The 40,449-nt window shown below is 45.8% G+C and carries 34 protein-coding genes and 10 tRNA genes; 32 read left to right on the top strand and 12 right to left on the bottom strand.

Annotated features, from left to right (window positions below; all coding sequences use genetic code 11):
• The 12 genes from ACRC27_RS09680 to ACRC27_RS09625 all read left to right on the top strand — a co-directional run.
• Nucleotides 1-1,098 (top strand): NAD-binding protein (locus ACRC27_RS09680; RefSeq protein ID WP_438639774.1); only part of this gene is annotated, 1,098 nt, incomplete at its 5' end.
• 176 nt (nt 1,099-1,274) lie between these two features.
• Nucleotides 1,275-2,942 carry an asparagine synthase B gene (gene asnB, locus ACRC27_RS09675; protein ID WP_438622108.1) on the top strand — a complete coding sequence of 556 codons (1,668 nt, stop codon included), beginning with the start codon at nt 1,275-1,277 and terminating at the stop codon, nt 2,940-2,942.
• Between the two features lie 290 nt (nt 2,943-3,232).
• Nucleotides 3,233-3,309 (top strand) — tRNA-Met (locus ACRC27_RS09670).
• A gap of 7 nt (nt 3,310-3,316) precedes the next feature.
• Nucleotides 3,317-3,401 (top strand) — tRNA-Leu (locus ACRC27_RS09665).
• A 41-nt stretch (nt 3,402-3,442) separates the two neighbouring features.
• Nucleotides 3,443-3,517: transfer RNA gene (locus ACRC27_RS09660), tRNA-Gln, on the top strand.
• Between the two features lie 83 nt (nt 3,518-3,600).
• Nucleotides 3,601-3,677, top strand: a tRNA-Met gene (locus ACRC27_RS09655).
• Between the two features lie 19 nt (nt 3,678-3,696).
• A tRNA-Gln gene (locus tag ACRC27_RS09650) sits at nt 3,697-3,771 on the top strand.
• 21 nt (nt 3,772-3,792) lie between these two features.
• Nucleotides 3,793-3,867: transfer RNA gene (locus ACRC27_RS09645), tRNA-Gln, on the top strand.
• Nucleotides 3,868-3,898: 31 nt separating this feature from the next.
• Nucleotides 3,899-3,975 (top strand) — tRNA-Met (locus ACRC27_RS09640).
• Between the two features lie 13 nt (nt 3,976-3,988).
• Nucleotides 3,989-4,073: transfer RNA gene (locus tag ACRC27_RS09635), tRNA-Leu, on the top strand.
• Between the two features lie 25 nt (nt 4,074-4,098).
• Nucleotides 4,099-4,173: transfer RNA gene (locus tag ACRC27_RS09630), tRNA-Gln, on the top strand.
• A 26-nt stretch (nt 4,174-4,199) separates the two neighbouring features.
• Nucleotides 4,200-4,274 (top strand) — tRNA-Gln (locus ACRC27_RS09625).
• 276 nt (nt 4,275-4,550) lie between these two features.
• Here the strand turns inward: ACRC27_RS09625 and ubiF are convergent.
• From ubiF to ACRC27_RS09600, 5 genes are all read right to left on the bottom strand, one after another.
• A complete protein-coding gene (gene ubiF / locus ACRC27_RS09620) occupies nt 4,551-5,771 on the bottom strand; it encodes a 3-demethoxyubiquinol 3-hydroxylase (protein WP_438639776.1) in 1,221 nt (406 codons plus the stop codon).
• 141 nt (nt 5,772-5,912) lie between these two features.
• Nucleotides 5,913-6,440 carry a flavodoxin FldA gene (fldA, locus tag ACRC27_RS09615; RefSeq protein ID WP_438622107.1) on the bottom strand — a complete coding sequence of 176 codons (528 nt, stop codon included), beginning with the start codon at nt 6,438-6,440 and terminating at the stop codon, nt 5,913-5,915.
• 17 nt (nt 6,441-6,457) lie between these two features.
• Nucleotides 6,458-6,772 (bottom strand): LexA regulated protein, encoded by a 315-nt coding sequence (gene ybfE, locus ACRC27_RS09610; protein WP_438622106.1) that lies wholly within the window; start codon nt 6,770-6,772, stop codon nt 6,458-6,460.
• Between the two features lie 30 nt (nt 6,773-6,802).
• Entirely contained in the window at nt 6,803-7,009 is a 207-nt protein-coding gene (locus tag ACRC27_RS09605; RefSeq protein ID WP_438622105.1) for a DUF2788 domain-containing protein, read from the bottom strand.
• A gap of 76 nt (nt 7,010-7,085) precedes the next feature.
• Nucleotides 7,086-7,850, bottom strand: a complete 765-nt coding sequence (locus tag ACRC27_RS09600; RefSeq protein ID WP_438622104.1) for an alpha/beta fold hydrolase — start codon at nt 7,848-7,850, stop codon at nt 7,086-7,088.
• Between the two features lie 89 nt (nt 7,851-7,939).
• Here ACRC27_RS09600 and seqA point away from each other — a divergent pair, with 89 nt between their 5' ends.
• The 7 genes from seqA (at nt 7,940) to phbB (ending at nt 15,539) form a co-directional block, all read left to right on the top strand.
• The gene (gene seqA, locus ACRC27_RS09595) at nt 7,940-8,461 is read left to right on the top strand and encodes a replication initiation negative regulator SeqA (protein ID WP_438622103.1); all 522 of its coding nucleotides are present in this window, start codon (nt 7,940-7,942) and stop codon (nt 8,459-8,461) included.
• Between the two features lie 25 nt (nt 8,462-8,486).
• Nucleotides 8,487-10,133, top strand: coding sequence for a phosphoglucomutase (alpha-D-glucose-1,6-bisphosphate-dependent) (pgm, locus tag ACRC27_RS09590; protein ID WP_438639773.1), 1,647 nt, complete (start codon nt 8,487-8,489; stop codon nt 10,131-10,133).
• A gap of 322 nt (nt 10,134-10,455) precedes the next feature.
• Complete coding sequence (locus tag ACRC27_RS09585; RefSeq protein ID WP_438622101.1) at nt 10,456-10,656, top strand: DUF2517 family protein; 201 nt, start codon at nt 10,456-10,458, stop codon at nt 10,654-10,656.
• A gap of 279 nt (nt 10,657-10,935) precedes the next feature.
• Entirely contained in the window at nt 10,936-11,886 is a 951-nt protein-coding gene (locus ACRC27_RS09580) for a YbgA family protein (RefSeq protein ID WP_438639772.1), read from the top strand.
• Nucleotides 11,887-12,051: 165 nt separating this feature from the next.
• A complete protein-coding gene (phrB, locus tag ACRC27_RS09575) occupies nt 12,052-13,485 on the top strand; it encodes a deoxyribodipyrimidine photo-lyase (RefSeq protein WP_438639771.1) in 1,434 nt (477 codons plus the stop codon).
• Between the two features lie 139 nt (nt 13,486-13,624).
• Nucleotides 13,625-14,386 carry a Nif3-like dinuclear metal center hexameric protein gene (locus ACRC27_RS09570; RefSeq protein WP_438622119.1) on the top strand — a complete coding sequence of 254 codons (762 nt, stop codon included), beginning with the start codon at nt 13,625-13,627 and terminating at the stop codon, nt 14,384-14,386.
• Between the two features lie 406 nt (nt 14,387-14,792).
• A complete protein-coding gene (gene phbB, locus ACRC27_RS09565) occupies nt 14,793-15,539 on the top strand; it encodes an acetoacetyl-CoA reductase (protein WP_438622098.1) in 747 nt (248 codons plus the stop codon).
• A gap of 304 nt (nt 15,540-15,843) precedes the next feature.
• Here the strand turns inward: phbB and ACRC27_RS09560 are convergent, their stop codons facing one another.
• Nucleotides 15,844-17,133 (bottom strand): citrate synthase, encoded by a 1,290-nt coding sequence (locus ACRC27_RS09560; RefSeq protein WP_438622097.1) that lies wholly within the window; start codon nt 17,131-17,133, stop codon nt 15,844-15,846.
• 620 nt (nt 17,134-17,753) lie between these two features.
• On the opposite strand from ACRC27_RS09560, the gene sdhC reads away from it, so the two are divergent.
• From sdhC to sucD, 8 genes are all read left to right on the top strand, one after another.
• Nucleotides 17,754-18,143, top strand: coding sequence for a succinate dehydrogenase cytochrome b556 subunit (sdhC, locus tag ACRC27_RS09555; RefSeq protein ID WP_438639775.1), 390 nt, complete (start codon nt 17,754-17,756; stop codon nt 18,141-18,143).
• The gene (sdhD, locus tag ACRC27_RS09550) at nt 18,137-18,484 is read left to right on the top strand and encodes a succinate dehydrogenase membrane anchor subunit (protein ID WP_438622096.1); all 348 of its coding nucleotides are present in this window, start codon (nt 18,137-18,139) and stop codon (nt 18,482-18,484) included. The genes sdhC and sdhD overlap by 7 nt, the downstream gene beginning before the upstream one ends.
• A complete protein-coding gene (gene sdhA, locus ACRC27_RS09545; RefSeq protein WP_438630311.1) occupies nt 18,485-20,251 on the top strand; it encodes a succinate dehydrogenase flavoprotein subunit in 1,767 nt (588 codons plus the stop codon).
• A gap of 23 nt (nt 20,252-20,274) precedes the next feature.
• Nucleotides 20,275-20,994: a succinate dehydrogenase iron-sulfur subunit gene (locus ACRC27_RS09540; protein ID WP_438630313.1), complete on the top strand. Its 720-nt coding sequence runs from the start codon at nt 20,275-20,277 to the stop codon at nt 20,992-20,994.
• 253 nt (nt 20,995-21,247) lie between these two features.
• The gene (gene sucA, locus ACRC27_RS09535) at nt 21,248-24,058 is read left to right on the top strand and encodes a 2-oxoglutarate dehydrogenase E1 component (protein ID WP_438622093.1); all 2,811 of its coding nucleotides are present in this window, start codon (nt 21,248-21,250) and stop codon (nt 24,056-24,058) included.
• Nucleotides 24,059-24,083: 25 nt separating this feature from the next.
• Nucleotides 24,084-25,331 carry a 2-oxoglutarate dehydrogenase complex dihydrolipoyllysine-residue succinyltransferase gene (gene odhB, locus ACRC27_RS09530; RefSeq protein WP_438639770.1) on the top strand — a complete coding sequence of 416 codons (1,248 nt, stop codon included), beginning with the start codon at nt 24,084-24,086 and terminating at the stop codon, nt 25,329-25,331.
• A gap of 89 nt (nt 25,332-25,420) precedes the next feature.
• A complete protein-coding gene (gene sucC / locus ACRC27_RS09525; protein ID WP_438633695.1) occupies nt 25,421-26,587 on the top strand; it encodes an ADP-forming succinate--CoA ligase subunit beta in 1,167 nt (388 codons plus the stop codon).
• On the top strand, nt 26,587-27,459 hold the full coding sequence (gene sucD, locus ACRC27_RS09520) for a succinate--CoA ligase subunit alpha (protein WP_438622090.1): 873 nt from the start codon (nt 26,587-26,589) through the stop codon (nt 27,457-27,459). Before sucC ends, sucD begins: the two co-directional genes overlap by 1 nt.
• Nucleotides 27,460-27,570: 111 nt before the next feature.
• Here sucD and znuB read toward each other — a convergent pair whose 3' ends face one another.
• A complete protein-coding gene (gene znuB, locus ACRC27_RS09515) occupies nt 27,571-28,356 on the bottom strand; it encodes a zinc ABC transporter permease subunit ZnuB (RefSeq protein WP_438622089.1) in 786 nt (261 codons plus the stop codon).
• A complete protein-coding gene (znuC, locus tag ACRC27_RS09510) occupies nt 28,349-29,161 on the bottom strand; it encodes a zinc ABC transporter ATP-binding protein ZnuC (protein ID WP_438639769.1) in 813 nt (270 codons plus the stop codon). The genes znuB and znuC overlap by 8 nt, the downstream gene beginning before the upstream one ends.
• A 113-nt stretch (nt 29,162-29,274) precedes the next feature.
• On the opposite strand from znuC, the gene znuA reads away from it, so the two are divergent.
• On the top strand, nt 29,275-30,366 hold the full coding sequence (gene znuA, locus ACRC27_RS09505) for a zinc ABC transporter substrate-binding protein ZnuA (RefSeq protein WP_438639768.1): 1,092 nt from the start codon (nt 29,275-29,277) through the stop codon (nt 30,364-30,366).
• A gap of 18 nt (nt 30,367-30,384) precedes the next feature.
• Nucleotides 30,385-31,710: a murein DD-endopeptidase MepM gene (gene mepM, locus ACRC27_RS09500; protein WP_438622086.1), complete on the top strand. Its 1,326-nt coding sequence runs from the start codon at nt 30,385-30,387 to the stop codon at nt 31,708-31,710.
• A 165-nt stretch (nt 31,711-31,875) separates the two neighbouring features.
• On the opposite strand, the gene fur is transcribed toward mepM, so the two are convergent.
• Nucleotides 31,876-32,322 (bottom strand): ferric iron uptake transcriptional regulator, encoded by a 447-nt coding sequence (gene fur, locus ACRC27_RS09495; RefSeq protein WP_438622085.1) that lies wholly within the window; start codon nt 32,320-32,322, stop codon nt 31,876-31,878.
• A 327-nt stretch (nt 32,323-32,649) separates the two neighbouring features.
• Between fur and ACRC27_RS09490 the strand changes: the two genes are divergently transcribed.
• Nucleotides 32,650-33,639, top strand: coding sequence for a Gfo/Idh/MocA family protein (locus ACRC27_RS09490; protein ID WP_438631672.1), 990 nt, complete (start codon nt 32,650-32,652; stop codon nt 33,637-33,639).
• Between the two features lie 100 nt (nt 33,640-33,739).
• Here ACRC27_RS09490 and mgtA read toward each other — a convergent pair whose 3' ends face one another.
• The 3 genes from mgtA to arsC form a co-directional block, all read right to left on the bottom strand.
• Nucleotides 33,740-36,511 carry a magnesium-translocating P-type ATPase gene (gene mgtA / locus ACRC27_RS09485; protein WP_438639767.1) on the bottom strand — a complete coding sequence of 924 codons (2,772 nt, stop codon included), beginning with the start codon at nt 36,509-36,511 and terminating at the stop codon, nt 33,740-33,742.
• A gap of 585 nt (nt 36,512-37,096) precedes the next feature.
• On the bottom strand, nt 37,097-37,633 hold the full coding sequence (locus ACRC27_RS09480) for a GNAT family N-acetyltransferase (protein ID WP_438622082.1): 537 nt from the start codon (nt 37,631-37,633) through the stop codon (nt 37,097-37,099).
• 146 nt (nt 37,634-37,779) lie between these two features.
• Complete coding sequence (arsC, locus tag ACRC27_RS09475; protein ID WP_438639766.1) at nt 37,780-38,214, bottom strand: arsenate reductase (glutaredoxin); 435 nt, start codon at nt 38,212-38,214, stop codon at nt 37,780-37,782.
• Nucleotides 38,215-38,543: 329 nt separating this feature from the next.
• Between arsC and ACRC27_RS09470 the strand changes: the two genes are divergently transcribed.
• Both ACRC27_RS09470 and ACRC27_RS09465 read left to right on the top strand, forming a co-directional pair.
• On the top strand, nt 38,544-40,220 hold the full coding sequence (locus ACRC27_RS09470; protein WP_438639765.1) for an LruC domain-containing protein: 1,677 nt from the start codon (nt 38,544-38,546) through the stop codon (nt 40,218-40,220).
• 11 nt (nt 40,221-40,231) lie between these two features.
• The coding region (locus tag ACRC27_RS09465) for a hypothetical protein (protein WP_438639764.1) at nt 40,232-40,449 on the top strand (218 nt) is incomplete at its 3' end.

The raw sequence follows: 40,449 nt of genomic DNA, 5'->3' as shown, positions 1-40,449 counted from the left end.
TGCCGCCCACTGATGTTTCGTATTCTTGATAAATTAGGCCATGATGAACTTCTGGTACTCGGGGGGATTTTCTTTGCCCTTATTCTGGGGGCTGGTTTATTTAGCCTGTGCGGGTTGAAACCCGATTTAGGTGCGCTGGTATTAGGCATGTTGCTGGCGGGGCATTCGCGCGCTTCAGAGCTGTCAAAATCACTGTTTAATTTAAAAGAGCTTTTCCTGATCTGCTTTTTTCTTAATATTGGGTTGGAAGAGAGCCCAACGTGGGAAGGGCTGGGAATGGCGCTACTGCTGGTGCTGTTTTTACCGCTCAAAGCTGGATTATATTACGCCATTGCCCGCCTATTTCGTTTTCGAATTCGCACCAGCCTGCAATTAGCCGTGAATCTGTGTAACTACAGCGAATTTAGCTTGATTGTAGGCGGAATTGCCGTGAAACAGGGCTTAATCAGCAGCCATTGGCTGGTGGTACTGGCCTTGAGTACCGCGCTCTCTTTCTTAATCGCTGCCCCAATCAACCGGCAAACTGATCGTATTTATACCTATTTGCGTGCAAAAGCAAAACCGGATGAGAATCGGCAGCTGCATCCTGATGATCGTTTGATTGATCCGGCACAAGCCAAAGTGCTTATTTTAGGGATGGGGAGAATCGGTACGGGCGCATACGATGAGCTGCGTGAGCGTTATGGCGATATCTTACTCGGGGTTGAATCGAACCCTGAAACGGTATCAAAGCACCGTGATGCCGGTAAAAACGTGATTCAAGGTGATGCCACAGACCCTGATTTTTGGGAGCGTATCCGCCCGCGTGGTAATGTTCGCCTGATTTTACTGGCTATGCCGCATTGGCAGGGAAATCATTTTGCTCTGGCCCATTTGCAACACCGCCATTTTAACGGGCGAATTGCCGCGATTGCTGAATATCAAGATGAAATTAACACATTGGCAGAGTCAGGAGTTGATGCGGCATTTAATATTTATAACGAAGCTGGCAGCGGTTTTGCTCGTCATGTCATTACGCACTTAAATACCGACCAACTGCTCAACCGTTTTGATGACGATATAACAAAAATCCCCGCCGTACGCTTGCATAATATGTAGGTATTCGCAGATATCTGCCCAGTATTCTCTTTACTGGGCTTTTTTTTCGCAAAATGCTTGCAAAAAATTCACGCATTGGCACATTGAATAAACAAATTATTAGCAGGACGCTGATTGCAGCAACCATGATGTTGCTCCTCGGCAGATCAACACTATTACGAGCAAGGAAAGAGCGTATGTGTTCCATTTTCGGTATTTTAGATCTCAAATCAGACCCGTCAGAGTTGCGTAAAAAAGCGCTGGAACTCTCAAAATTACTGCGTCATCGCGGCCCCGACTGGTCGGGTGTGTATGCCACCGATAAAGCCATTTTAGTGCATGAGCGTTTAGCCATTGTTGATGTGAATAATGGCGCGCAACCGCTATTTAACGCAGATAAAAGCCATATTCTGGCGGTAAACGGTGAAATTTATAACCATAAAACCTTGCGTGATGCTCTGCCTGATTATGCGTTTCAAACAGAGTCTGATTGCGAAGTGATTCTGGCGCTATATCAGGAAAAAGGCCCTGAGTTTCTTGACGATCTCTACGGCATGTTCGCATTTGTTCTGTACGATGAAAAGCAAGATGCCTACCTGATTGGCCGTGACCATATGGGGATTATCCCTCTGTATATGGGGCATGACGAGTTCGGTAACCTCTATGTTGCCTCAGAAATGAAAGCATTAGTGCCGGTTTGCCGAACCATTAAAGAGTTTCCGGCAGGATCATTTTTGTGGAGCAAAGACGGTCAAATCCGCCAGTATTACCAGCGTGATTGGATGGAATATGACAACGTCAAAGAGAACCATACTGATAAAGTGGAATTAAAAGAGGCCTTTGAAGAGGCAGTAAAAAGCCATTTGATGTCAGATGTTCCGTACGGCGTACTGCTGTCAGGTGGGTTAGATTCATCAGTGGTCTCTGCAATCACCAAAAAATTTGCCGCCCGCCGTATTGAAGATAATGAGCAGAGCGAAGCATGGTGGCCTCAGTTGCACTCGTTTGCTGTAGGGTTAAAAGGTTCACCTGACTTGATTGCGGCGCGTGAAGTGGCTAATCATCTAGGTACGGTCCACCATGAAATTCACTTTACGGTACAAGAGGGGCTAGATGCCATTCGTGATGTTATCTATCACATTGAAACTTACGATGTCACCACGATCAGAGCGTCTACCCCGATGTATCTGATGGCCCGAAAAATTAAAGCAATGGGCATTAAAATGGTACTGTCGGGTGAAGGTTCAGATGAGGTGTTTGGTGGATATCTCTATTTCCACAAAGCGCCGAATGCCCGAGAGTTGCACGATGAAACGGTGCGTAAACTGGCCGCATTGCACATGTTTGATTGTGCGCGTGCTAATAAAGCCATGGCTGCTTGGGGTGTGGAAGCGCGCGTGCCTTTCCTTGATAAGCGTTTTCTTGATGTTGCTATGCGTATCAACCCACAAGATAAAATGTGCGGTAACGGTAAAATTGAAAAGCATATTATTCGTGAATGTTTTGAGGGTTATTTGCCGAGCAGTATTGCATGGCGGCAAAAAGAGCAATTCTCTGACGGTGTAGGGTACAGCTGGATTGATTCGTTAAAAGCACAGGCCGAAGCGCAGATAACAGAGCAACAAATGGAAACTGCACATTTTCGTTTCCCGTATAACACCCCTTCAACGAAAGAAGCTTATGCTTATCGAGTGATTTTTGAAGAGCTGTTCCCACAGCCGAGTGCTGCTGAGTGTGTTCCGGGAGGCCCTTCAGTTGCGTGTTCATCAGCAAAAGCGATTGAATGGGATGCGGCATTTAAAAATATGGCCGATCCTTCAGGCCGTGCCGTAGCCGGTGTTCACGTCGATGCGTACAAAGGTTAGGCAATAGCGGGAATAAATCTAATATTGCATTGATATATAACCAACAGCACTAAACCATTGAGTGAATATAGGGTGCTGTTGGCTGCTTTTGATTTATCCCTGTTTTTGCTACCATGGCAGAATAACCGATTAATATTTAACCTTTTATTGTTTTTTTTTCATCAAACTGGTTGTAAGACAAGCAAACAGTCCAAAATTGGAAAGTTGGTTATAAAAAAGGGTTGACGGTTTTCGCTAGGATACGCATAATGCGCCCCGCAACGCCGATAAGGTGATGTGAAATTTGAGATGGCTATGTAGCTCAGCTGGTTAGAGCACAGCACTCATAATGCTGGGGTCACAGGTTCGAATCCCGTCATAGCCACCATAAATTCGCGGAAGTGGCGAAATTGGTATACGCACCAGATTTAGGTTCTGGCGCCGCAAGGTGTGTGGGTTCAAGTCCCACCTTCCGCACCATATCGCTTTAAAGGTTGTTGAGTAACACAGTTTTAGATAATTGGGGTGTCGCCAAGCGGTAAGGCAGTGGGTTTTGATCTCACCATACCCAGGTTCGAATCCTGGCACCCCAGCCATCTTTCCTGATGAAATATCTGTTAAAAGGTATTGAGTCAGTAAAAAGGTTAATCTAAGACAACAGAATTTGCGTAAATTGAATGGCTATGTAGCTCAGCTGGTTAGAGCACAGCACTCATAATGCTGGGGTCACAGGTTCGAATCCCGTCATAGCCACCATTAACGAAAATTCACCATTTGGGGTGTCGCCAAGCGGTAAGGCAGTGGGTTTTGATCTCACCATGCCCAGGTTCGAATCCTGGCACCCCAGCCAAATTAATATTGAATGCCCAGATGGGGTGTCGCCAAGCGGTAAGGCAGTGGGTTTTGATCTCACCATACCCAGGTTCGAATCCTGGCACCCCAGCCATTCAATAAAAGAGTTAAAGAAATATCGTGTAGGCTATGTAGCTCAGCTGGTTAGAGCACAGCACTCATAATGCTGGGGTCACAGGTTCGAATCCCGTCATAGCCACCATTATTTTGATTTTGCGGAAGTGGCGAAATTGGTATACGCACCAGATTTAGGTTCTGGCGCCGCAAGGTGTGTGGGTTCAAGTCCCACCTTCCGCACCATTATATTAAGTTAGTATTACACCATTGGGGTGTCGCCAAGCGGTAAGGCAGTGGGTTTTGATCTCACCATGCCCAGGTTCGAATCCTGGCACCCCAGCCATATTTTAGCAACAAAAAAATCCCAGATGGGGTGTCGCCAAGCGGTAAGGCAGTGGGTTTTGATCTCACCATACCCAGGTTCGAATCCTGGCACCCCAGCCATTTTTTTGGCCAGCTATCTTAACTGTAGCCAGATGATTTTTTTGTTTTGTGGAAAGTGCATTACTAATGTCTAAAGTCTAAAATGTTAGCGATAACATTGAATTAAAATGACTCTAAAAAAGCCCGCTTATTAGCGGGCTTTTTGCTGTCTGTTATTAACCGGCTGTGCTGGATAAGTAACAGACTGAATGTGGTGCATTCAGCCATGTATTTACCCATTATTTATTGATTCCGTTATCCACGTTGTCTTTTTTTCTTCTGTATGACTTGTCGGCATTATAGGCCGAGTGCGTATTTTAATGCCTGACGTTTTAGTGGGCCTGATTTATCCGCAACCAGCAAGCTTAAGTTTCTGAGCAGTTGTACCGGTTTTAGCTCATTACTAAATAGCGTGTAGAAAAGATCCATTCCTGACTGCATTAACAGGTTATCGGGCTTGCGCCGCCGCTCATAGCGTTGTAATACCTTTAAACTGGCAATATCTTCTTTGTGCGCTAATGCACTGTCAAGCACCTCAAGCAACACTTGAACGTCTTTAAAACCGAGGTTTACACCTTGTCCTGCAAGCGGGTTAATCGTGTGTGCAGCATCACCGATAATGGCTAATCCGGGAAGGACATAGTGTTGGGCATGTTGCCTGACTAACGGAAAGTGTCCGCAGGCGATCACTTCACACTCACCAAGCCGCGAGGGAAAGGCTTGCTTGATTTGCGCATGCAGTTGTTGTGGGCTGAGTTTGGCCAGTTGTTGTATTTTGCTTGGGCTGTCATACCACACCAGTGATCCATAATTTCCATGCAGCGGTAAAAATGCACGCGGGCCAGTAGGGTAGAATTTTTGCCAAGTAATGTCTTGCTGAGGCTGTGCGGTTTTAATGCTGATAAGTAGGCAGGATTGCCGATATTGCCAACCGGTGAGCCCGATATGTGCCTGTTGTCTTATGTGCGAATGAGCACCATCTGCGCCAACTAATAAGCGGGGTTGCAGTATTTGTTGGTTATCCAGTGTGATTTGCCAACCTGCTGGCGTGGAGTGCATGTGTCGAATATGTTGCGGGCATAGTAGGGTGATATTAGGTTCAGTTTCCAGAGCTTGCCACAGTGCGAGTTGAATCAGACGGTTTTCGACGATATGCCCGAGTTCGGCAATATTCAGCTCGTTTGCTGAGAAGCGGGTGCTTGCTCCTTCCCACTCCCAGGTTTCTAGGTGGCGATATGGGCAAGTGCGCATCGCTAGAATACTCGGCCATACATTAAGTTTTTCAAGCAGGCTAATCGAGGCCAGACTGATTGCCGAAACACGCAGGTCAGGCAGAGCATCGGCCTCCCACGGTTGTGGCTTGGTTTGTTCAATCAGCGTAACGTGCAGGCCTAAACGAGCAGCACCGAGTGCAAGTGCAGCGCCGACCATACCGGCACCCACCACCAGTAAATCAGGTTGGACTGTGTCTGATTGTTGTGTGGATGAGGCATCTGGAGTGTGAATGGCATTGTGCATCATGGTGAGTACCTGATGATTAAGTGAATATTCTGAACAATAGGGCGAGTTTATCGAATTTTTATCTTTTCTGCTGTGAATGGCAGGTACATGGGTATAAAAAAACCCGTAAAAACGGGCTTTTTTATCGCAGATGGTGGCTTAGTCATCAAGTTCGGCTAAGCACATCTCTTCATAAACTTGTTTGACCCAGCCATCAACACGTTGAGCCGTTAATTCTGGCTGACGGTCTTCATCAATGCACAGGCCGACAAAATGTTTGTCATCACTCAATGCTTTTGACGCTTCAAAGTGATAACCCTCGGTTGGCCACTGCCCGACGAGTATTGCGCCACGTGCTTCAACGATATCGCGTACCGTTCCCATGGCATCACAGAAGTACTCTGCATAGTCTTCTTGATCACCGCATCCGAAGATAGCAACCAGTTTATTGGTAAAGTCGACTTCTTCAAGAGTAGGGAAGAAATCATCCCAATCACACTGGGCTTCACCGTAATACCACGTAGGGATACCGAGCAGCAATAGATCAAAATTATTGATATCTTCTTTGCTGCTTTTGGCAATATCACGGACATCAACCAGATGTTTGCCAAGCTGTTTTTGGATCATCTTGGCGATGTTTTCGGTATTGCCGGTATCGCTGCCAAAGAAAATTCCTACACTTGCCATTCTCTCTACCTTAATGTCTATTTTGTGCTGTCAGTATGATTAAGTGCGAACTCAGCCGCGTCTAAACCCAATCTTTCCAACAAAATACGTTCGATTAATTCACCGCGGCTCAACGCATGATCGTGAGCCAGTTCATTTAATGCCGCTACCACTCGGCTGTCGATTTTTAGCTCGATTCTGCGCAGCCCTTTTGACTTATCCCGCTTAAGTTGGTTGCGTTTATTGATGCGCAACTGCTCATGGCGAGGCAGCGGGTTTGTTTTCGGCCGACCAGGGCGGCGTTCATCTGCAAATAAATCCAGTGTGGTACGGTCTGTATTCTCTTTTGCCATTTAAACTACACGTGCTGCTCTTGCGAAGACTCAACCAACACCAGCGCCCTCCCAGAGCAACTGGATCAGACCTTTGGCAACAAAACCCGCACAGCCAAGAAACAAAACTAACCAAACAATGCGGCGGCCAAATGGAGGTACATTGCCACGTTTCAACACATCTTGTATTGCCATTCCGATAAAAAAGAAGATGACAATAAAAAAGAGGTTAAGGCCGATAGCCTCAAGCGTTTCCATGTGTCGATAAATCATGTGGCAATTCCATTTTGCCGGCAAATATAGACGTGAACTATATCATAGCGTCTGCGCCCTGTTAACGGGAATCCGTCAGCAAAAAGCGACGAATTGCCCGCAGAACGGCATCGGGTTTTTCTGCATGCAGCCAATGGCCAGTACCTGCAATGACATGTGCTTTTGCTGCGGGAAATTGGCGCATAATCTGTTCACGGTGCTGATCTTGAATATAGGGTGATAACTCGCCCTTAATAAAGAGTACAGGCCCTTGCCATGGCAGCCCGTCTTGCCAGCCGACAATGTTGGCATACTGGTTTTCCAGTGCGGTCACATTAAAACGCCAGCGGCTTTCTGCATTAGCATCAAATGATTTTAGCAAAAATAAGATGACACCTTCCTCCTTTAAAAAAGGTTGCATCAGGTTGACCGCCTCACTGCGACGCGTCGGTTTAGCTTGGCTGACCGCATGTAGAGCGCGAAAAACGTTATCGTGACGCCGAACCTGATAATCAACCGGTGACATATCTAAGACAACCAGCTGATCTACGCGATCAGGAGCTGTCTGTGCGATCGTCATGGCCACTTTCCCCCCCATCGAGTGGCCAATGAAGGTGGCTGAACGAATATTCAGATGATCGAGCAGGGCAATAAGATCATCGGCCATGAGGCGGTAGTTTATCTGATCACTGAAAAAGCTCTGTCCATGGTTACGAAGATCAACTTGTACGATATGATGATCCTTAACCAGATCACGTGCGAGTAATCCTAAGTTATCTAACGTGCCAAACAGGCCATGAATTAGCACTAAAGTGGGACCTTGTCCCTGTTGTTTGTAGTTGATCATAAGCTAAACCGAGTTGGTGTATAGAGAATCATGGCCTGAGAAGGTATAATCACGCAGTTATTCATGCAAGAGAACGATATTGGATCGACATGAAAATCATTGAAGTAGACGAAGAGCTGTACCGCTATATTGCAGGCCATACTCAGCATATCGGTGAGAGTGCCTCTGAAATTTTACGCCGCATGCTGAATTTGTCACCCAATACTGAGCCACGTAGCCCAGGGATCGTGGTAAGCAGCGATGCGGGAAAAGAGAATGCTGTAGATCGTGTACGTGCCGTGCGTGAGCTTTTGTTATCAGATGAATATGCTGCACAAACCAAAGCTATTGGCCGCTTCATGCAGATCCTCTCTTTTTTATACTCGCTCGATGCGCTGGGTTTTACCGCAGCAAGTGAAGAGTTGCGTGGTCGTACTCGTGTCTATTTTGCAGAAGATGAAGCAACACTGCTGCTGCACGGTACACATACAAAACCTAAAGCAATTCCGAACACACCGTACTGGGTTATCACCAATACTAATTCTGGCCGCAAACGCGCGATGATCGAGCAGATCATGGGTGGCATGCAGTTTCCGTTGGAGCTGACAGAGAAAGTTTGCAGCACCATTTGAGTTGAGCGTTAGGGAGTAACGCCGTATGGCAATTCATCCTCGGGCTGGGCAACAAGCCCGGCAAGATGATCTGATCAATATCGGTCAGCTTGTTTCTGAATACTATGTTTTACAGCCTGATGCTGCTAATCCTGCACATGCCGTTCAGTTTGGTACATCGGGTCATCGCGGTAGCTCAGCGAACTGCAGCTTTAATCAGTCGCACATTCTTGCTATTGCACAAGCCATTGCTGAAGTCAGGATTAAACAGGGGATTTTAGGCCCGTGTATCGTGGGTAAAGACACTCACGCCCTGTCAGAACCAGCATTTATCTCTGTGATCGAAGTGCTGATCGCCAATGGTGTGCAAGTTATTGTTCAAGAGAATAATGGCTTTACCCCCACACCAGCAGTCTCTTACACCATACTGTGTCATAACAATGCCAATGGTGCGTTGGCTGATGGTATTGTTATCACACCTTCCCATAATCCGCCGCAAGACGGTGGTATTAAGTACAATCCGCCAAATGGTGGTCCTGCTGATACCAATATTACAAAAGTCATTGAGCAGCGCGCCAATGATCTTATTGCTGATAATCTGGCAGATGTGCGTCGCATACCCTTTAGCGAAGCGTTGAACAGTGAGCTTTTGCTGCAAAAAGATCTGGTACAAGCTTATGTCGAAGATCTGAGCAACGTCGTCGATATGGAAGCTATCCGCAATGCTGGCTTGAAGCTTGGCGTAGATCCACTCGGTGGAGCGGGGATCGAGTACTGGAAGCGTATTGCAGAGCACTACCAGCTTGATCTCACACTGGTTAATGATCAAATTGATCCCTCTTTCCGTTTTATGCCGCTCGATAAAGATGGCGCTATCCGTATGGATTGCTCCTCACCGTACTCTATGGCTGGCTTGCTAGCACTGAAGGATAAATTTGATCTGGCATTTGGTAATGATCCTGACTATGACCGTCATGGTATCGTCACCCCTGCAGGTTTAATGAACCCAAACCACTATCTGGCCGTTGCCATTGATTACCTGTTTAGCCATCGTCCGCAGTGGAATGCTGACGTTGGTGTGGGTAAAACACTGGTCTCAAGTGCCATGATTGATCGTGTGGTTGCTGCTTTAGGGCGTCGGCTAGTTGAAGTGCCGGTTGGTTTTAAATGGTTTGTTGATGGTCTGCATGAAGGCTGGCTTGGTTTTGGCGGCGAAGAGAGTGCCGGAGCATCATTCCTGCGTTTTGATGGCAGTGCGTGGTCAACAGATAAAGATGGCATCATTTTGTGTCTGCTGGCTGCCGAAATTACCGCAGTCACGGGTTTAAATCCGCAACAACATTACGCGCAGTTGGCCGAAAAGTTTGGTCAACCCTACTATTCGCGTATTCAGGCGGTTGCTGATAGCGCACAAAAAGCCATTTTAAGTCGGTTATCGCCGGAGATGGTCAGCGCTGACTCATTGGCTGGTGATCCGATTATTGCCCGTTTAACCAATGCTCCGGGTAACAATGCCCCGATTGGTGGGTTAAAAATTGTCACTCAGAATGGCTGGTTTGCTGCTCGTCCATCGGGTACTGAAAACATTTACAAAATTTACTGTGAAAGTTTTGTGGATGAAGAGCACCTAAAACTGATTGAAGCACAAGCTGTGCAGATTATTGATAATATTTTAGCCGAAGCACTGGCCTGAAGAGAAAAGGGCAGTACTTATGGGGGATGACGAGACATTCATGCTTTAGCGCATATCTGTCATCGTCATCTATCCAATATTACGCAATAAGCAGCCGTTAGTTAGCACAGATAAAAAGCACACTGTTTTTGAACGTGTGCTTTTTTTATTGCGTTACCAAATTGTTTTTATTATGTTTGTTTTTGTAAAATAATTACGAAAATAGCCCATAACTGCCGCCTTTCAGCACAAATTGATTAAAAAATGTGTAGTAAACTTACGTATTACTGATTACACTGAACCTCATAAAATTAAGAATAATTTCTTGTTTGGAGGGTGTTCTATGTACCAGAAGTTTCCACTTGCTCAGGTTCTTCTGCGCCGTACTGGCGTATTGGTTGCAGGCTCTCTGGCATTGCCTGTGATGGCTTTTCATCCTAACCGTGCTCGTTTTTATAGTTATTTACACCGTGTCTGGAGCAAAACCAGCAGCAAGCCGGTCTGGTTAGCCAGCTCAGAGCGCAGCATCCGCGATTTTTATTAATAACGTTTTTATTTATAGCGCAGTGCTTATTGAGTCATTGTGTTGTAAAAGCAGAAAAAGCCTTCATTGCTATGAAGGCTTTTTTTATGGCTAATTTTTATGGGAAAACGGCATCACCCTGCAATTTTGCATCAAACTAAATATACAGACTAAAAATATCCTTCATAGTGTATATACTCTGCTTTGATACCCAGCGGTTATTCATAAAATCGTTAAGCAGCCAGCTGCTTTGAATGTATAAATTGAGAAATAAAGTGTTGTCTGCATGGAGGTATGACGATGAGTACATTAATCCCGATTGGTATTAGTGCCTGTACACTGGGCGAAAAAGTACGGTTTGATGGCGGTCATAAACGGCTGGTTTTCGCGACTGATGATTTAAAGCCGTACGTGCGGTATTACCCCGTTTGCCCAGAGATGGCGATTGGTTTACCGAGCCCACGCCCCGCAATTCGGCTAATCCACGCCGAACAGGGCGTTCGGCTGGTAGGTAGCAGTCAGCACGATATTGATGTAACTGATGCGATGTTGACATTTGCACAGAATAAAGTGCCTGAGCTGAGTCATTTGTGCGGTTATATTGTTTGTGCCAAATCTCCCTCTTGCGGCATGGAGCGGGTGAAAGTGTATGATGCCGAAGGCAAAAATGCAGAAAAAAGTGGCATTGGTATGTTTACCCGTACGTTGATGGAAAAACTGCCGTGGTTGCCGGTAGAAGAAGACGGACGCTTAAACGATCCGGTGCTGCGCGAGAATTTCGTTACCCGTATTTTTGCCCTACATGATTACAATCAGCACTGTGCTGCGGGTATGACGCGCGGTAAGCTAGTCGCATTTCACAGCCGCTATAAATTGCTACTTTTGGCGCATAATCAGGCCGAATATCGTGCATTGGGTAAAATGATTGCCGATCTTGATGCCATGCCTTTTGATCAATTGTTGATTGAATACCGTAATAAACTGATGGCTGCACTCACCTACAGAGCCTCACGCCGTAATCACACCAATGTGCTGTATCATATTCAGGGCTACTTCACCGAGAAGCTCACTGAAAAACAACGTGCAGAGCTTTCCGGCTTGATTGAACGTTACCGCTTAGGCACACAGCCCTTGCTTGCACCCGTAACCTTGCTGCGCCATTACCTGCAAGAGCACCCTGATGAATATTTAGGGCAGCAAGTCTATTTTGATCCCTATCCTGAAGCTCTACTGCTTCGTTACGGCAGTTAATCTCTCTGAGTGGCAGCGAAATCAGCCTAACCGTATCGGTTTACAACCCGTTTTATCGATACGGTTCTCCTTATTAAATCATCTTTGCTTCTCAACGTTCTACCTATCAGTACATCTATACTTAATGAATATCATCAATAATATAGAATAGGATGATACCCCTGTATGAATCATTTGGTCTGGTTTAGGCATGATTTACGCGCACTCGATAACCGCGCACTTTCAGCCGCGTGTGCTGATCTGGAAGCACACGTTTTTGCACTGTTTATTGCCACCCCCAAGCAGTGGGTAGAGCATGCCATGTCACCGCGTCAGGCTGAGTTTATCCGGCAAAATGTTGAACAACTTGCCGAACAACTGACCACATTGAACATTCATTTTTTGTATCGTGAAGTTGGCTCTTTTGCTGATGTTCCGGCGGCACTGGCAACTGTGGTTACAGAGAACAGTATTGATGCACTGTTTTTTAACCGTCAATATGAGTGGAATGAGCAACAGCGTGATGCAGCAGTGATCAACGCGCTTACACCCAATGTACAGTGCCATGCGTTTGATGATCAGTTATTAACCATACCTGGAACGGTAAAAACTGCCTGTGGTGAGATGTTTAAAGTCTTTACCCCATTTCGCCGTGCTCTACTCGCGCAGCTTTTCTCTTGCGATACACAATGTTTACCGGCACCGGCCATACGTGTTGTATCTGAGGCGGATGCGCTGATTACTGATACCGTACAACCTTTTAGCTATCCGTGTGAAACCAATCCTTTTTTTCCGGCAGGAGAAAAGGCCGCACTACAGCGCTTACGTCTGTTTTGTCATCAACATGCGCCTGATTATCAGCAGTTGCGTGATATTCCCGCACTACCAGCAACCAGCCGTTTATCAGCCTATTTAAGTGCAGGCGTACTCTCAGCGCGTCAGTGTCTCAACCGGTTGCGATTGGCACATCCTGATGACTGGAGCAGAGAAGGGACGGGATGTTTTAGCTGGCTAAATGAGCTGATTTGGCGAGAGTTTTACCACCATTTGCTGGTGGCTTACCCGAAATTATGCCGTTATCAGCCGTTTATTATCTGGACTGATCATGTTCCATGGAGAGATGACACTACCTTATTAAACGCATGGCAACAGGGAAATACGGGCTATCCGATTGTTGACGCCGCTATGCGCCAACTCAATGCCACCGGCTGGATGCACAACCGTTTACGCATGATTACCGCCAGCTTTTTCACCAAAGATTTACGGCTTGATTGGCGTTTAGGTGAGCGTTATTTCATGCAACAGTTAATTGATGGCAACCTTGCTGCTAACAATGGTGGGTGGCAATGGTCTGCCTCTACCGGTACCGATTCCACACCTTATTTCCGTATTTTTAATCCGACCACACAAGGGCAGCGGTTTGATCCAGAAGGCCATTTTATCCGCGAGTGGCTGCCTGAACTAAGTAACGTACCGGATAAATTTATTCATACCCCGCACCTGTGGGCAGAGAAAACACAAACTGTACTGGAATATCCTTTACCAATTGTTGATCACACTCTGGCCCGTAAAGAGACATTGGCAGCGTTTGAGCAAGCAAAACTGTTTTCAAAAGCATGATCCATAAATAATTCAAGGTTTAACTCAAACGGTAAAATTTAACAAATTTACCGTTTTGCTCCGTATTTTGTTAAAAACTGAGCATGGTATGATGCAAACTTTCTACACTTCCTATCTGTAATAACAGCCCACTATGATGATGAAAAACACTGAATTAGAACGCCTACTCAACAGTGAACTTAGTGTCAACGCGATTCGCGATTACTGTCCCAACGGGTTACAAGTAGAAGGCCGCTCTGAAATCAAACGGATCATTACTGGCGTCACAGCTAGTCAGGCCTTGATTGATGCCGCGGTAGCTCAAGACGCTGATGCCATTCTCGTACACCATGGTTATTTCTGGAAAAATGAATCATCGGTTATCAAAGGCATGAAAAAACAGCGTTTAAAAACCTTACTGTTAAATGATATCAACCTATTAGCCTACCATTTGCCACTCGACGTACACCCCGTCTTAGGCAATAACGCGCAACTGGCCCAGCATCTTGGTATTGAGGTAAGCGGTGGATTAGAGCCTGATAACCGTTTTTCAGTTGCGCTACAGGGCCAATTTACCCTGCCGATAGCACCTGAACAACTTAATGAGCGGCTCACCCATGTATTGCAGCGTACACCGTTGCAGTGCAGCAGTGATAATGCACCGGCACTGATCCAACGCGTAGCCTGGTGTACTGGCGGTGGTCAGAGCTACATTGAACAGGCCGCAGAAGCGGGGGTAGATGCATTTATCACCGGTGAAGCTTCTGAGCAAACCATTCACGTGGCACGCGAAATGGGTATCCATTTTTTTGCAGCAGGCCACCATGCTACCGAGCGTTTTGGTGTAAAAGCCCTTGGTGAATGGCTGCACAGTGCATACGGTTTACAGGTTACATTTATTGATATTGAAAACCCCGTCTAGTTAAACAATAAATCAAGTAATTAGCGCCTAATTTTATTTTTTAGTATAGAGGAAGGCGCTACATAGTCTCTTTTTATATAAAGTCTTGTGCATACGGTCACTATAGTGAAATATTCAGTAAGTAGCATGCAGTAGTTCGCATGATTACTGTTGATCATTTATTTATTGCACGGTCATGTTGCGAAAAATATTGTCAGATAACGCACGCTTTCTGCATTTATCCCGCTTATTTTCAGGTGGGAATGTTGAACATGAAAATGATGTTTCGTGTTGTCTCAGAATATTGTTCGCAATCTTGTTACCCCATGATATTTTCCGATTAATCACCGAAAGTATCTGGGTAATGAATTGATAATGCAGTGAAATTAACGTTTATTTTACACTATACACGGATGAGGGCTTGCTCATGGATAAGTCGCAAGTATGTTTGGTTACTGGTGGTGCGGGTGGTATTGGGCGTGAGATTTGTCGTCGCATGGCGGTTGAGGGCTTTACCGTTATTGCAGGTTGCACCAGTCTTGAAGGTAGCAATGCGCGTGAATTTGCGCAGGAAATAGAGCAAAACAATCTCAATATTGTTTTACGTGCATTTGATGTCAGTGATTTTGATGTATGTCAGCGTACGATTTTGGATATCGAAGAGACCGTCGGCCAGATAGCTGTATTGGTTAATAATGCCGGTATCACGCGCGATGGCACTTTGCGTAAAATGAGCCGTAATCAATGGGATGAAGTGCTCTCCGTAAACCTAGACAGCGTATTTAACCTGTCACGTGCCGTTATTAATCCGATGCTTGAGCGTCAGTATGGCCGTATTATCAATATTTCATCGATTAACGGGCAAAAAGGGCAGTTTGGTCAGTGTAACTATGCAGCAGCAAAAGCAGCGATGTATGGTTTTAGCAAATCACTGGCACAAGAAACCGCATCAAAAGGGATCACCGTTAATTGCATCTCCCCTGGTTATATTGAAACAGACATGATCTTGGCCATTGATGAGCCAATTCGTGAAAGTATCCGCAAGCAAATTCCGGTACAGCGCTTTGGCCAGGCAAGTGAAGTTGCCCGTTCAGTGGCGTTCTTGGCAGCTCCTGAAGCGGGTTTTATTACCGGTGCAAATTTAGCCATGAACGGCGGCCAGTACATGGATTAACCTGCCACAATCAATGGCACACGTAAAATTGCAAAAATAGAAGTAAAGATAGAGATAAAATAAACAGAGTTCTAAAGTGATACCCAAAAGAAAAGCCTCAATGTAAATGCATTGAGGCTTTTTTCGGTCTGTTGCTTGAGGCGTTATTTCTGCAAAGCTGTTATTTTTTCATCACAGTTATATCGTTTAGAAACAGCTTTGCATTTATGAGCGTTATCACCACACTGCATTTGAGTACAATATCTATGCTATTCAGCTATTCAGCTATTCAGCTATTCAGCTATTCAGCTATTCAGCTATTCAGCTATTCACGTTCATGCATTGATTTAAACTCACGCTGCGCTTCACCGGTGTACAACTGGCGTGGACGGGCAATGCGTAATGCTCCCTCACTGTGCATCTCATTCCAATGAGCAATCCAACCTACAGTACGGGCAATAGCAAAAATCACCGTAAACATAGATGTTGGAATACCCATCGCTTTTAAAATAATGCCAGAATAGAAATCAACGTTCGGATACAGTTTTTTCTCAACGAAGTATGGGTCTGATAGTGCAATACGCTCAAGCTCCATGGCTACATCGAGTAGAGGATCACGGATATCCAACGTTTTTAGTACTTCATGACATGTATCACGCATAACAGTGGCGCGCGGATCGTAGTTTTTATACACACGATGACCAAAACCCATCAAGCGGAAAGGGTCATTCTTGTCTTTGGCTCTGGCAATAAACTCAGGAATGCGATCAACTGAGCCAATTTGCATCAGCATATTCAAACAGGCTTCGTTTGCCCCACCGTGAGCAGGCCCCCATAAAGAAGCGATACCCGCTGCGATACAAGCAAACGGATTTGCTCCTGAAGAGCCGGCTGTTCTAACGGTAGATGTTGAGGCATTTTGCTCGTGATCAGCATGTAAAATCAGGATTTTATCCATTGCACGGGCAAGTACCGGATTCACTTCATACTCTTCACACGGCGTTGCAAACATCATGTACAGGAAATTTGCCGCATAAGAGAGATCATTGCGTGGATAAATAAAAGGCTGACCAATAGAGTATTTGTAACACATTGCAGCCAGCGTTGGCATTTTGGATAACAAGCGGAACGCAGCAATAGCCCGGTGTTCATCATTGTTGATATCTAATGAATCATGATAAAACGCTGCCAACGCACCACTGACACCACACATCACCGCCATTGGGTGAGCATCACGACGGAACCCATGATAGAAGCTGGATAATTGCTCATGCACCATAGTATGGCGTTTTACAGTATGTAAAAAGTTCTCATACTGGGTTTTGGTTGGCGCTTCGCCGTATAGCAGAATGTAGCAAACTTCGAGATAGTCAGATTTGTTTGCTAACTGGTCAATCGGAAAACCGCGGTGCAGCAGCACCCCTAGATCGCCATCAATGTAGGTGATTTTCGATTCACATGCGGCAGTAGACATAAAACCGGGATCGAAAGTAAACAAGCCGCGCGTCCCTAGCGGGCGAACATCGACTACATCATTACCCAGCGTACCTTTGTAAACGGGTAAATCAATAGACTCATTGTCGCTCAATTGCAGAGTGACTTTTTGTTCTGCCATAACATTCTCCTTTGCTCTTATTTTTTGAATCCCGATGCAGAATCTAGCCTAAAAATAGAGTGACGTAGGGTGTATCGAATCATGTGGTACTACTGTGCCGCCGTTCACCCCAGCTAGTTTGAATTGCTCTTGCCAATGTTGCACAAGTTCACGAGTAGGAAAAGAGGTATCTGGTTGAACTTTGCACATTAGCAGCATTTTTGGTGCGTATTTTGTAACCGACCATGATGATACATGTCAATTTTGTTTGTTATATTTCATTTGATAATAAAACACGGTCTATGTCTCATAGTTTGTTTAAAACTTATTAACAACTCTTTTCTGGAATTGTAATGCCTTGTTGCGAAAAGTATACTGCGCACAGGTCTTCAAGCTAATGAAGATGTTACCGAACTGTAAATTAAGTTTGTTTTATGCGTATGATTGCCCGTGCTACAAAGCCGACACGTCGTCTATAAATGCCGTCATGTCGTTGCTTACGTTGTTATAGCGTTACATAACTTTATAACAACATAATCAGGCAGTGATACAGAGCAATACTGAGGCAGACGGTTCAGCCGGTAATGTTGAGTAGCATGAAGGTTAATAAGGAAAACAAACCGAGCTCACAATGGAGCGGCATGGGCAGAACCGTGAATAAGCAAAGACCTGTTAATCTCGATCTGAAAACGATCAGCTTCCCGATTACCGCAATCGCCTCTATTCTTCATCGGGTCAGCGGTGTTATTACCTTCATCTCTCTTGGCATACTTCTGTGGTTGCTCTCGCTTTCGCTCTCGTCTGAGCTGGGTTTTGAGAGTGCCCGCGCTATTACCGACTCTTTTTTCGTCAAACTGATTTTGTGGGGCATGCTAACTGCACTGGCTTACCATGTGGTCGGTGGTATTCGCCATTTACTGGCTGATATGGGATATGGCGAAGAGAGCCTTGTTGCTGCCAGCCGTACTGCAAAAATCGCTTTTATTATCACCGCCGTTTTATCACTGTTGGCAGGAGTATTGGTATGGTAACGAATGCAACCGCGTTTGGCCGCAGTGGAGTACATGACTGGCTGTTATTGCGCGCTACTGCAATTATCATGACGCTGTACATCCTGTATTTGCTGGGTTTTATCGTCTCTGCACCAGAGATTACCTACGGTATCTGGAAAGGCTTTTTCTCGTTCGGTGTCACGCAGGTTTTTACACTCTTGGCCGTGCTATCGGTACTGGTACATGCATGGATTGGTCTATGGCAAGTGCTGACTGATTACATCAAACCTCTGGCGTTACGCTTAACACTGCAATTTGCTGTAGTGATTGTTCTGTTGGTTTATGTCATTGCAACTGCTGTTATTGTGTGGGGTGTTTAAGTGAAGATTGCAACGAAACAATTTGATGCTGTCGTGATCGGTGCAGGTGGAGCGGGCATGCGTGCTGCGCTACAAATCTCACAGTCAGGCCTAACCTGTGCGTTGATTTCTAAAGTTTTTCCAACGCGTTCACACACGGTTTCTGCACAAGGCGGAATTACAGTTGCACTGGGTAATGCCCATGAAGACAACTGGGAATGGCACATGTATGACACCGTTAAAGGGTCTGATTACATTGGTGACCAAGATGCTATTGAATACATGTGTAAAACTGGCCCAGAAGCTATTTTAGAGCTGGAAAATATGGGTTTACCATTTTCCCGTTTTGATAATGGTCGGGTTTATCAGCGCCCATTTGGTGGCCAATCACGCAACTTTGGTGGTGAGCAAGCCGCTCGTACGGCGGCAGCCGCAGATCGTACAGGCCATGCCTTGTTGCACACGCTGTATCAGCAGAATATAAAAAATAAAACCACAATTTTCTCTGAATGGTATGCCCTTGATCTGGTTAAAAACCAAGATGGTGTGATTTTAGGATGTACTGCAATTTGCCTTGAAACAGGTGAAACCGTCTATTTCAAAGCCAAGGCAACCGTACTTGCAACCGGTGGTGCTGGGCGGATTTTTGCCTCTACAACCAATGCACATATCAATACCGGAGATGGCGTTGGCATGGCTGTACGTGCAGGCGTTCCTCTTCAAGATATGGAAATGTGGCAATTCCACCCAACAGGTATTGCTGGTGCCGGAGTCTTAGTCACAGAAGGCTGCCGCGGAGAGGGCGGTTATCTGTTAAACAAAGATGGCGAACGCTTTATGGAGCGTTACGCACCGAATGCCAAAGATCTGGCTGGGCGTGATGTAGTTGCTCGCTCAATGATGATTGAGATTCGCGAAGGCCGTGGCTGCGAAGGCCCGTGGGGGCCGCATATTAAATTGAAGCTCGATCATCTGGGTAAAGAGGTGCTCGAGTCACGCTTACCGGGTATTTGTGAACTTTCACGCACCTTTGCGCATGTTGATCCGGTTCATGAGCCTGTACCGGTTATCCCAACCTGTCACTATATGATGGGGGGAATTCCAACACAGGTCAGCGGGCAGGCGTTAGGCCAACATGCTGATGGCACTGACTATGATATTCAAGGTTTGTTTGCTGTCGGTGAAATAGCCTGTGTATCGGTACATGGCGCTAACCGTTTGGGCGGAAACTCCCTGCTAGATCTTGTGGTTTTTGGCCGAGCTACCGGGTTACACCTTGGTGAGACTCTAGCGGCGGCTGCCGAAGCACGCGAAGCTAGCGAGTCTGATATTGAAGCCTCCTTGAGCCGAGTTAATCGCTGGAATAATACCCGCCAAGGCGAAGATCCTGTTCAGATTCGTAAAGACCTGCAAAGCTGTATGCAACGTAATTTCTCGGTATTCCGTGAGGGCGATGCGATGGCCGAGGGGCTAGCAGAGTTAAAAACCATCCGTGAACGTCTACAATCTGCACGGCTAGATGATACATCGCCTGACTTTAATACCCAGCGAGTAGAGTGTTTAGAGCTAGATAACCTGATGGATACGGCTTATGCCACCGCAGTAGCGGCAAACTTCCGTACAGAAAGCCGGGGGGCACATAGCCGCTTTGATTTTCCTGACAGAGATGACAGCCAGTGGCTATGCCATACCCTGTACAACCCTGTCACTGATACGATGAGTCGCCGTCAGGTCAACATGGAACCGCATTTACGTCCGGCATTTCCACCAAAAGCGCGTACTTATTAAGTCAGGGATAAGGAATTTACTGAATGAACGTTCATTTTTCAGTGTATCGCTATAATCCAGAAACAGATAATGCGCCTTATATGCAGGATCTGACCCTTGAGACAGAAGAGGGGCGCGATATGATGGTACTCGATGCGCTTATTAAGTTAAAAGAGAGCGATCCGACACTGTCATTCCGTCGCTCTTGCCGTGAGGGTGTGTGTGGTTCTGATGGCATCAACATGAATGGTAAAAACGGGTTGGCCTGTATTACACCGCTGTCGGCATTAACGGGATCTTCGCAGGGTAAAGTAGTGATACGCCCTCTGCCAGGATTACCCGTAGTGCGTGATCTGATTGTTGATATGACTCAGTTCTATACACAGTATGAAAAAATCAAACCGTATCTGATTAATGATGGCAAGCAACCGCCAGAGCGTGAATTTATTCAGATGCCTGAAGAGCGTGAACATCTTGACGGGCTGTATGAGTGTATTTTATGCGCTTGCTGCTCTACATCCTGCCCGTCATTTTGGTGGAATCCGGATAAATTTGTCGGCCCTGCAGGGTTGTTAGCTGCGTACCGTTTTCTGATTGATAGCCGAGATACCGCCACATCGGAACGTTTATCTGAATTAGATGATGCTTTTAGTGTTTTCCGCTGCCATGGCATTATGAATTGCGTTAATGTTTGCCCTAAGGGGTTGAATCCGACAAAAGCTATCGGGCATATTAAATCGATGCTTCTGAGCCGAGCGGTCTAATTGTTCACTTTTTGAATAATTTGTGGCTGAGTTCTGACATTTCACACCCTATTAACGGTATGTTAATGGGGTGTAGAGCAGATACAGCAGCGCGGTGTGAAACACTGATATAAAACACGTTGTAATGCGTGATTAGAACGATTAAAGCAATAGTTACATCAAGTAACAGGTACAAACCATAATCAGAATGTTCGGTTTTCCCACCCGAACAGAAGCCACGGCAAAAACAACAAATAATATAAAAGGGATTAAGATGGAAAACGGAGCCATTCAAGACTGGTTAGAATCATCACCTCTGGCCGGAGCTAATCAAACCTATGTTGAGCAGCTCTATGAGGACTACCTGACTGACCCTACAAGTGTAGACGATAATTGGCGTGCGGTATTTGACCGTTTACCAACGGTCAATATTACACCTGAGCAGCCTCACTCACGGGTAAGGGATTACTTTCGTCGTTTAGCACAAGACTCCTCGCGTTATAGCGGTTGTGCGGTGACTGATCCTGAAGCTGATGCAAAACAAGTCCGCGTATTGCAGTTGATTAATGCGTTCCGTTTTCGCGGACACCAGCAGGCAAATTTAGATCCGCTCGGTTTGTGGAAACAAGATCCGGTTGCTGATCTTAACCCCGACTTCCACACGCTAAATGCAGAGGATTTCTCGACAAGTTTTAATGTCGGCTCATTTGCGTGCGGACAAGATACCTTGCAACTATCGGCGCTTTATCAAGCGCTGAAAGATACCTACTGCGGGCCGATTGGCGCGGAGTACATGCACATCACTAATACTGAAGAGAAGCGTTGGATTCAGCAACGTTTAGAGTCAGTGCAGGGTAAACCAGAATTTACGCCACTTGAGCAGCAGATGTTTTTGGCTGAGCTGACAGCGGCTGAAGGGTTAGAACGTTATATCGGTGCTCGCTTCCCAGGTGCAAAGCGTTTTTCTCTGGAAGGCGGCGATGCGATGATCCCGATGGTTAAAGAGCTGATTCGTGGCGCGGCAAAACACGGTACCCGTGAAATTGTTATGGGTATGGCACACCGCGGCCGTTTGAATATGTTGGTTAACGTTCTGGGTAAAAAACCGGCGGATTTGTTCGATGCATTTGCTGGTAAGCATGATGAAGGCTGGGGAACCGGTGATGTGAAATATCATCAAGGTTTCTCTTCTGACTTTGCAACCGAGCAAGGTGCTGTACATTTAGCGTTGGCATTTAACCCCTCTCACCTTGAAATTGTTAACCCCGTGGTGGTGGGTTCAGTTCGCGCCAGACAAGATCGTTTAGGGGATACAGAGGGCAGCACGGTATTGCCGATCACCATTCATGGTGACTCCGCCATTGCGGGGCAAGGGGTAGTGCAAGAGACATTTAATATGTCTCAGGCGCGGGGTTATAAAGCGGGTGGTACGATCCGCTTGGTGATTAACAATCAGGTCGGCTTTACCACATCAAACCCGAAAGATACGCGCTCAACACAGTACTGTACTGATATCGCGAAAATGGTGCAGGCACCTATTTTCCATGTCAATGCCGATGATCCTGAAGCGGTTGCGTTTGTCGCCCGTTTAGCACTTGATTACCGTTTTGAATTTAAACGTGATGTGGTGATTGATTTAGTCTGCTATCGCCGTCACGGGCATAACGAAGCTGATGAGCCAAATGCAACTCAGCCTCTGATGTATCAAAAGATTAAAAAGCATCCTACACCACGTAAAATCTATGCTGATCGTTTGATTGAGAAAGGCATTATTTTGCAGGAAGATGCAACTGAAATGGTCAATGGCTATCGTGATGCGCTTGATAAGGGAGACTGTGTTGTTCCTGAATGGCGTCCGATGCAGATGCATTCGGTTGACTGGGCACCTTATTTGGGGCACGACTGGAATATTGAGTATCAGTCTACGGTTGATCTGACCCGTTTGCAGGAGCTCGGTCGCCGAGTTTGCCAATATCCTGAAAACCATGTGCTGCACCCGCGTGTTGAAAAAATTTATGCTGATCGCAAAGAGATGACCGAAGGCAATCGTCTGCTTGATTGGGGCTTTGCTGAAACACTGGCATATGCCACTTTGCTGGATGAATCCGTTGATGTGCGTTTATCTGGTCAAGATGCCGGTCGCGGAACGTTTTTCCACCGTCATGCTGTCTTACATAACCAAAATGATGCCAGTGTGTATGTTCCGTTATCGAATATTCATCATGGTCAGGGGCAATTTGAAGTTTGGGATTCTGTACTCTCTGAGGCTGCAGTGCTGGCATTTGAGTACGGCTATGCGACCGCAGAACCAAGCTCTTTGGTTATTTGGGAAGCGCAGTTTGGTGATTTTGCTAACGGTGCACAGGTGGTTATTGACCAATTTATCAGCTCAGGTGAGCAAAAGTGGGGCCGCATGTGTGGCGTCACCTTGTTATTGCCGCATGGCTATGAAGGTCAAGGCCCTGAGCACTCCTCAGCCCGTTTAGAACGTTATTTACAATTGTGCGCTGAACAAAATATGCAGGTTTGTGTGCCTTCAACTCCGGCACAGGTTTACCACATGCTGCGCCGTCAATCTGTACGCCCGATGCGTCGTCCGCTCGTGGTTATGTCACCGAAATCGTTATTGCGTCATCCGCTTGCTGTTTCAAGTTTAGAAGAGCTCGCTCATGGTGCATTCCTTCCGGCTATTGGTGAAATTGATGCACTTGATCCGAAAGGGGTCACGCGCGTTGTATTGTGTTCAGGCAAGGTGTATTACGACCTGTTAGAACAACGCCGTAAGAATGGGCAGACTGATGTTGCCATTATGCGGATAGAGCAGCTATACCCTTTCCCTTACGATACTGTGCGTGAACTATTACAACCTTATGCGCATGTGACCGATTATGTGTGGTGTCAGGAAGAGCCGTTAAATCAAGGCGCTTGGTATTGTAGCCAACATAATTTCCGTCAGGTGATCCCTGCCGATGCGACATTGGCGTACGCAGGGCGTCCGGCATCAGCATCACCGGCTGTCGGGTATATGTCTTTGCACACGAAACAACAAAAAGATCTAGTAGAAGATGCCTTGCGCACGGAATAAGAACGTATAACGAAGGATGTTAGATATGAGCAGTATTGATATTTTAGTTCCCGATTTGCCCGAGTCTGTGGCAGATGCCACGATTGCTACCTGGCGTAAAAAACCGGGTGATAGTGTAGAGCGCGATGAAGTTTTAGTTGAAATTGAAACTGATAAAGTGGTGCTAGAAGTTCCCGCAACAGAGAACGGTGTGCTTGATAGCGTGTTAGAAGATGAGGGCGCAACGGTGATTGGCCGTCAACTGATTGGCCGCGTTCGCCCGATTGCTGTGGCAGGTGAGCCAACGTCGGCAAAAGTGTCTGAGCCAGAGTCGACACCGGCACAACGCCATACTGCAGGATTGTCTGAAGAGTCTTCTGATGCATTAAGCCCTGCTGTACGCCGTTTAGTATCAGAGCACAATATTGATCCGGCACAGATCAAAGGTTCAGGGGTGGGTGGTCGCATCACTCGTGAAGATGTCGAGAAATTTGTACAAGATATGCGTAGCTTAAAAGCTACGCCGGCGGTAAGTGCGGTTAGCAATACCAAACCGGTATCTACACCTGTATCTGCTCCTACACCTTTAGCGCATCGCAGTGAAAAACGCGTACCGATGACACGCTTGCGTAAGCGTATTGCTGAGCGTTTGTTAGAGGCGAAAAATACAACGGCAATGTTAACAACGTTTAACGAAGTTAACATGAAACCTATCATGGATTTGCGTAAGCAATACGGCGATGTGTTTGAAAAGCGTCATGGTGTCCGTTTGGGCTTTATGTCTTTCTATGTGAAAGCCGTGGTTGAAGCGTTAAAACGCTTCCCTGAAATTAATGCCTCTATTGATGGTGATGATGTTGTTTATCATAACTATTTTGATATTAGCATGGCCGTTTCTACACCACGTGGATTGGTGACACCGGTGCTGCGTGACGGTGATGTACTCAGTCTGGCGGATATTGAAAAAAGCATTAAAGCGCTGGCAGAAAAAGGGCGCGACGGTAAATTAACGGTTGAAGACCTTACCGGTGGTAATTTCACCATTACCAATGGTGGCGTGTTTGGCTCATTAATGTCGACTCCGATTATTAACCCACCACAAAGTGCAATTCTTGGTATGCATGCGATCAAAGACCGCCCAATGGCGGTAAATGGTCAGGTGCAGATTTTACCAATGATGTATCTGGCACTCTCTTATGATCACCGCTTAATTGATGGCCGTGAATCGGTCAGCTTCTTGGTGACAGTAAAAGATCTGCTTGAAGACCCAACCCGACTTTTACTCGATATTTAATCAGAGTAATAAGGCCCGGCAGTCGAAAAAGACCGGGCTATTTCAAGCAATGACACCCAGGAATAGATCATTAACACGGATAGAACATCATGAATTTGCATGAATATCAGGGTAAACAGTTGTTCGCACAGTATGGCCTACCAGTATCGGAAGGTTATGCGTGCCGTTCTCAGCAGGAAGCTATTGATGCTGCCGATAAAATTGGTGGAGATTGCTGGGTTGTAAAATGTCAGGTACATGCAGGTGGCCGTGGTAAAGCGGGCGGTGTGAAACTGGCAAAATCAAAAGATGAAATTCGCGCGTTTGCCGATCAGTGGCTGGGTAAAAATTTAGTTACTTATCAGACTGATGCTAAAGGTCAGCCAGTCAATACCATTTTAGTTGAGAGCTGTACTGATATAGCTAAAGAGCTGTATTTAGGCGCGGTGGTCGATCGTGCTACGCGTCGGGTGGTGTTTATGGCATCAACCGAAGGCGGTGTGGATATTGAGACGGTTGCTGCAAAAACACCTGAGCTTATCCACAAAGCCGCACTTGATCCTATTTGTGGGCCTCAGCCGTATCAGGGCCGTGAGCTTGCGTTTAAATTAGGCTTAACCGGTGAGCAAATCCGTCAGTTTACCCATATTTTTATGGGGCTAGGTAAGCTGTTTATCGAAAGTGACTTGGCTCTGCTCGAGGTGAACCCACTGGTGATCACTACCGCCGGGAATTTACACTGCCTTGATGCAAAAATTGTAGTCGACTCCAATGCGTTGTATCGCCAACCGGCACTGCGTGCAATGCAAGATCCGTCACAAGAAGATCAGCGTGAAGCACATGCTGCGCAGTGGGAAATCAACTATGTTGCACTTGAGGGCAATATAGGTTGTATGGTTAATGGCGCAGGTTTGGCGATGGGCACCATGGATATCGTCAAACTGCATGGCGGTGCACCGGCTAACTTCTTGGATGTTGGCGGTGGTGCAACGAAAGAGCGTGTGACTGAGGCTTTTAAAATCATCTTATCTGATGAGAATGTGAAAGCGGTACTGGTCAATATTTTTGGCGGAATAGTGCGCTGTGATCTGATTGCTGACGGTATTATTGGTGCTGTGGAAGAAGTCGGTGTCAGTATTCCGGTAGTTGTGCGTTTAGAAGGTAATAATGCGGAGTTAGGTGCGAAAAAACTGGCAGACAGTGGATTAAATATCATTGCTGCAACCAGTTTGACCGATGCTGCTCAGCAAGTTGTTCATGCTGCGGAGGGTAAATAATGTCTATTCTGATTGATAAGAATACCAAGGTTATTTGCCAAGGTTTTACTGGCGGGCAGGGCACGTTTCACTCTGAACAGGCGCTGGCATACGGCACACGTTTAGTCGGTGGTGTTTCACCGGGTAAAGGGGGTTCGTATCACTTAGATTTACCGGTATTTAATACCGTGCGTGATGCAGTCGAAGTGACCGGTGCTACCGCATCAGTGATTTATGTTCCCGCACCATTTTGTAAAGATGCCATTTTAGAAGCTATTGATGCTGGTATTGAACTGATTGTTTGTATCACTGAAGGTATTCCAACGCTGGATATGTTGCAGGTTAAAGTACGCCTTGAGCAGAGCGGTGTGCGGATGATCGGCCCTAACTGTCCAGGTGTGATTACACCGGGTGAGTGTAAGATTGGGATTATGCCTGGCCATATTCATCTTCCAGGACGTGTGGGCATTGTTTCTCGCTCTGGTACGCTGACTTATGAAGCGGTGAAACAGACGACGGATGAAGGTTTTGGTCAGTCTACCTGTGTAGGTATTGGTGGTGATCCGATCCCTGGTTCTACATTTATTGATATTTTGCGCCTGTTCCAAGATGATCCCAAAACAGAAGCTATTGTGATGATTGGTGAAATCGGTGGCAGTGCAGAGGAAGAAGCGGCTGCCTTTATTAAGGCGAATGTGACCAAGCCTGTCGTGTCTTATATTGCCGGTGTTACTGCACCAAAAGGTAAACGAATGGGGCATGCGGGGGCGATTATCTCTGGCGGAAAAGGAACGGCAGATGAGAAATTTGCAGCGCTTGAAGATGCTGGCGTTAAAACGGTACGTTCATTAGCCGATATCGGTGCTGCATTGCGTGAAGTTACCGGTTGGTAAGCGCGGAATGAAGCTTGCTCGGTCATGAGATTTAAGCGTACAGTGACTGAGTGAAGTGATTTCCCAAATATGTACCCATAAAAACGCCTCTTTGAAGAGGCGTTTTTTGTTTTATGCTTTTTGTGTTTTACATAAGCTGAGTATAAACAACGCTGCAGAGCAGATAACAACCGAAGGCCCTGCGGGTGTGTCATATTCCCATGAGAGCAGTAAACCACCGGTAACGGATAACATACCAAATAATGTGGCAAAACCGGCCATTTGTTCTGGTGTGCGTGAGAACCGGCGTGCTGTTGCGGCGGGGATAATCAATAACGAGGTGATTATCAGAGCGCCAACAAACTTCATGGCTAATCCGATAGTAATTGCGGTTGTCAGCATCAGTAACAGCCGCATTTTATTTAGGTTAATACCATCAACATAGGCCAGTTCCGGGTTAATGGTGACAGAAAGCAGAGCATCCCATTGCCAGCGAAGTACCGCAAGTACAGTCAGTGAACCAATACAGATCCAGCTGATATCTCCCCACGTGATGGCGAGCAGATCGCCAAACAGATAGGCCATTAAATCAACACGAACATCGCTCATCAGGCTGACGGTCACAAGACCTAACGATAAGCTACTGTGTGCCAAAATGCCCAGCAGGGTATCAATGGCGAGATAAGGTTTACGTTCTAGCCAAACAAGACCAGCACCTAATACTACTGTAAGCCCTAAAATCGTAAAGTAGGGGTTTACATCCAGCAGAAATCCAAGTGCAACGCCTAATAATGAAGCGTGTGCCAGCGTATCACCAAAATAGGCCATCCTGCGCCAAACCACAAAAGAGCCCAATGGGCCAGTTGCCAGCGTTAACAGCATTCCGGCCAGCCAGCCGGGGAGCAAAATCTCAATCATGCTTAGCTCCTTTGGTGATGGAGTGAATCACACAACCATTTAGGCCATGCGCATGATCATGATGATGTTGGTATACCGCTAATTTCTTTGGCAATTGCCCACCAAACATAGATAAAAATTCGGGATGATGTGAAATATGCTCGGGCGTGCCTGAGCAGCAAATATGCTGGTTAATACAGAGCACTTCATCGGTTTTTGCCATCACTAAATGCAGATCATGCGAAACCATCAGTACACCGCAGTGGAGAGTATCGCGTAGTACAGTGATGAGATCATACAGTGCCATCTGACCATTAACATCAACACCCTGCATTGGTTCATCAAGAACTAAAATATCCGGCTGGTTGATGAGCGCACGAGCTAGCAAAACCCGCTGTGTTTCACCACCTGAAAGTTTTTGCATAGGCTGATCAAGTAAATGGAGCGCTTTTACCTGTGAAAGTGCAGTTGAGATCTCACTGAGATGGCCATTTTTTTTCAATGAGAGAAAGCGTTTTACCGTTAGTGGTAGCGTGGTATCAAGGTGTAATTTTTGCGGAACGTAGCCAATTTTTAATCCTTTTTTACGGATAATTTGGCCTGCTGTTGGGGTAATTAAGCCTAAAACTGTACGGACCAGTGTTGATTTTCCAGCACCATTTGGCCCCAATAGCGTAATGATTTTCTGCTTATGGATAGACAGTGAAATGTTATTAAGTACTGTTTTATCACCAAAAGTAACATTGATATTTTTCAGTTCAATCAATGCTGAGGGCGATCCATCAGTATCCGGTGTAGCTGAATGAAATAGAGTTGATTGCGACATAATGGGCGTTGGGCCAGTGCTCCTGAAAAAGGATGCATAAAAGATGATTCATCTTTAAAAGATGTAATGTTATATTATAACACTATCGTTCTAGGTCTAGCAGAGATTTTTGTATGATTAAGCGTATTTGTCTACTGAGTTTGTTTGTTCTACCCACTTTTAATGCGTCAGCGTACGTACTGACTTCAGTAAAGCCCTTGGGTTTTATTGCGTCAGCGATTGCTGATGGAGTAACAACTACAGAAGTGTTATTGCCAAATGGCGCTTCACCACATGATTATGCGCTACGCCCTTCAGATATTAAGCGTATTCAGGGATCTGATTTGGTGGTGTGGGTTGGTAATGAAATGGAACCTTTTTTAGTGAAGCCCCTCGCGGAAAAAGATCTTTCACAACAAATTCAGGTAAAAACATTGTCGTCAGTCATACCACTTTTACATGATGATGACGATAATAAGACAGCAGCAAAAGAAGGCGTCACAGAGCACAGCCATACCGATCATGATCATGCTAGTCAGACGCCCGCAGATCATCATGAGGATGACTTACATCACGCACATGAACATCATGAGCATGAAGCTCAAAAAACAGTGGCAGAGCACGCTACTCATACTGGAGTGAGCACTGAAAAAACAGAGCAAACCGCACCGATTACAAGTGCAGTTAGCCATGATGGGCACAACCATGGCTCAGTTGATTTACATGTCTGGATGTCACCTTCGATTGCTTTACATACAGCCGTTGCAATTCATAAACATTTATTGGAACTTTTTCCAGAACAAAAAGACAAATTAGATGCCAATCTTCAAGATTTTAAAATGCAAATTGCGCATTTACCTGAAAAAGTTGGTAGCATACTCCGCCCTGTACAAAATAATGCGTATATTGTGTTTCATGACGGGTATGGGTACTTTGAGTCTTTTGCCGGTTTACATAACGTTGGGCACTTCACGGTTAATCCTGAGGTAGCGCCTGGAGCTAGAACGTTAAAGGAAATTAAGCAGAAAATTCAGCAGCAAAACGTGACTTGTGTATTTACTGAACCTCAGTTTAGGCCTTCGGTGGTTAATGCTGTAACACGGGGTACATCGGTTAATATTGGCACGCTTGATCCTCTCGGTGAGAAGGTTTCTCTCGGCAAGGACAGCTATATTCAGTTTCTTGAGCAGCTCTCTCGACAATACGCTAGCTGCTTGGGGAAATAAAAAAATTGAGGTAACAAAGTGCAAGAATTTGTCAGGTCTGTCTCACTAGCTCTCAACAGCCTGCCACGATTACATAAAATGCTTTTAGGGATGCTCACGGTGCTGACGTTAACGGTCGCAGCGTGGAATCCTGTATTGCATCATAGTGCGCCGTTGACGCGAGAAGTACCGCTGGATGATATTGAGACACAGCGGGCATTACAGCCGGAAGCCAGTGAACCGTTAGATCAGGTCATGCCGAATGATGCACCTGAGCTTGAACCAGAAAAAGACGATCTGGATCAGAAAATGGAAGAGGCGGTACACGAGCATACGGTTGAGAGTGGTGAAACTCTCGGCAGTATTTTGACGCAATACGGCATTGATATGTCGGATATTCATGCACTGACCAAAAGTAACCCTGAAGTGCAAAAACTGGGAATTGGTCAAGAGTTATCATGGAAGTTGAGTGATGACGGTGGTTTACAGCAGCTAAGTTGGGTTGTTAATAACCGTGATACTCGTGTCTATGATCGTAATGCAAACGGAACCTATAAGCGCACTGTACAGACAATGCAGGGGGCATGGCAAAATGACCGTGTTGCCGGTACGGTCAATGGTAGCTTTGTGGCCAGTGCAAAAGCTGCTGGTTTATCTACTCGCGAAATTCAACAGGTAACAAAAGCACTACAGTGGCAGGTTGATTTTCGTAAGCTCAAAAAAGGCGATAAATTCAGTGTGCTGATGTCGCGCGAGTTTCTTGATGGAAAAGTGACCGGTTCAGGTGAAGTAAAAGCGGTACGTTTGAATACAGCGGGTAAAGATTATTACGCAATTCAGGCAGAAGATGGCCGTTTCTATAATCGTGAGGGTTCTGGTTTAGCGAAAGGTTTCTTACGTTTACCGACGTTAAAACAGTTCCGTATTTCATCTAACTTTAATCCGCGTCGTTTGCATCCGGTGACTAAACGTATTGCACCGCATAACGGTGTTGATTTTGCCGCACCAATTGGAACACCAGTATTATCTATCGGTGACGGTGAAGTCGTGAAAGCTGGTTATCACCCTTATGCCGGTAATTACGTTGTTATCCGTTTGGGTCGCCAGTATCAAACGCGTTTTTTGCACTTGAGCAAACTGTTGGTTAAGCAGGGGCAGAAAGTGAAAAAAGGTGATCGAGTTGCGCTATCTGGTAATACGGGACGTTCGACTGGGCCACATCTTCACTATGAATTTTTGCTTAATGGCCGTGCGGTTGACCCGTTAAAAGTAAAACTGCCAATGTCTGATGGCCTTGCTGGTAAAGATCGCCGCTCGTTCTTGGCAAGAACAAAAGAGTTTTTACCGCAGTTAACGCTCGATTAAGAGTATATCTCTTCCTGCCGGTTATGTTCTCAACGGGCAGGAACAAAAAAAAGCAGTGCAATGAATAATTGCGCTGCTTTTTTTATGTCGGATACCTGACTTTCTGCGTCTTCAGCCTGTTATTGGCTGCGTGCGATGAGCAGAGTGTAAGCCGGTTTACCTGCGTTACTTAAGATCGTGTTGGGTTGGGTCTTGGCGGCAATCGCCATCAGCACAGTGGCCATACATATACAGGCTGTGGTTGGTTAACCGGATCCCGTAACGGCTAGCAATTTCTTTTTGGCGTTGCTCAATGACGTCATCACTAAACTCAATCACTTTACCGCAATCTAAACAGATTAAGTGATCGTGATGGTGTTGTTGCGTTAGCTCAAAAACAGATTTTCCACCTTCAAAATTATGTCGGCTGACAATACCTGCATCATCAAACTGGTTGAGAACCCGATAAACTGTTGCTAAACCAATCTCTTCACCCACATCAATTAGCTTTTTATACAAGTCTTCGGCACTGATGTGTTGGCAATTGCCTGTTTGCAACAATTCAAGAATTTTAAGGCGCGGTAAAGTAACTTTAAGCCCCGCTTTTTTTAGCGCAGTGTTGTTGTCTGTCATATATCCAGCGTTCCTGATTTTTATAGTCGAGGCAGAGGTAATCCATGCCGGAGTAAAAATGATCTTGTTAGGTATTATAAGAGTTGCGTGATCAACTTAAAACCGTTAAATCTGCCTTGCTTTGTCTAAATCAGAGTATACCGTGTGTTGGTATGCTTGTGGCGAGCATAGGTTACAGTACAAACCGAGAGTTGTTTCACGCCAGTCTTATCTCTGTTATATCACGCATAGCTGATTTGTTTGCTGTTGTTATGTGTGTGAGCTGCCGCTACTCATCATAAGAAGGTTAGTGTTAGGCTGTGTTTTTGCCTATAAGGGGATGTAGGGATGATTCGTTTTGCGGTGATTGGCACAAACTGGATTAGCCATAAATTTTGTCAGGCAGCGCACAGCAGTGGCCGACTACAGCTTAGTGCGGTCTATTCACGTGAGTTAATAACCGCACAAGCATTTGCTGAAGAATACAGTACACCTTGTAACTTTTATACGGATATTGCAGCTATGGCCGCCGATCCGGAACTGGATGCGGTGTATATTGCTAGCCCGAATGCATTGCATTATCCACAAGCTGCTCTGTTTTTGCAGCATGGTAAACATGTCATATCAGAAAAACCACTGGCGTCAAATAGCGGGGAGGTCGAATCACTGATAGCGATTGCCCAGCAAAATAATGTGGTGTTATTTGAAGCTCTCAAAACGCGTTATAACCCAAATTTTATGGCTATTGAGCAGGCGTTGCCACAGTTGGGTACGCTTCGTAAAGTGCACTTTACCTATTGTCAGTTCTCTTCACGTTACCCGCGTTATCTTGCTGGTGAGAACCCGAATACGTTTAATCCTGAGTTATCAAATGGCTCACTGGTGGATATTGGTATTTATCCGCTGGGTGTGGCGTTAAATTTGTTTGGTGAACCCAATAAGGTCATGGCTACCGGAACACTGCTGGCTTCTGGCGCTGATGCGCATGGCTCGTTGTTGATGCAGTACCCTGATTTTGATGTTGTTATCAGCCATTCCAAAGTGAGTGATGGTGTCGTAGCGAGTGAGATTCAGGGGGAGCTGGGTACGCTGGTTATTTCACATATCTCTGAGTGTGATACGGTGCATTTTTATCCCCGTAACGGCGATATGCAGGATTTAACCCGTGAACAGGCAGAGAATACCATGTTGTATGAGGTGCAGGTGTTTGCCGATTTGATTGAACGTGGAGATGTCAATCACGCGGAGCTAGCGCGAAGCCGCTTAATCAGCAAAGTGCTGACGGAGGCAAGAATGCAGATTGGAGTCACTTATCCGGCTGATTTGAATCAGTTATAGGGCTCAGTTGGCACGCTATATTATGAATTAAGCGGGAAGCGCTCACGCTGATGAGCGCGTTCCCGCAATACACGTTGTGTATTGGTGTAAAATCTACTGATTAATGAACAAACCAGCGTTTCACGGTTTGAGTCAGTACCATATACCCGCTGAGGATGAGCAATAGCCACGGGAAGTAGCTTAAAGGAAGCGCTTCAAGCTGTAAGTACGGTGCCAACGGTGAAAAGACCAGCCCGATACCCACAACGACAACAACCATTGTCATTACCATTAAAATCCACGATGGCCGGCTTTGTAGGAATGGGATCTTACGGGTACGGATCATATGCACAATCAATGTTTGTGATAACAACCCTTCGACAAACCAGCCAGACTGGAACAGAGTTTGTGCACCCACGTTATCGGCTTTGAACACATACCACATCAGACAATAGGTCAAAACATCAAAGATAGAGCTGATTGGGCCGAAAAATAGCATAAACTTGCCGAGTTCATCTGTATTCCAGCGTTGCGGAGTTGTCAGCTGATCGTCATCGACATTATCAAATGGAATGGCCACTTGTGAGATATCGTATAGCAGATTTTGGATCAGTAAATGAATGGGTAGCATCGGTAAAAAGGGCAGAAATGCACTGGCAATCAGTACACTAAAAACATTACCAAAATTCGAGCTGGCTGTGATTTTAATGTACTTCAGCATGTTGGCAAACGTTTTGCGCCCTTCAAGAACCCCCTGTTCGAGTACCATCAAGCTTTTTTCCAGCAAAATAATATCAGCCGCTTCTTTGGCAATATCAACCGCTGAATCAACCGAAATACCAATATCAGCAGCGCGCAGTGCAGGGGCATCATTAATGCCATCGCCCATAAAACCAACCACATGGCCCTCTGCGCGCAGGGTTTGCACTATCCTCTCTTTGTGCAGGGGGGTGAGTTTGGCAAAGACGGTGGTATTTGTGACGGCGCTGGCCAGCTCTACGTCACTGAGCTGATCAACGTGTGTTCCGAGTAAAATACTTCCGGCATCAAGCCCAACATCGTGGCACACTTTTGCGGCAACCAGTTCATTATCACCAGTCAGGATTTTTACCTGTATGCCGTTGGCCTTTAATGCAGAAAGAGCTGGAGCTGTGGTCTCTTTTGGGGGATCGAGAAAAGCAATGTAGCCTTCCAGAATCAACTCATACTCATCAGTAACACTGTATTGATCGCTGTGATCAACTAACGTTTTACTGGCAACGGCAACAACGCGCAACCCTTGTTGATTAAGATCACGGGTAATAGTGCGCACCGCCTCAAGACGATCACCAGAAAGTGAAACCACCTCTTCGTTAATGCGCGCATGCGTACAGACCGCAAGGATCTCTTCAAGTGCGCCTTTACAAATAAGCTCATCTGGCCCATTTGTTGCGCGAACCACAACCGACATACGGCGACGCTCAAAATCAAACGGGATTTCATCTACTTTGTGCAGACCAAGCCCAAGCCCCAAATCAAGGCCGGTCACCGCCAGATTTTTATCTGCCCCTTTTTCCAGCACAGCAACATCCAGCAGATTTTTCAGGCCGGTTTGATAGTAACTGTTTAACCACGCATAACGCAGAACCTGTTCACACGGCTTGCCTTCAATATCTGTGTGGCGTTCAAGAACGATCTTATCCTGAGTGAGGGTTCCGGTTTTATCGGTACAGAGTACATCCATTGCACCAAAGTTTTGGATTGCATCAAGACGCTTGACGATTACCTTCTGCTTTGACAGCTTAACTGCACCTCTTGCCAGTGTTGATGTGACGATCATTGGCAGCATTTCAGGGGTCAGGCCGACAGCAACAGAGAGTGCAAACAGCGCCGCTTCCCACCAGTCGCCTTTGGTAAAACCGTTGATCAGCAAAACAACCGGTGTCATCACCAGCATAAAGCGGATTAATAGCCAGCTGACTTTGCTTAAACCGGTTTGAAAGGCATTCGGTTCATCATGTTGACGAATAACCCGCTCGGCAAGAGTACCAAAATAGGTATTTTTTCCGGTACCGATAACCACAGCAATAGCCGTACCGCTGACTACGTTAGTTCCCATAAAGCAGAGATTTTCACGCTGAAGAGGATCATGCATGTTGTTTTCTGCTGAACTATCAAATTGTTGGCCAATTTGCGGGTTAGAAGGTGATTCACGATAGCGGAGTACTGATTTTTCAACTGGAATGGACTCACCGGTTAAAGAGGCTTGGCTGATAAACAGATCTTTCGCTTTGATAATGCAAAGATCTGCGGGGATCATATCGCCGGCAGAGAGTTTCACAATATCACCGGGTACCAGTTGTGACATCGGGATCTCTTGCTGGCTGCTGTAGCCGGTGAGATCATCACTTCGGATCACGGTCGCGGTATTTGAGACCATCGCCTTGAGCTTGTCAGCCGCTTTATTTGAACGCGATTCCTGAATAAAGTGCATAAAGGTTGAAATCAGCACCATAGTGGCGATAACAACAACTGCCTGTATATCTTCAGTGGCATACGAAATAATCGCTAACAGAGTGAGCAGCAGATTAAACGGGTTACGGTAGCAGTGCCACAGATGTTTCCACCACGGTAAAGCCGAGTGATCTTCGAGCATGTTTTCACCATACTCAGCTTGTTTCTCACGAACTTCTTTCTCGGTTAACCCTTCCGGATGGCTTTTACAGCGTGTAAAAAGGGTACTTTCATCATAATCTGAATGGGTAAGATAGTGCTGGGTAAGATGATCTGTGACCGGCTTTTGGGCTTTCCACTGCCGAGGGTGTGTTGGCAGTGAATCGCGGGCGACCAAGCGTCGCGGTAACTTACGGGTTAAAAAAGAGACCAGTAGTGTTGGAATTTGATTAAATTGCATAGGCTTGCACCTTTGTTACGCATGAGCATCAGGCTCAGGCTTGGCTAAAGGGTATACAAGCAGAGAGTGCGAATGGATTCGTTTCGCTCTCTGTTGCCTGTCCGTGCGTTCCGGTCAGGCAACAGAATGAACTGCACTGATTTACCGGAACACAGTTGGTTGATATTGAACTAATACTGTGGGCGCTGGGTCCATATTCGGTTTGGTTAACCTCCGGTGCTGTGCAGTGAGAAACAAATGCTTTCATCATTATTTAAATGATGCAGAAAAATGAGCGCAACAGTGCTGATATACCCACATATTAATGAGTAATGCCCGATTGCTGCTGAAGATAGTACGCTTGCCGATGTAAACAAAGAATAAACCGCACCATAACGTGGGTAAAATAGGTGTATAAAATCAGGTACAACCTGACTGGATAGCCATAATATAAAAAATAGCCAATCGTCATTCAGCGGGGAAAAATCGCCAAGGAAAATTAAATCGGGGGTAAGAGAGTGTAAGATAACTTAAATCACATAAGTTAAATCACGGCGATAAAAATCACCGTGATAAAAGTACGGGCATGTAAATATAGCAACAAAGTCAGGTTAACTGTGGTACAAAAAATGCGCTTGGCTCATTGGTATAAACGCATGCCGTGTGGCTGTAAGTCAGGCCTAATTGAGTTAACACATTAATTGAGCGTGTATTGTCGGGGTCAGTAATTCCAATAATGCGCGGCAATTTTAACTGCTGATAACCGTACTGTAAGCAGGCTTTTGCTGCTTCGAGCATATAGCCTTTTCCCTCATAAGGCTGCAACATGGCATAACCAATATCAACATCGGCTAGTTCAGGGCGTTTAATTAATCCACAAATACCAATTGGCACTAATGTGTCAGCTAACACCACTTTGTATAAACCAAACCCAAGGTTTTGATAGCTTTGCTGTGGCCCTTGTTCAATATAGCCGCAGGCTTGCTCGGCATTACGCACTTGTTTATCACCCACGTAACGTAAAAAACCCTCATCATTGAGTAAGTCACAAATAAACTCGGCATCAGCACATGTGAGATATTCAATCCGCAAACGGGCTGTTTGCAGTAGCAGCCCTGTATAGGTTGGCGTCTGATTTTGCATGTTGCACCTTATGCGATTTTTCCGAACGGTTTTGATTTTACTGTTACTGTAGCAAGAGCTTGCTTCAGTAAACACAGGGCCGGCTCGCCCTGTATCATAATTGCCATGCTGTATCACATATATGGGCGCTTACAACCCAATACAAATCACTTCGGTGCGACACGTTGCCCGTTGGCATCAATCACCACTTCGCCATCTTCTTTGCTAAATGCGCCACGCTGTTCCGGCAGTAAATCTAATACTAACTCTGATGGGCGGCATAATTTTGTTCCGCGCTCAGTAACCACAATGGGCCGATTCATCAAAATAGGGTGTTGCAGCATAAATTCAAACAGTTGCTCATCGCTCCACGCGGCATCATCAAGATTTAGCTCGGTATAAGGTGCACACTTTTGCCGTAAAACCGGGCGAATACCCAGCCCGATATCTGCAATTAAAGTACGCAGGGTTTCACGATCGGGCGGTGTTTCAAGGTAATGAATGACATTGGGTTCAATACCCGCATTTTGGATCATTGCAAGTACGTTGCGTGATGTTCCACAGGCTGGGTTGTGATAAATAGTTGTGGTTTGTTTAGACATAACTTTCCCTTCAATAAACAATCTTATAATGCCTTATTGCTCACGCCGTGCGGATAGTCGCAGTGGGTAAGCCGTTATAATGGTGCAAAAGTGTGGCATAAGAGTCTATTTCACCTGAGATAACAGCGTACTGCAATCGTAATAATAAAATTATTGTTGGATAGAGGCTTGGATAGAAAATAGGCACTACTTAAGGAAAATAAGTCTGAATACTCAACGCATTAAGTATTAAACGCTATATATTGGAAAAAATTGATGATTTAGACTTAAGCAGGTTGTTGATCCTCGTCTACGCTTTAAGTTACGTAATGTAAATTAGGAGTAGTGTGATGCGATCACTCAGTACACTGATCTCTCTGTCAAGCCTGATGCTCACGGTACCGGTCGGTGCAGTAGAGTTTAGCTGGATGACAGGTGCACCCGATGTGGGTTACAGCCAGAAAGGGAAGCCTGAAGCGGTAGTTAATGAACAGCCCTCAGACCAGATCCTGAAAAACATCTACTCTATGTTACCGGAAGGCATTCGGGTTAAACCTGAATATATTGCCAGTAATGATTACACTAAAATTGAGATGGATTCTGATTTTAAAGGTATTGCGACAGTCAAACTGCGCTTTTTACGTGAAGGCGCGGGTTATCGTAACAGCCTAGGCTACTTTATTTATGATGTGAATAACCCTCCAAAAACCGCGGCTGATGTTGCAAACCACGTGATTGTGTTCCCTAACGCCTCTTTACCTCCTGATGGTGAAATGGTCAGCGGTGATACCGTTGATCTTAAAGGTGTTGAGTTGACCGCAGATCAGGGCATTGGCCTGTTTGTTGTGCCTAATGGCTGGGGTTGGAGTGGCAGTTATGGCAAGGTTACAAATAACGCCGGTTATAAAGGGCCTTTTTATAACCTTAGCCAACTTAATACTGAATCAACACCGGATCTAAAATTCCATAACGTGGTGCTTTTTAACCAACCCGGCAAAAGTTTAATTATCGGTTTTGAAGATATATTTCGTACCGGTGGTGATCACGATTTTAACGATGTTATCGCCGAGATGGTGTTGACGCCGATTGAGGCAGTTAAAGGTATCAGTAATCAGGGTACTGAGGAAAATCCAAGTTATAGTGTTGATTCAACACGCTTTAAACAATTGGTTCAAATTGATAACCCAGATATTCAGTTCGATAGCTACTATCCAGGGCAAAATCGCTGGGCTTCTGTTGCGTTTGAAGATCTCTGGCCGCAGCAGGGTGACTATGATTTTAATGATGTCGCGATTGCCTACCAGATGCATGAAGTTTCCAATAATGTGAATGCACTTAAGCAATTGACTATTGATGCAAAAGTTCAATCATTAGGTGCGGGTTATCATAATGGCTTTGCATGGCGTATACCGGGAATTCAGGCGAGCGAAGTTAAATCTGCCGTTTTAATGAAAAACGGTGAGGTAGTTAACAAGTATGCCCTAGATCCGAGCCACCGTGAGGCGGTGTTTGTATTTAGCTATGATTTGAAAGATGCCGTTCCCACAAAATGTGAGTACTTCCGTACCAAACCCGATTGCCGTGAAGATATTAACACTCAGTATCAGTTGGCCGTTGAATTTGAAAAGCCCATTGATCGTTCGCGTTTAGGCAATGCACCGTATGACCCCTTTATTTTTGCTACTCCCGGTATCTATCACGGTGAGAATATCGGCTTTCAACCTGGTCTGAAGTGGCAAGTGCATTTACCACAATATGGCGGTACTGAGCTGTTTGATACCACATTGTATGGCCGGTTAGATGATACGTCTGCTGTATTCTCAAGTTCAAAATTTGTGAATAATCGTGGTTTCCCATGGGCAATGAATTTTATTGATGGCTGGTCACAAAGTGCTGAACGTATTGATATTGCACTGAGCTATCCTGCGTTTCCATCGTGGATACAGTCGAGTGGTATTAAAGACACCGATTGGTATCACTTCTTGCGAGCTATTGTTGATCGCTTGTATCAAGGGCAGGAAGAGTAGAGGAGCATATGATGAAGCAGATAACTAAGATTATTGCACTCGCGATGTCGTTCAGCGTGGTTTTTGCTGCCACGGCACAAGATGCAGTGCCCGCTAAACCAGCTCCGGTGGTGAAACCTGCACCTGTTCCGGCTAAACCGGCTCCGGTAGTGAAACCCGCACCTATTCCGGCTAAACCGGCTTCGGTAGTGAAACCCGCACCTGTTCCGGCTAAACCGGTTTCGGTAGT

It is taken from the genome of Plesiomonas sp., assembly GCF_051650925.1.
Classification (GTDB): domain Bacteria; phylum Pseudomonadota; class Gammaproteobacteria; order Enterobacterales; family CAMTGL01; genus Plesiomonas.
This window is presented reverse-complemented; position numbering and strand designations above follow the sequence as displayed.

Excerpts from the sequence above, each read along its gene's own strand:
- asnB (WP_438622108.1), top strand. The coding sequence starts at position 1,275 with ATGTGTTCCATTTTCGGTATTTTAGATCTCAAATCAGACCCGTCAGAG.
- ubiF (WP_438639776.1), bottom strand. The coding sequence starts at position 5,771 with ATGCACAATGCCATTCACACTCCAGATGCCTCATCCACACAACAATCA.
- fldA (WP_438622107.1), bottom strand. The coding sequence starts at position 6,440 with ATGGCAAGTGTAGGAATTTTCTTTGGCAGCGATACCGGCAATACCGAA.
- ybfE (WP_438622106.1), bottom strand. The coding sequence starts at position 6,772 with ATGGCAAAAGAGAATACAGACCGTACCACACTGGATTTATTTGCAGAT.
- ACRC27_RS09605 (WP_438622105.1), bottom strand. The coding sequence starts at position 7,009 with ATGGAAACGCTTGAGGCTATCGGCCTTAACCTCTTTTTTATTGTCATC.
- ACRC27_RS09600 (WP_438622104.1), bottom strand. The coding sequence starts at position 7,850 with ATGATCAACTACAAACAACAGGGACAAGGTCCCACTTTAGTGCTAATT.
- seqA (WP_438622103.1), top strand. The coding sequence starts at position 7,940 with ATGAAAATCATTGAAGTAGACGAAGAGCTGTACCGCTATATTGCAGGC.
- pgm (WP_438639773.1), top strand. The coding sequence starts at position 8,487 with ATGGCAATTCATCCTCGGGCTGGGCAACAAGCCCGGCAAGATGATCTG.
- ACRC27_RS09585 (WP_438622101.1), top strand. The coding sequence starts at position 10,456 with ATGTACCAGAAGTTTCCACTTGCTCAGGTTCTTCTGCGCCGTACTGGC.
- ACRC27_RS09580 (WP_438639772.1), top strand. The coding sequence starts at position 10,936 with ATGAGTACATTAATCCCGATTGGTATTAGTGCCTGTACACTGGGCGAA.
- phrB (WP_438639771.1), top strand. The coding sequence starts at position 12,052 with ATGAATCATTTGGTCTGGTTTAGGCATGATTTACGCGCACTCGATAAC.
- ACRC27_RS09570 (WP_438622119.1), top strand. The coding sequence starts at position 13,625 with ATGAAAAACACTGAATTAGAACGCCTACTCAACAGTGAACTTAGTGTC.
- phbB (WP_438622098.1), top strand. The coding sequence starts at position 14,793 with ATGGATAAGTCGCAAGTATGTTTGGTTACTGGTGGTGCGGGTGGTATT.
- ACRC27_RS09560 (WP_438622097.1), bottom strand. The coding sequence starts at position 17,133 with ATGGCAGAACAAAAAGTCACTCTGCAATTGAGCGACAATGAGTCTATT.
- sdhC (WP_438639775.1), top strand. The coding sequence starts at position 17,754 with ATGGGCAGAACCGTGAATAAGCAAAGACCTGTTAATCTCGATCTGAAA.
- sdhD (WP_438622096.1), top strand. The coding sequence starts at position 18,137 with ATGGTAACGAATGCAACCGCGTTTGGCCGCAGTGGAGTACATGACTGG.
- ACRC27_RS09540 (WP_438630313.1), top strand. The coding sequence starts at position 20,275 with ATGAACGTTCATTTTTCAGTGTATCGCTATAATCCAGAAACAGATAAT.
- sucA (WP_438622093.1), top strand. The coding sequence starts at position 21,248 with ATGGAAAACGGAGCCATTCAAGACTGGTTAGAATCATCACCTCTGGCC.
- odhB (WP_438639770.1), top strand. The coding sequence starts at position 24,084 with ATGAGCAGTATTGATATTTTAGTTCCCGATTTGCCCGAGTCTGTGGCA.
- sucC (WP_438633695.1), top strand. The coding sequence starts at position 25,421 with ATGAATTTGCATGAATATCAGGGTAAACAGTTGTTCGCACAGTATGGC.
- sucD (WP_438622090.1), top strand. The coding sequence starts at position 26,587 with ATGTCTATTCTGATTGATAAGAATACCAAGGTTATTTGCCAAGGTTTT.
- znuB (WP_438622089.1), bottom strand. The coding sequence starts at position 28,356 with ATGATTGAGATTTTGCTCCCCGGCTGGCTGGCCGGAATGCTGTTAACG.
- znuC (WP_438639769.1), bottom strand. The coding sequence starts at position 29,161 with ATGTCGCAATCAACTCTATTTCATTCAGCTACACCGGATACTGATGGA.
- znuA (WP_438639768.1), top strand. The coding sequence starts at position 29,275 with ATGATTAAGCGTATTTGTCTACTGAGTTTGTTTGTTCTACCCACTTTT.
- fur (WP_438622085.1), bottom strand. The coding sequence starts at position 32,322 with ATGACAGACAACAACACTGCGCTAAAAAAAGCGGGGCTTAAAGTTACT.
- ACRC27_RS09490 (WP_438631672.1), top strand. The coding sequence starts at position 32,650 with ATGATTCGTTTTGCGGTGATTGGCACAAACTGGATTAGCCATAAATTT.
- mgtA (WP_438639767.1), bottom strand. The coding sequence starts at position 36,511 with ATGCAATTTAATCAAATTCCAACACTACTGGTCTCTTTTTTAACCCGT.
- ACRC27_RS09480 (WP_438622082.1), bottom strand. The coding sequence starts at position 37,633 with ATGCAAAATCAGACGCCAACCTATACAGGGCTGCTACTGCAAACAGCC.
- arsC (WP_438639766.1), bottom strand. The coding sequence starts at position 38,214 with ATGTCTAAACAAACCACAACTATTTATCACAACCCAGCCTGTGGAACA.
- ACRC27_RS09470 (WP_438639765.1), top strand. The coding sequence starts at position 38,544 with ATGCGATCACTCAGTACACTGATCTCTCTGTCAAGCCTGATGCTCACG.